This window comes from Olsenella sp. SW781 (assembly GCF_012027725.1).
GTDB lineage: Bacteria > Actinomycetota > Coriobacteriia > Coriobacteriales > Atopobiaceae > Thermophilibacter.
Genome location: NZ_SJOU01000020.1, coordinates 1 through 40,531, shown reverse-complemented (window position 1 = coordinate 40,531; position 40,531 = coordinate 1). Strand labels below are relative to the sequence as shown.

Below are 40,531 nucleotides of genomic sequence, written 5' to 3'. Positions count from 1 at the left end.
GAGAATGTGTATAAGAGACAGGCCCCGGCGCGGCGCAAGGGCCGCGTCGGCCGCGCGCTGTCCCTCTTCGGCCAGGCCTTCGGCACCCTCTTCGGCGGAGGTGACGAGTGAGCGAGGAGCTCGAGCTCGTCTGCGAGCGCATGACCTATGGCCCGGACGCCGTCGCCCATGACGGCGGCGGGCGGGCCGTCTTCGTCTCCGGGGCGGTCGCGGGCGACCGCGTCCGCGCCGTGGTGGACCGCGAGGAGGACCGCTGGGCCCATGCCCGCGCGACCGAGGTCTTGGAGGCCTCCCCCGACCGCGTCACGCCCGCATGCCCGTACGCGGGCGCCTGCGGGGGCTGCCCGTGGGCGGCGCTCTCGCGCGACGCGCAGGCTGCGGCCAAGCGCGCCTGCGTCGTCGACGCGCTCTCGCGCGTGGGGCGCATGGGCGACGCGCGCGCCGAGGAGCTCGTCGCCCCGCTCGAGTCCGCGGGCGACCCCTGGGGGTATCGCAACAAGGTCGAGCTCGCCGTCTCCCGGGATCGCGGTCGCGTCGCGCTCGGAATGCACGCCGCGTGCGGCGAGGGGGTCGTGCGGGTCAAGGGCTGCATGCTGCTCGACAAGGCGCACGCCGGTGCCGTCAAGTCCGTCGCCGGCGCGCTCTCCTACCTCTCCAACAGCCATGGGCTCGACCTCGAGCGCGTGGGCATCCGCGTCTCGCGGCGCACGCGCGACGTCGAGGTCGCCCTCTGGGACCGTCCCGGGGCCTTCCCACGCGCCCAGGCGGCAAAGGTGCTCGAGGACGCCCTCAGGCCCACCTCCGTGGTGCGCGTCATGCAGAAGGGCCCCGCCAAGGCGCGCCGCATCGCGGGCGTGGAGTGCCTCTCCGGCGCCGGCTCGTGGGGGGAGCTCGTCGGGGACGAGCGCATGCGCGTCTCCGCCCCGTCCTTCTTCCAGGTGAACACGCGCGGCGCCGAGCGGCTCGTCGAGCTCGTCATGGCCGCCCTCGACCCGCGTGATGACGAGGAGGCCATGGACCTCTACTGCGGCGCCGGCACCTTCACGCTCCCGCTCGCCCGGAGGGCCGGCTTCGTCTCCGCCGTGGAGTCCTACGGGCCGGCGGTACGCGACCTGCGGCGCAACCTCGAGACCGCGGGGCTGGACAACGTCGACCCGATCGGGGGGGACGCGGGCAGGGAGTTCCCGGACACGGATGCCGACGTGATCGTGGTCGACCCTCCTCGCGCGGGCCTCTCCGCGGACGTGGTGCGCCGGCTCTCCGAGCAGCCCGCCCGGGCCATAGCCTACGTCTCCTGCGACCCGGCGACCCTGGCTCGCGACCTCGCGCGCTTTGGCGAGGCCGGGACCTTCTCGCCCGTTCGCGTGACGCCGGTGGACCTCTTCCCCCAGACGTATCACGTGGAGACGGTGACGCTGCTCGAGCGCACGTGAGGCGCGCCCGGCAAGCGGCATGACGCGGCTGCTTAACACTACCTATCTGGTAGGAATAAAGCGCAGCTCATGACCGTTAGCCGTCATTTCTGCCCCCGGACGACAAACAGTTGCGCGCGCGGCGCGAAACGTGTAAAAACAGAATGAACCTGGGCGAGGGGCCCAGGCCCAGGCTAGAGAGAGGAATCAACATGAAGGCTACGGTCAACGAGGATTGCATCGGCTGCGGGCTCTGCGAGGGCACCTGCCCCGACGTCTTCTCCATCTCTGACGACGGCGTCGCCGTCGCCATCGAGGAGGACGTCCCCGAGGACGCCGAGGACGCCGCCCAGGAGGCTGCTGACAACTGCCCCGTCTCCGCCATCGTCGTGGAGTAGGCAGCTGCGTCAGGCGCTGCCGGCGGGGGCCCTCGGGCCCCCGCTTTTTTGTTTTACGGCCCCTTCCGCGTTTGCTCGTGCAAACGCGAGGGCGGCCCTACAATGGGACACGCAACGTGACACGGACAGGAGGTCGTGCGTGATACTCGCCTCACAATCCCCGCGCCGCCGCGAGCTGCTGGCGGACGCGGGCTTCGAGCTCACCATCATCCCCGCCCAGATCGACGAGTCCCGCCTGCCGGACGAGACCCCCGTCGAGCTGGTGGGCCGGCTCGCCGCCGAGAAGGCCGAGGCGGTCCGGGCGAGCCTGGGAGCGGGGGGTCGGGACGACCTGCTCGTCGCGGCGGACACCATCGTGTGGATGGGCGACGAGGCCCTGGGGAAGCCCTCGGACGCCTCCGACGCGGCGGCCATGCTACGCGAGCTCTCGGGCCGCACGCACCACGTCTCGACGGGCGTCTGCGCGATGAGGCTCGCCCCGGGCGGAGAGCCCATAGCGGAGACGCGCTTCGTCGAGACGACGGACGTCACGTTCTGGGAGCTCACCGAGGATGAGGTCGCAGCCTACGTCGCCACGGGCGAGCCGCTCGACAAGGCGGGCGCCTACGGCATCCAGGGGGCCGGGCGAATGCTCGTGAGACGGGTCGACGGGGACTACCCCAACGTCGTCGGGCTGCCCGTCGCCCGCCTGGTGCGCGAGCTCGGCAGGCTCATGTCAGACGGGGCGGACCCCGTCGCGGAATCCATCAGGTTGGGAGGGCCCCATGCCTAGCATCACGCAGATCCCGGGCGTCTTCGCCGCCCACGCAACCAACGAGGCGGCAGGGACCGGGTGCACCGTCATCGTCTGCCCGAAGGGCGCCACGGGTGGCATCGACGTGCGCGGCGGGGCCCCCGCAACGCGCGAGACGGACCTCCTCCGCCCCGAGGAGACCGTCGACGTGCTCCATGCCGTCGTGCTCTCCGGGGGAAGCGCATTCGGGCTTGCGGCGGCATGCGGCGTCGCGGACGAGCTCGAGCGACGCGGAATCGGGCTCGACGTGGGGGTGGCGCGCGTGCCCATCGTGTCCGGGGCGTGCCTGTTCGACCTCGCCTGCGGGGACTCGAGCGTGCGGCCCACATCCGATGACGGGCGTGCCGCATGCGTTCGCGCCCTCGACTGCCCCGGAGCCCCACTCGCACGCGGCAACGTCGGGGCCGGAGCCGGGTGCACCGTCGGAAAGCTCGCCGGGCCCGACCGCGCCATGAAGGGCGGCCTCGGGGAGGACGTCGAGCGTGCGGGCGAGCTCGTCTGCGGCGCCGTTTCCGCCGTCAACGCCTGCGGCGACGTTCGCGACCCCGACTCGGGGGAGACGATCGCCGGGATGCGCGGGGAGACGGGCGGGCTGGCGAGGACCCTCGACGTTCTTCTCGGCGGCTCGGCGAGCATGCCGCTCGAGCGGACCAACACCACGATCTCCTGCGTGGTCACCAATGCCCGGCTCACCAAGGCACAGGCCACCAAGGTCGCCCAGATGGCGGCCGACGCCTACGCCCACGCCATCTCCCCCACCCACACGACCAACGACGGCGACACCGTCTTCGTCATGGCCACGGGCGCGGTGGAGGCACCCGTGGACGTGGTGGGCTCGCTCGCCACGCGCGCGCTCGGGCGCGCCATCGCCGACGGCGCGCGCCAGGCCGAGACCGCCTACGGCTACCCCGCCGCCCGCGACCTCTAGGCGCGCCCTCGCACCGCCTTCCGACCCCGGCGCTCCGCTCCCCCGCCCGGGCGCCGCATGCCGTCGTGCTCATTTCTGGATTTGAGTACGGGCTCGCGCTCAGTTCCGCATCTGAGCGCCACGTCAGGCCCCGCTTACGCTCAGTTCCGCATCTGAGTGCCGAACCGGCAGCGCCGCCGCGCTCAATTCCGGATTTGAGCGCGGGCCGATGCTCAGTTCCGGATTTGAGTACGGGCCCGCACTCAGTTCGGCATCTGAGTACGAGCTGATGCGCAATTCCGCATCTGAGCGCCGCAAAGGAGCCGCAGCGTGTCCGGCTTCGCAAGAGCCTGGACCGGCGCCGCAAACCCGCCCAAGACACCACACGGCAAAATGCCGCTGCGACGTGAGGCGGCATCGGCCGACGCCCGAACGCCCGCCCTTCTCGCCCGGCGGCTTCTGCGAAGCACCGATCTGGGGAGAAGGGCGGGCGTTTGGCCAGGCGACGGAGAGCCTAGTTGAACTTCACGAGCTTCTGGGCCGCCTTGTAACCGGCGAGCGTGAGCGAGCGGCCCACGGTGCCGGGGAGGTTGGTCGCCATGCCCACGATGCCGTGGCGCGCGCGGCGGTACATGCGCTTGTCGTAGGCCTTGAGCTCGTCCCAAAGCGACTGCAGCGCGTCCATGGCGTCCTCGCGGTCGCTCTTCTTGGAGAAGACGGAGCAGATGGCCATGATGATCGTGAAGTAATTCATCATGTAGCTGCGCAGCTTCGCCGAGGAGATGTCGTCGTAGACGTGATAGGCGTGCATCATGATGCGGGCGACGCGCCAGTAGTGGTCCACGCGGCTCGTGAGCACCTTGTCGTTCACGGACTGGTCCTCGCGCCCGATGAAGTAGCGATAGACGTCGGCGTCGAGGTAGTAGATGCTGCGGCACTTGGGGAACGGCACGTAGGCGTAGATGTTGTCCACGTAGAAGGTGTGCGGCGGCATCTGGAGGTTGGCCTCGCGCAGGGTGTCAACGCGGTAGGTGAGCGCGTGCATGAGCAGGTACTGCCACATCATGAAGTGGCCCATGTCGTTCCAGGTGAAGACCTTCCCGCGCGGCAGCACGTGATGGTAGTCAACGACGTTCTGCGTGTCGTCCTCGACGTGCTCGTAGACGTAGTTGGTGATCACGAGGTCGACGTGGTCGCCGAGGCTGATGAAGCGACGGAGCTGCTCGAGCAGGGCCATGACGGCCTCCCCGTCGACCCAGTCGTCGGAGTCGATGTTCTTGAAGTAGACGCCGTCGGCGTTGGCGACGGCCTTCATGACGGCGACGCCGTGGCCGCCGTTCTCCTGGTGGACCGCCTTGATGAGGGACGGGTAGCGCGCCGCCCACTCGTCGGCCTTCGCGGGGGTCTCGTCCTTGGTCGACCCGTCATCGACGATGACGATCTGGACGTCCTCGGCATACCCCGTGCCCTCGAGGATCGACTCGATGCAGTGGTCCATGTACGCGGCCGAGTTGTAGCAGGGGATGCCAAAGGTGATGGTCTTGTTCATCGGGGCCCTTCGGGTCATGGGAGGCGGGCCCTTTTCGGCCCGCCGCAGGTACATCACGGGAGCGGGCCCCGAGGGGCCCGCCATCCGCGCTAGCTGTGCTGGGAGACCAGCTCGTCGGAGAGCTCGAGCGCCGACGCCACGACGCCGTCCATGTCGTAGTAGCGGTACTCGGCGAGCCTGCCCACGCAGTGGAAGTTCACCACGCCGGCGACGCGCTCGCGATAGCGGCGATAGAGCTCGCGGTTGGCGTCCTCGAGGATGGCGTAGTAGGGGGTCTCCCCCGAGCCGGGCGTGTACGCCTTGGAGTACTCCTTCATGATGGTGGTCTTGCCGGGCAGGACCTGGCCGGTCATGTTCTTGAACTCGGTGATGCGGGTGAAGTCCTCGCTCGTGGTGTAGTTGACGGTGCCGACGGGCTGGAACTGGTCCTGGTCGAGCGTCTCGAAGACCATGTCGAGCGTGCGGTACGGCAGCGCGCCGAGGTCGAGGTCGAAGAGCTCGTCGAGCGGGCCGGTGTAGATGACCTCGCCGCCATAGGGCTTGCCGCACACGGAGACGCTCATGTCGGACACCTTGAGGATGTCGCGGGCGTCGACGCCGAGGAAGACCGAGATGAGGTCATGCTCGAGCATGTGCTCGAAGAGCACGGTGTAGCCCTCCGCCGGCATGCCCTGGAAGGGGGCGCCCGGGAAGTAGCGGTCGTCGTCGCCCACGAAGACGGGGACGCGCCCGGTGATGGACGGGTCGATCTGGTCGGGCGTCTGGCCCCACTGCTTCATCGTGTAGTAGAGGAAGACATTCTCGAAGACGTAGTCGGCGACCTCGACGAGCTCGGGGTCGTTCTTCTCGCGAAGCTCCATGATGGGGACCTTCTTGTTCTCGCCGAAGGTCGCAACGAGCTTCTGGTAGAGCCGCTCGCCCTTCTCCTCGCCGAAGGCGAGCTTGAGGGAGCGGTGGTTGAAGGGGACCGGCATGAGTGTGCCGTGGATGTTGGCGAGCACCTTGTGCTGGTAGTCGGTCCACTCGGTGAAGCGCGAGAGGAACTGGTTCACGCGCTCGCTCATGGTGTGGTAGATGTGCGGGCCGTACTTGTGCACGAGGACGCCCGCCTCGTCGTAGTAGTCGTACGCGTTGCCGGCGATGTGGTCGCGACGCTCGAGGATGGCGACCTTGAAGCCGCAGGACTCAGCGAGGCGGCGCGCACACACGGCGCCGGCGTATCCCGCGCCGACGACGATGGCGTCATAGCTGTCCGGATTGAACCCAGCGGGCAGACCGTTTTCGATACCCATACACGTCCTCTCAGCCGTCAGATACTCGCGTGCCGCCGCTGCGGCGGGGCGAGCGCGCTCCGCTCGCCCAATCGTGCGATAGATTCTAGCACCTCGTCCCTATAATGGTCTCGTGCCCGCGCCCTCCCCGCCGATTCTCACACAATCGAGGGGCGAGCGCGCTAGAATGTGAGCGTTTCGCGGCTATCGAAGGGAAGAACATGAGCGACTTTCTCACACGGATGAAGACCGCCGCCAAGGCGGACAAGAAGACCATCGTCCTGCCCGAGGGCGAGGACCCGCGCACCCTCGAGGCGGCCCGCAAGATCGTCGAGGAGGGCCTCGCCGACCTCGTCATCCTGGGCGACCCCGCGACGATCGACGTCGAGGGCGTGACCGTCATCGACCCGAAGAGCCCCACCGCCCCCAAGCACGAGGCCTACGCCCAGAAGTTCGCCGAGCTGCGCGCCAAGAAGGGCGTGACCATCGAGCAGGCCCGCGCGCAGATGATGGACGCCACCTACTACGGCACGATGATGGTCAAGATGGGCGACGCCGACGGCCTGGTCTCCGGCGCCTGCCACTCCACCGCCAACACGCTTCGCCCGGCCCTGCAGATTCTGAAGACGGCCCCGGGCACCAAGCTCGTCTCCGCCTTCATGGTCATGTGCACCAAGACCCCCGAGTTCGGCGCTGACGGCACGCTCGTCTTCGCCGACTGCGGCCTCAACATCGACCCGACCTCCGACGAGCTCTCCGAGATCGCCATCGCCTCCGCGAACTCCTTCAAGACCTTCATGGGCGACGTCGAGCCCAAGGTGGCCATGCTCTCCTACTCCACGATGGGATCGGCCGGCGGCGACACTGCCAAGAAGGTCCAGGAGGCCACGGCCTTCGCCAAGGAGAAGGCGCCCGAGCTCGCCGTTGACGGCGACCTGCAGCTCGACGCCGCCATCGTGCCCTCCGTGGCCCAGCTCAAGGCCCCCGAGAGCACCGTAGCCGGCCACGCCAACGTGCTCGTCTTCCCCAACCTCGAGACCGGCAACATCGGCTACAAGCTCGTGCAGCGCTTCGGCCAGGCGGACGCCTACGGCCCCATCCTGCAGGGCATCGCCAAGCCGGTGAACGACCTGTCCCGCGGCTGCTCCGCCGACGACATCGTGGGCGTCGTCGCCATCACCGCCGTCCAGGCGCAGATGGCCGAGTAGCGCTCGCGGCGCACGGCGATAAGGACCGGCGATAAGGACCGGCGAGAAGAACGTGGGGCCCGGCGGCTGATGCCTCCGGGCCCCTTTCCGTGCCGATTCGGGCCTCAGCCCCGCCCCAGCAGCTCGTCGCGCGCGTACGCCCGGCCGGGCCCCTCCTCGAGGTCCGCGCGGATGGTCCAGGGCTCTCCGCCCCCAAGGCGCTCCCCGTACGCGCAGCTCACGCCGTTCTCGAGCGCGAGCTTGACGAGACGCCGGTCAATGGTGAGAAGCGTTCCGCCCGTCCTTCTTGCCAGCACGAGGTAGAACATGTCATAGCTCGAATGGCGCAGGCGGACCGACTCGGAAAGCACCTCTGGGCAGAGGTCTTCCATGGGAACGAACTCGTCAACCAGTCGAAGCGCCCGCGCCAGATTATCCTGCATGTCACCCGCGGCCATCTTGCCGCCGCGAACGTGCTTCTGGAAGACATGGATAATCTCTGCGATATAGAGCTGCGGCGCGAGCGCTCGCTCCCCCTCATACATCAGCTGCTCAAACTTCTTTCCCTCAGGCCAGCCGAGGGAAAGCGCGCATCCGGCGCTAGCATCCAAGATGAGCAAGGCGCTCCTCCCTCCCGTCGCGGATTATCTCCACGACGCTCGGAAAGTCGTCGGGCATCTCCACCTTGGGAAGCGCGCGTATCTCGGCGAAGAGCGCCTCGCGCCTTGCGATGCGCGCCTGACGCTCCTCTTCCTCCGTGAGCGCACGCTCGCGCGCGGCGCCCCCCGGAACCAGCCGCAGGTGCTCCTCGATGGCGACGGTCGCCTCCTGGGCGAGGCTCCGGTGCTCGCGCTCCGCGCGCCACTTGAGCGCGTCGTAGGTCCCCTGCGGGAGGTCCCTGATCTGCAGTGCGGGCATCTCAGCTCCTTTCATCATGTGATATGCATGCATAGTACATCATCCACACGACGAAAAAGGCGCCGCCCACCCCGGACGGGACGGGCGGCGCCATCTCGGTCCCAGGCGGGACCGACGCGCATCGAAGGGGGGCTACTTCCCCATGATGGGCTTGGGGCCGGCGGCGCGGACCTCGGGCGCCATCGTGGTGAGGCGCTTCTCGGCGTTGTCGACGAACATCTGGGCGAGCTTCTCGGCCATCTCGTCGTAGGCCGCGCGGTCCTCCCAGGTGTTGCGGGCGTTGAGGAGCTCGGAGGGCACCCCCGGGCAGGTGGTGGGCACGTCGAGGTTGAAGCGCTCGTCGTGGACGAACTCGCAGTCGTCGATGATGCCGGACTGGGCGGCCTCGACCATCTTGCGGGTGTAGGCGAGCTTCATGCGCTTGCCGGTGCCGTAGGGGCCGCCGGTCCAGCCGGTGTTGATGAGGTAGACGCGCACGCCGCCCTTATCGATCTTCTCGCCGAGCATCTGGGCGTAGACGTTGGGGTCGAGCGGCATGAACGGCTCGCCGAAGAGCGAGGAGAACGTGGGCTGGGGCTCCTTGATGCCGCGCTCGGTGCCGGCGACCTTGGAGGTGAAGCCGGTCATGAAGTGGTACATGGCCGCGTTGCGGTCGAGCTTGGCGATCGGGGGCAGCACGCCGAAGGCGTCGGCGGTGAGGAAGATCACGACGTCGGGGGTGCGCTTGGCGCGGCCCTTCTTGACGGCGCCGGGGACGAACTCGACCGGGTAGGCCACGCGGCCGTTCTCGGTGAGGGAGGTGTCGAAGTAGTCGGCCTCGCGGGTGTCGGGGTCGATGACGACGTTCTCGCACATGGAGCCGAAGCGGATGGCGTTCCAGATCTGCGGCTCGGTCTCGGGCGTGATGTCGATGGTCTTGGCGTAGCAGCCGCCCTCGATGTTGAACACCTTGTCCTCGGCCCAGCCGTGCTCGTCGTCGCCGATGAGCAGGCGGTCGTCGGCCGCGGAGAGGGTGGTCTTGCCGGTGCCGGAGAGGCCGAAGAAGACCGTGGTGCCGTGGGAGCGCGGGTTCATGTTGCAGGAGCAGTGCATGGTGAGCACGTTGTCCTCGACGGGCAGCAGGTAGTTCATGACCGAGAAAATCGACTTCTTGATCTCGCCGGAGTACTGGGTGCCCACGACGAGGATCGTGCGCTCCTGGAAGTTGATGAGGACCGCGGCCTCGGAGTGGGTGCCGTAGACCTCGGGGTCGAGCTTGAGCGTGGGGGCGGCCATCACGACGAAGTCCGCCTCGCCGAAGTCGCGCAGCTCGCTCTGCGTGGGGCGCACGAGCATCTGGTGCACGAAGAGCGCCTGGCTCGCGAGCTCGCAGATGGCGCAGATCTTGCGGGAGTAGCGGCGGTCGGCGCCGGCGAGGCCGTGCACCACGAAGAGGCGGCGCTCGGAGAGGTGGCCGATGACCTCGGCCTTGATCTTGTTGTAGTTCTCGACGGAGAACGGCACGTTGACGCTGCCCCACGCGATCTTGTCGTGCACGTCGGGCGTGTCGACGATGAAGCGGTCCTTGGGCGAGCGGCCCGTGTACTGGCCGGTGATGACGGAGAGCGAGCCGGTTCCCGTGAGCTCGCCCTCGCCGCGCTCGACCGCGGTCTCGATGAGGACGGCGGGAGACGCGTCGATGACGGTCTTCTCCTCCGTGTGCGCGATGCCGTATCGCAGAAGCTCCTCGATGATCATGCGTACCTCCTTGGAAAAAGCGGTCCCCGACCGCCCCTTTGACGCAACGGCGCGGCCATCCGCCCGGAACGCGGATGGGCTCAGCAGGTGCTATTATGCCACATCACCCCGCTAGCGGCGCCAACCGCCCCATTCGGCAAGATTCGCGCAACAATTCAGTCAGGAACGGATAAGGTTTTGAGAGATAGGGAACGAAGGGAGAAGAACATGGGCGCCATCACCACCATCTCTGACGGCCACGTCACCGCGAGCGTCGACGCGACGGGGGCCCAGCTCATGAGCCTGCGCACGGACGCGGGAGAGTACCTCTGGCAGGGCGACGAGCGGTTCTGGCCGCGCCGCGCCCCCGTGCTCTTCCCCATCGTCGGCTGCCTGCGCGACAACCGCGCGACGAGCGCCCAGGGCGAGGTCCGCCTCCAGCGCCACGGCATCGCCCGCCTCTACGACCACGCCGTCGTCGCCCAGACCCCGTCGAGCGTGACCTACGAGCTCGCCTCCACCGACGAGACGCGCGCGGCCTATCCCTTCGACTTCCGCCTCAACATGACCTACGCCGTCAAGGACGGGACGCTCTCCCAGACCTTCGCGGTCACCAACGCCGGCGACGTGCCCCTACCCTTCACGCTGGGCGGCCACCCCGCCTTCAACGTCCCCGCCCCCGGATGCGAGGGCGAGTCCTTCTCCGACTACGAGCTCGTGTTCCCCGAGGCCTGGACCGCCGAGGTCCCCACGATCGACGCCGCCGGACTGCACGACTTCTCCAAGACGCACGAGCTCTTCCGCGACTCCGACCGCCTGCGGCTCTCCCACGACCTCATAGCGAGGCTCCTGACCCTGGTCTTCGTCGAGGTCCCGGGGCGCGGCGTGAGGCTCGTCGGCCCCTCCGGGCACGGCGTCGAGGTCTCCTTCGACGGCTTCGACTACCTCGGCGTGTGGACCTCCTCGCCCGAGGCGCCGTTCGTCGCCATCGAGCCCTGGGTCGGCTGCGCGACGGCCTACGACGAGTCCGACGTCTTCGAGAAGAAGCGCGGCACCATCACGCTCGAGCCCGGGCAGTCGTGCGAGAAGACCTTCTCCATGAGGCCCTTCTAGTGACGGGCGCCATCCGACGTGCGACCGAGGGGGACCTCGGCGCGGTGATGGGCGTCTATGACGCCGCGCGCGCCTTCATGCGCTCGACAGGGAACCTCACCCAGTGGGTCGGGGGCTATCCCTCCCGCGCGCACGCCGAGCGCGACCTCGCGGGCGGCTGGCTCTGGGTGCTCGACGAGGGCAGGGGGGCCGTCGCCTGCATGAGCGTGCTTCCCGGGCCCGACCGCACCTATGCCGCGATCGCCGGCGAGCCCTGGCTGAACGACGATCCCTACTGGGTCATGCACCGGCTCGCCTGCGCCGAGCAGGGACGAGGCCTCGGCTCGCACATGCTCTCGTGGCTCTGCGAGCGCCACGACAACGTCCGCGCGGACACCCACGAGGACAACGTCCCCATGCAGCGCGCCCTCGAGAGGCGCGGCTTCGTGCGGCGCGGCACCATCATCTGCGACGACGGCACGCCGAGGATCGCCTACCACTTCGTTCGATAGCGCGGGCGCGAGTCCGCGCAACCCACCTGCGCCGTCCGGCAATCCGTGCGTAGCGGCATTCCGGTCGGCGCGTTCTTATCGCGTCGGGCCCCGCCGGGACACAACGGGCATGCGCGTGAGCGCAGTGTCGCCGAGCATGCCCCGGCGCACGAAACGAGTACTCCTTGGCTTAAATCCGTGCGCAGCGACATGCTCGGCGAATCCGTGCGCAGGGGCGTTCTCGCGGCATGCGAGACGCCGCGAGAACGCCGGGCGATAAGGACCGTCGAGAGGGCCTAGCGGCAGGCCTCCACGAACGAGCGCCAGAGCGCGAAGTCCGTCGACAGGGTCCGCCAGGTGTACTCGGGGTGCCACTGCACGCCCACGCAGAAGCGCCTGCCCGGGACCTCGATGCCCTCCGGGACGCCGTCGGTCGCGCGAGCCACGAGCCTCACGCCCTCGCCCAGCCGCTCGACGCAGCAGTGGTGGGCGGAGTTGACCTGGGCGTGCGTGACGCCGCCGAGGGCGCGCGACAGCAGCGACCCCTCCTCGACGTCGACGGGGTGGCAGACGCCGTTCAGGATGCCGGCATGGCGCCACTGGGCCATGCCCTCGGGCGCCCCGAGGCTCGGCACGTCCATGCAGAGCGTCCCGCCGAGCGCGACGTTCAGGAGCTGCGTGCCCCGGCAGGTCGTGAGCAGCGGCAGGTCCGCCGCGAGGGCACGCCGGACGAGCGGGAACTCGAACGCGTCGCGCTGCTCGCAGAGCAGGGCCGGGTCGTAGTCCATGTCGCTCCCCCACCGGCGCGGGTTGACGTCGGGGCCGCCGGGCACGGCGACGCCGTCGGCGAGCTCGAGGTACGAGTCGATGACCCCCTCGTCGTCCGTGAGCGACATGACGAGCGGGAGGCCCCCTGCGGCGAGGATGGCGTCGACGAAGCAGTCGGCGATGGCCTCCTGGGGGGCGATGCGCTCCGACCCCGCGACGGACTCGGGGACCCATCGGGGCGCAACGAGCACGACCGGTCTTCTCGCCATGCCTAGTGCCCCTTGATCGAGTCGAGGAAGTCACGGGCGCGCTGGGTCCTGGGATGGTCGAAGAACTCGTCGGGCGAGCCCTCCTCCACGATCTGGCCGTCCGCCATGAAGACCACGCGGTCGGCGACGCGGCGGGCGAAGCTCATCTCGTGCGTCACCACGACCATCGTCATGCCACCGCGCGCGAGCTCGACCATGACGTCGAGGACCTCGTTGATCATCTCGGGGTCGAGCGCGCTCGTGGGCTCGTCGAACATCATGGCCTTGGGGCGCATCGCGAGCGAGCGCGCGATGGCCGCGCGCTGCTGCTGGCCGCCCGAGAGCTGCGCGGGCACCTTGTGCGCCTGCTCGCCGACGCCCACGCGCTCGAGGAGCTCCATCGCGTACCTCTCGGCCTCCTCCTTGCCCTGTCCCAGGACCTCGCGCGGACCGAGCGTCACGTTGTCGAGGATCGTCATGTGGGCGAAGAGGTTGAACTGCTGGAAGACCATGCCGAGCTCCGCGCGCATGCGCGCGAGCTCGCGCCCCTCCTGCGGGAGCGGCTCTCCCTCGATGAGTATCTCGCCGGAGTCGATCGTCTCGAGCCGGTTGATGGTGCGGCACAGGGTCGACTTGCCGGAGCCGGAGGGCCCGATCACGACGAGCACCTCGCCCCTGGCCACGGTCAGGCTCACGTCGCGCAGGACATGGAGGTCTCCGTAGTGCTTGTCCACATGGCGAAGCTCTATCACCGGCACGTTCTTCTCGGCAGCGCTGTCTTGGCTCATGATGCTTGTCCGTTCCTAGCGAATGATCTTGACGCCCGTGCGACGGGCAACGTACACGGACGCCTTGTTGATGGCGAAGTTGATGAGGACGTAGATGACGGCGACGACCAGGTACATGGAGAGCAGCGCGTCGTAGTTGGTGATGAGCACGCGCGCGTTCTGCATGAGGTCGGGATAGCTCACCACGTATGCCACCGTCGTGTCCTTGACCACGACGACGAGCTGGGCGATGAGCGAGGGGATGACGTAGCGGACCGCCTGGGGCAGCACGATCTTCCGCATGGTCTTGGCCGGGCTGAGCCCGATCGAGAGGGCCGCCTCCACCTGGCCCTTGGGCACGGCGTTCACGCCCGCGCGAAAGACCTCGGCGAGCACGCCCGAGGCGGCGAGCGCCACCGGGAGCGTGAGCATCCAGAAGGCGGGCATCTGGATGCCGTACTGCGGGACCACGAGGAAGAAGAAGTAGATCAGAAGCAGGCTCGGCACGCCGCGGAAGAAGTCCGTGACCACGCGACAGAGGGCCGCAAGCGGGGCGATGCCGCTCGTGTGGCCGAGCATGAGCGCAAGGCCCAGGACGAGCGCTATGGCACCCGCCGTGAGCGCGACCTCGACGGTGCCCACGAAGCCCTGCAGCAGGAACCGCCACGTGGGCCACTCGAGCAGGAACGACCAGTAGCGCGGCGCGAGCTGTCCCGTCACGTAGAACTGGCGGACCACAAGAGCCGCGAGCAGGGCGAGAAGGACGGCGGAGACCGCGGTGCCGATTGCGATGCGGCGCCTGGCGCGCGGACCGGGCGCCTCGTAGAGCGCGGCGCGCACGCTCGGAGCGGTCTTGGTGCGCGTGCTCATCGGAGTATCCTCACCCTCTTGTCGATGCGGTTGCCCACGAACGAGATCGCGAACGCCGTGAGCACGTAGCCGAGCGCCGAGATCAGGAAGGCGAGGATGCCGCCCGTCGCGCGCGTGTTGACGTAGGAGACCACGCCGGTGAGCTCCTGGGGGGAGAGCGGCACCTGGGAGCCGAGCGCGGTCGTGAGCATGACGGCGATGAGGAGGTTCGTCATGGGCAGCACCGTGGTCCGCAGCGCCTGCGGGATCACGATGTGGCGCAGGATCTGCGTGAACGTGAGCCCGACGGAGCGCGCGGCCTCGATCTGGCCGACGCCGATCGTGTTGATGCCGCTCATGAAGTTCTCCGAGCCGAAGGCCGAGCCGAGCAGCACCACGGTCACGATGACGCAGGTCCGCCAGTCGAGGACCACGCGCAGCTGCGGCAGGGCGTAGGCGATGAGGATGAGCAGCGCCACGCCGGGGATGTTGCGGAACACCTGGACGTAGAGCTCGCCGAGCCCGCGGAGGGGCGCGACGGGGCTCACCCGCGCGACCGTCACGAGCACGGCGAGCACCATGACGAAGATGAACGAGACCGCCGTCATCGACCACGTGGCGAGAAGCCCGTCCAGGTAGTTCTGGCCATATGTCCCAAGAAGCTCAGTGAGCCCCATCACACCTCCTCATATGCCTAAAAGGGGACTGTCCCCTTTTTGGTCATTTCTACGCGCCGATGGCGGGCGGCTCCGGGGCCGCGTCGATGCCCGCGCGGTCGCCGATGCAGATCTGCCAGAGCTGCTCCCATACGCCGTCGTCCTCGACCTGCTTGAGCCAGGCGTTGACGAACTCGACGCCGTCAGAGTCGAGCGGCAGTCCGATGCCGTACGGGTCGACGGGACCGAAGGGGTCGCCGGCAAGGCGATAGCGGCCGGGGTTGCGCGTCATCGAGCCCATCTGCATCGCCGTGTCGATCACGTAGGCGTCGACGCGACCCTGGGAGAGCGCCGTGCGGGCCTCCTCGTCGGTCTTGAACTCCTGGACGTTGGCCTCGGGCGCGTACTCCTCCAGGATGCTCGGGCCCGTGGAGCCGGACTGGGCGGCGACGTTCTTGCCCGCGAGGTCCTCGACGGAGTTGATGTCGTCGTTGTCCGCCATCACGAGGATGGACTGCTGGGTGCTGTAGTAGGGGCCGGCGAAGGAGATGATCTCCTTGCGGGCGTCGGTGATGGAGTAGGTTGCAAAGACGACGTCGACCTGGTCGTTCTGGAGGACCGACTCACGCGTGTCGGAGGTGACCTGGGTGATCTCCTGCTTGGACTCGTCGCCGAGGATGTAGCGCGTGAGCAGCTGGGACAGACCGGCGTCGAAGCCGCGCGTCTTGCCGTCCTGCTCGTTCAGGGACGAGAAGAGCAGCGACGTCTGGACGCCGCCGACGCGCAGGGTGCCGGCGTCGCGGACCTTCGTCGCCCACTCGGAGGCGGCGATGTCCTCGTCAGTGGCGACGGCGCCCTCCGCGAGCAGCGCGTCGTACGCCTCGGCGTCGAGCTTCGCCTCCTCAGCCTGCTCGTCGGCGGAGCCGCCGGACGGGGCGGGGGCCTCCCCCGAGTCGCAGGCCGCGAGTCCAAGGGTGGCAAGCGCCGCGGCGCCGAGGCCGAGTGCCTGGCGGCGGCTCATCATCAGGTGATTGAGGGCCATGGTGTATTCCTTTCGGGACGTAGGCCGTTCATAATCCCAAATTGTACCCTCCCGACTAGGATTTCAGACACCACGCCACGCCCTGAAATGCAACGATAACCTGTGACCGCGACGGGCGTGCGCCGGGGCATGCCCGGCAGCCACGGGAGCCTCACCGCGAGGCAAGCTCTCGGCACCCGAGCATGCCGTGGCGCACGGTCTCGCCGAGCATGCCCCCGCGCACGGAATCGGGCCCGTTCTACGCGTATCCGTGCACAGGGGCATGCTCGGCGGACTTCCGAACGCCGCAAAGCCCCGCTGCCCAAACCCCGCCGCGCGAACAGAAGAAGGGCCCGACCAGGCGGCCGGGCCCTTCGTGGCGCGTTCTGGGGCACGCCGGGCGTGATTAGCCCAGCAGCTCCTCGACGTCGAGGGCGATCATGTACTCCTCGTTGGTGGGAACCACCATGACGGTGATCGCGGAGTCGGGCGTGGAGATCACGCGGGGCTCGTCGGAGCGGATCGCGTTCTTCTCGTCGTCGATCTTGACGCCCATCCAGGCGAGGCGGTTCGCGACGCCGGCGCGCATCTCGGGCGCGTTCTCGCCGATGCCGGCGGTGAAGGCCATGGTGTCCACGCCCTCCATGGAGGCCGCCATCTCGGCGAAGAGCTGGGCCGTGCGGTAGTAGAACATGTCGAGCGCCATCTGGCACTTCTCGTCGCCGTTGGCGGCGCCGGCCTCGATGTCACGGGAGTCGGAGGAGACCTCGGAGACGGCGAGCAGGCCGGACTTCTTGTTCATCATCGTGTCGATCTCGTCGATCGAGTAGCCGCCGACGCGGTTGAGGTAGAAGACCGTGGCGGGGTCGAGCGTGCCGCAGCGGGTGCCCATGATGAGGCCGTCGAGCGGGGTGAGGCCCATGGTGGTGTCCATGCACTTGCCGTCCTCGATGGCGCACAGGGACGCGCCGGAGCCGAGGTGGCAGCTCACGAGCTTGTGGGTCTTGTCGCCCATGACCTGGTTGACGGTGCGCCAGATGAAGCGGTGGCTCGTGCCGTGGGCGCCGTACTTGCGGACGTGGTACTTGTCCACCACGTCGCGCGGCAGGGCGTAGCGCCAGGCGCGCTCGGGCATGTGATAGTGGAACGCGGTGTCCGGGACGATGACGTTACCGAGCTCCGGGAACATGTCGCGGCAGATCTCGATGACGTCGGCCTCGGCGTAGTTGTGAAGCGGCGCGAGCGGGGCGACCTCGCGGACCTGGGCGAGCGTCTCGTCGGTCACGACGGCGGACTCGGGGAAGTACCAGCCGCCCTGGACCACGCGGTGGCCGATGCCGCCGATCGGCTTGTCCACGGTCTTGAGGATGTCGAAGACGTACTTGATGGCCGTCTTGTGGTCGGGAAGCGCGACCTCGAGCTTCTGCTTCTCGCCGCCCATCTCCTCGTGGCCGACGAACGAGCCGTCGATGCCGATGCGCTCGCAGTTGCCCTTCGCGTAGACCTCGCGCGTGTCGACGTCAAGAAGCTGATACTTGAGCGACGAGCTGCCGGCGTTGATGACAAGGACGTTCATGACTCTCCTCTCGCGGGGACTCCCCCACCCTCTTGCTGACGAGTAACACTCCCATGATACGCCCCCGCGGCGGCGCTCAGGGCGTTCCGCGGAACAAAATCACGCGGGAATCAGGCCCTCGCCGAGGGGCTTGCCGCCCAGGACGTGCATGTGGAGGTGCATCACGGTCTGGCCGGCCGCGGCGCCCGTGTTCATGATGCAGCGGAAGCCCGACTCGGCGACGCCGGTCCTCTCGGCGACCGCCTTGACGGCACGCTCCATCGAGGCGAGCGTCTCCGCGGGGACGTCGTCGACGAAGTTCTCGTGATGCGCCTTGGGGACCACGAGCACGTGGACGGGGGCCTGTGGGCTGAGGTCCCTGAACGCGACAACGCGCTCGTCCTCGTATAGGAACTCGCTCGGGATCTCCCCGTTGGCGATCTTGCAGAAGATGCAGTCGGACATGGTGCCTCCCATCGGTTCGCGTGAGCTACTCGTTAATATACGCCGTGCTCGGGGCCGAAGAGGTGTCGGTCACCGGGGCGTTCTCGTCGGTGGCGTCGAGAAGGACGCGTACCTTCTGCTCCGCGCCGGAGAGCCGCTCGCGCAGGCTCCTCAGGAGCTCCACGCCGCGGCCGTAGCGCTCGAGCGACTCCTCGAGCTCGAGGTCACCGGACTCGAGCGCGCGCACGATCTGCTCGAGCTCGACGGAGGCCTCCTTGAACGTCATCTCGTCGATGGGGCGATAGGTTGCATCAGCCATGGTCTCACACCTTTCCGGGCACACGCCCAGCTAGTCGTTGACGGCGGTGACCGTCGCGTCGAAGGAACCCGTGCCGAGAAGGACGCGCACGTCGTCGCCGCGCGAGAGCGAGGAGGCGTCCTTCACCACGTGCCCCGCGCCGTCGCGCGCGATGGCGTAGCCGCGGGCGAGGACGGAGAGCGGCGAGAGCGCGTCGAGCGAGGCGGCGAGCCGCGCGAGCGTCGACTCCGCGGGGCGGAGCAGGCGCGGGGCGAGCTCGAGGAGCCGCGCCGCGGCGCGCTCGGTCGTCTCGCGATCGCGCGCGAGGGCGCGCGGGATGGCATCGTGGAGCCGCTGCTCGGTCTGCATGAGGTCCGCCTCCCGGTCGCGGACCGGGGAGAGCGGGTCGGTGAGGCAGCGCCGGGCGCCCAGAGCCTCCACCGACATGCGCCGGCGGGAGAGCCCGGCGTCCATCGCGCCCGACATGAGGCGCGCGAGCGCGTCCACGCGCTGCGCGCGGAAATCGAGCGCGGCCGACATCGCCCGGCCGAGGCGCACCTGGCGCTGGAGCATCTGGCGCTCCACCTCGTCGATGGCCGGGGCGACGGACTCGGCGGCGGCCGTCGGCGTCGAGGCGCGCCGGTCGGCCACCATGTCGGCGATCGTGGTGTCCGGCTCGTGCCCGATGCCCGTCACCACGGGGACCGGGCACGCCGCGACGGCGCGCGCGACCGTCTCGTCGTTGAAGCACATGAGGTCCTCGAACGAGCCGCCCCCGCGCACGAGCAGGATGGCGTCGGGGCGGGCGGAGGCGGCCGTGGCGAGCGCGCGGACGATGGTCGCCGGCGCCTCGGAGCCCTGGACCGAGCACCCCACGACGTCGATCTCCACGAGGGGGTTGCGCCGCGCGAGCGTGCGCTTGACGTCCTCGATGACGCTTCCGGAGAGGGACGTGACCACGCAGACGCGCGAGCAGAACACCGGGACGCGGCGCTTGCGCTCCTGGGCCATGAGCCCCTCGCGCTCGAGGCGCCGCGCGAGCTCGGCCACCTGCTGGCGGAGCAGCCCCTCGCCCGCCGCCTCGACCCTGCTCGCGACGAAGGAGAGCTTGCCGGAGGCCTTGTAGACGTCGAACTTGCCCGTGAGCTGCACGGTGAGCCCGTCGCGCAGCTGGAAGCCCATCTTCGCCGCGGTGCCGCGCCACACGATGACGCTCATGGCGGCGCCCTCGTCCTTCACCTCGAAGTAGCAGTGCCCCGAGCGGGCGTTGGGGCCCCGGAAGCCCGAGACCTCTCCCGAGACGACGAGGGTCGGCCAGGCGGAGACGGCGCCCTTGGCCAGGGCGACGGCGTCGGACACCGAGATGGGCGCCGAGGAGGCGCGCGCCTCGTCCGACATCACTCCTCCCCCCTTCCGCCGTAGCGGCCGAGAAGGTAGAGCAGCTGCATGATGGAGGTGAGCGCCGCGGCCACGTACGTGAGCGCGGCGGCCGTGAGGACCTTGCGCGCGCCCTCCTCGTCGAGCCCGGCGCCGTTGAGCGAGAGATAGGCGACCGCGCGGCGCGAGGCGTCGATCTCCACGGGAAGCGTGACGAGCTGGAACACGACGGAGACGGCGAAGAGCAGGATGGCGAGCTGGACGAGGTTGAGGGCGTTGAGCATCACGCCGAGCACGAGGACGAGGACCCATCCCTGCTGGGCGATGTTGACCGCCGGGACGAGGGCGGAGCGCAGGCGATAGAGCCCGAAGCCCTGGGCGGCCTGGATGGCGTGGCCCGCCTCGTGGCACGCCACGGCGACCGAGGCCACCGAGGCGCCGCGGTAGTTGTCGTCGGAGAGGTGCAGCCGGTTGTCACGCGGGTCGTAGTGGTCGGTCAGCGAGCCCGCGACGCGCGTGATCCCCACCTCGCCGGCGCCGCCGTCGGCGAGCATGCGCCGCGCGACGTTCGCCCCCGTCCCGCCGACGTTGGCGGGCACCTTCGACCACTTGCTATAGGTGCTCCTGATGTAGGCCTGCGCGATGCCGCCGATGACGAGCGCGACGAGCGCGATGAGGTAGTAGCCCAAATCGATGCCGTAGAAGCCATAGTAGAGGGGCATGTGCGGTCTCCAATCGCTTGACTGAGGACCATTCTACCCGGCCGGGCGGACATTAATGCCTCGCGGGGGCGCCCTTCTCGCCGGTGCTAGAGCAGCTCGATGCGCCCCTCCTTGACGGTGAGGCCGACCTCCCCCGCGAGCAGGCGGTCGAGCGTGCGCCCCGCGAGCTCCCAGCGCCAGGAGCGCGAGAGGCGCGAGCGCTCGCGGTCCGAGACGAAGTCGAGCAGGTCGTCACGGGTGGCGATGAGCTGCGTGGCGACGCCGCTGCGCTCGGAGACGAGCCGCAGGACGGCGTACATGAGGTCGATGACGCTCTCCGTCTCGGCGGACGGGCGGGCGTGGCGCGTGACCTTGGGGCACTCGTCCGCCGGGCACGCGAGCCCCCTCCCGACGGCCGCGACGAGCCTCGCCCCCTCGCGCTCGCCGAGCTGGTCGGTCCCCCGGATGCGCCTCAGGCGCTCGAGCGAGGTCGGCGTGCGCTTGCAGACCTCGACGGCAACCTCGTCGGAGATGACCCACTTGCGGGGGACGTCCCGCCGCGCGGCCACCTCCTCGCGCCACGCGCACACCTCGCGGGCGACGGCAAGCTGCCGGCGCGTCAGCGAGCCCGAGCGACGAAGGCGCAGGAAGGCCTCGCGCGGGTCCCGCCGGACGCGGGCCGGGTCCGCGAGCTCGGCCATCTCCGGCTCGACCCACGAGAGGCGGTCGAGCTCGATGAGGCGCGACATCATCGTCTCGTAGATCCCCGGGAGGTAGCGCACGTCGTCCTCGGCGTACGCGAGCTGCTCGGGGTCGAGCGGGCGGCGCGACCAGTCGGTGAGCGACTCGGCCTTGGGAAGGTGGACGCCGCAGTAGGCGTCCACGAGCGAGCCGTAGCTCACCTGCTGCCGCATGCCGAGGAACGCGGCGGCGACCTGCGTGTCGAAGACCGGGGCGCACGTGCAGCCGAGGCCGTCGAGAAGGACCTCGATGTCCTGGCTGCAGGCGTGGAAGACCTTGGTGACCGACGGGTCCTCCAGGAGCGCCCTCAGCGGGGCGAGGTCGTCTATGAGGATGGGGTCGACGGCGGCTATCTCGTCGCCAGCGGCGACCTGGACGAGGCAGAGCCTGGGGTAGTAGGTCTTCTCGCGCAGGAACTCGGTGTCAACGGCGAGGACCCTGGATGATGAGGCGCGCTCGCAGAAGTCGGCAAGCTCGGAAGGGGTCGATACGTACACGGCGCTCGATTCTGTGTCATGCGAGGTTTGGGTACCATAGGAAGTGCCGTGCGCCCCCCGCGGGCGGCGGCGCGTTCCATGATACCCAATAGCCCCCGCGTCCCGGGGAGGAGACCGATGCGCACCCTCATCATCCACAACCCGAAGTCCGGCTTCGGGTCGGACGCCGTCTTCCAGTTCGAGCGCGCGCTCGTGCGGGCGGGCGACGAATGCGTCCTCAGGGTCCTCGAGGAGGACTTCGAGGCGAGCGAGACCTGCCGCGACGCCGAGCGCTTCGACGTGGTCGTGGCGTCGGGCGGCGACGGCACCGTCGCGGCCCTCCTCCACGCCCTCGCCGGGACGGACGTCCCGGTCTGCGTCTTCCCCTCCGGGACCGCCAACCTGCTCGCCGCCAACATCGGCAACGCCCCCGAGCCCTCGGCGCTCGCCCGGGCCTGCCGCAAGGGGAAGACGGCCACCGTCGACCTCGGGGAGATCTCCTGGGAGGACGAGCGCGGCGCGCGCGGAACGCGCGGCTTCGCCCTCATGTCGGGGACGGGCTTCGACGCGCAGCTCATGCAGGCCGCCCTCCCCAACAAGGCGATCATGGGCCAGGCGGCCTACTTCGCGGCCGCGCTCTCCAACCCCCGCCCGACGGTCGAGCGCTTCCGCATCACCGTGGACGGCGAAGTGCGCGAGCGCGAGGGGATCACCTGCCTCGTCGCCAACAACGCCATGATCCAGGGGGACATCGAGCTCATCCCCGACTGCCGGATGGACGACGGCCTGCTCGACGTGATCGTGGCGGAGACCTCCGACGCCGCCCAGCTCCTGAAGCCCCTCGCCTTCGGGCTCATGGACCGCACCGGGAAGGTGATGGGCCGCCCGCACCTCGAGAGCTTCCGCGGGAGGGAGATTCGCGTCGAGGTCGACCGTCCCGTCGCGCTCGAGGTCGACGGCGACGTGATTCCGGGCCTCGTGACCTCCTACGACGCGCGCGTGCTCCCCGGCGCGGCGCGCATCGTCGTCGACGCGATGGGGCCCTACGCGAGCGGGGACGACGGCCCGAGCCGCTTCGGCGGCTCCGACGTCATCGCCTACCCCGACGCGTAGCGCCGTCGAAGGGCGGCCCTAGCCCAGGCCGAGGGCGGCGAGCGCCGCGTAGGCGACCATGCCGGTGACCGCACACCAGATGAGCGAGCCCGTCCTTCTCGCCACGAGCGCGACGACGGCCGCCGCGAGCAGCGGCGCCGCCCGGAGCGGGGCGGTCGGGTCGAAGAGGTCGTTTGCCACGAGCGCCGCGAACGCGGCGGGCGGGATGAGCGCGAGCGCCTCCGCGGCGCGCGGCGAGAGCGGCCGCCCCTTCAGCGCGAGGAGCGGGAGGCAGCGGCAGGCGAGCATCACGACGAGCACGCACCCGTAGAAGACGAGGAAGTCCGAGCCGCTCACCGCACGCCCCTCCCCCGCGCGCAGGCGTCGGCGGCGAGCCCGGCAGCGACGCCCGCGATCGCCCCGAAGAAGACGGAGAGCGACCCCGCCCCGAGAAGCTTGAGCGCCACGACGGCCGCCGCCGCGACGAGGGCCGCGGCAGCCGTGCGCGGGGCCCATCGCTGCCCCACGAGCAGGCAGACGAAGATGGACGTCATGGCGAACGACATGACGGCGACGGGGATGGCGAGCGCCGGCCCCACGGCGGCGCCGAGCGCGTTCGCGGCGGCCCAGGACAGCATGCTCATCAGGTTGACGAGCGTCGCCCGCGCAGGCGTCCACGCGTCGTCGGAGACGAAGCGCTCGAGGTTGACGCCGAAGCTCTCGTCGGTCACGGTGGCGGCGAAGAGCGCGGCGAGGGGCCGCGGGGCGGACGAGACGTGCGGGGCGAGCGCGGCGGCGTAGAGGGTCTGCCGGGCGCTCAGAAGCGAGACGCTCGCCACCATCGCGGCGACGGGGGTCCCCGCCAGCGCGAGCGACGACATCATGAACTGCCCCGCTCCCGAGTAGAAGGTCGCCGAGACCGCGAATGCCCAGAGGGGCGAGACGCCGACCTCCGCCTCCATGACGCCGCAGGGGATGCCGATGGTGAGGTAGCCCAGCATGACGGGGAGCGCCGCGCTCGCGGCGGCGCGCAGGTCGGAGCGGCCCATCCGGGAGGGCCTCAGCGGAGGTCCGCGGGGAAGCGCACGCCGGCCTGGCGGCGGACCTCGTCCATCACGGCGAGCGACTCGAGCGTCACGCGCTCGAAGCGCTCCCGCGCCGCGAGCGCCGCCGCGTCGCCGCGAGCCGCGGCCACGAAGTCGGCGAGCTCGCAGACCATGTCGTTCTCGGGCACCTCGACCTCGACGGGTGCCATCTCGGCCTGCTCGACGCGGAAGACCTGGCCCGAGGCGGCGCACTCGTGGAGCCACAGGCGCTCGGGCCCGGAGGTGGGCTCCCAGACGAGCGTGCCGCGCTCGCCCTCGACCTGGGAGGGCAGCATGCCGTCGCTCGCCTTCCCGTACGAGAGACTCACGACCTTGTCCGCGTACCCGAGGATGACCTCCCCCGCGAGGTCGATCGTCGAGCAGGGGTCCCCCTCGGGGCGGCCTGGGGCCGGGGCCGTGACGGAGAGCGCGCGCACCTCGTCGGGCCGCCCGAAGAGCGCGATCGCGGGCTCGACGCAGTAGACGCCGATGTCCATGAGGGCGCCCGCCGAGAGCGCGGGGTCGAAGATGTTGACGCGCTCGCCGGCGAGCAGGCGCGGCATGCGCGATGAGACCTTCGAGAAGCGCAGGGACGCGAGCCGCACGGGGCCGAGCCCCTCGGAGACGATGCGCTCTATGACGCCGAAGCTGGGGGTGTGGAGGTTGCGCGTCGCCTCGAGCGCCACCACGCCGGCGGAGCGGGCGGCGTCGAAGACCTCGCGGGCCTCGCGCTCGTTCGACGCGAGCGACTTCTCGACGAGCACGTGCTTGCCCCCGGCGATGAGCCTGAGCGCCTGTCCCGCGTGCAGCGCGTTGGGGCTCGCGACATAGACGGCGTCGACCTCGGCGCTTTCGGCGAGCGCGTCAAGGTCGTCGAAGAAGAGGCGCGCGCCGCGCGGCCCGCCGAAGGAGCGGGCACGGTCGAGGTCGCGCGAGTACGAGCCGACGAGCGCGGCGCCGTCGTACGCGGCGAGCGCGTCGCAGAAGCGCGCGCAGATGCCGCTCGTCCCTATCGTTGCAATGCGGAGGTCGCCCACGTCGCTCCCCTTCCGTCGCGCGTCCCGCGGTACGCAGACGATTGTACACTCCGGCCGCGCGCCCGGGTTTCTCGCGCCCCGTGCCGCCCGAGGACTGCTAAGGTCTTGTCTCGGACACAGGACAAGGAGGGCACAGATGTACTCGTTCGAGGGTCGCGTCCGCTACAGCGAGTGCGACGACACGGGGCGCCTCTCGCTCGTCTCGCTCATGAACTACTTCCAGGACTGCTCGACCTTCCAGTCCGAGAGCCTGGGGCTCGGGATCACGCGCCTCGCCGAGGAGCGCCTCGCGTGGGTGCTCGCCCTCTGGAGGATCGAGATCGACGAGCTCCCGCCCTTCGGAGCCCCGGTCGAGGTCTCCACATGGTGCTACGAGATGACGCGCGCCCACGCCAGGAGGAACTTCGAGCTGCGCTCCGCGGACGGCCGCTCGCTCGCGCGGGCCGACTCGCAGTGGCTCGTGTTCGACGTCGATCGCGGGCGCGCGACGCGCGTCCCCGCCGACCAGCTCGTCTACGCCTCGCCCGAGCGCCCGCTCGAGATGGGGCCGCTCGACCGGCGTCTCCGCGTCGAGGGCGAGGGCACGCCCTGCGCGCCGATCGTCGTGGGCGCGCGCAGCATCGACACCAACCATCACGTCAACAACGCCCAGTACGTGCTCTTTGCCGAGGACGCCCTCGTCGGGCTCGGCAGGCGCGTCCGCCCGAGGGCGCTCTCGGTGCTCTACCGCGCGCAGGCGCACCTCGGGGACGTCGTCACGCCCGTTGCCCACGAGCGCGCCGACGGCTGGGACGTTGACCTCACCGACGAGGCGGGCGCGAGCTACGCGCTCGTCAGGTTCCAGGAACGCTAGGAGGACCGATGGACGACAAGAACGTTGTGCGCGTCGCGGCGGGCATCATCCACCGCGACGGCCGAATCCTCGCCGCGCACCGCTCGGACGGGGCGCTGCCCGGGGGCTGGGAGCTCCCCGGCGGCAAGATCGAGCCGGGCGAGAGCGCGGTCGAGGCGCTCAAGCGCGAGGTCGAGGAGGAGCTCGGCTGCCCGGTGCGCGCGGCGTGGCCCTACGACACCGTGGAGTACGACTACCCGGACTTCCACCTCTCGATGGACTGCCTCGTCTGCACGCTCGAGGAGGGCTCGGAGCCGGTCGTTGCCGACGCGTCCCACGACGAGCTGCGCTGGCTCGCGCGCGGCGAGCTGCTCGACGTCGAGTGGCTCCCCGCCGACGTGGCGCTCGCGGGCTCGCTTACGTACTACTGGGACGAGGCCCTCTCTGACCAGATGCTCTGACGCCAGGTCGAGGCTGCCCGCAAGGGCTGCTATGATGGGGCGATACGACGAGAGGAGCACCGTGAACGAACACACCGACGAGACGGGGCTCGTGCCCGAGACGCCCGTCATCGAGAGCGCGAGCGGGACCACGGACCCCCGCAACTCCGAGTCCGGCCCAACCGCCTACGTCGTGTTCGGCGTGGTCGTCGGCCTGCTCGTCCTTCTCGCCATGAGCGTCTCGAGCTGCACCGCGGCCCTGGGCTCCATCGCGGGCAGCTCGTACCTGTGGGAGGACGAGGGGTACGGCGACGCCTGGGACGAGGGCTACGGGACCGAGTGGCCCTGGGCCGAGGAGGACTACGGCGTGACCCTCGAGAGCCCCTACGACGCCTAGCGGACGGCCGGCAGGACGCAGACCCGCGAGACGGGACGGAAGGGAGCGCCATGAGCAAGGCAGACGAGATCTTCATCTCCATGTGCTCGGACATCATCGAGCACGGCACCACCACCGAGGGCCAGAGGGTCCGTCCGCGCTGGGAGGACGGCTCGCCCGCCTACACGATCAAGCGCTTTGGCGTGTGCAACCGCTACGACCTGCGCGAGGAGTTCCCCGCGCTCACCCTGCGGCGCACGGCGCTCAAGTCCGCGATGGACGAGGTGCTCTGGATCTACCAGCGCAAGTCCAACAACATCCATGACCTCAAGCCCCACATCTGGGACGAGTGGGCGGACGAGACGGGCTCGATCGGCAAGGCGTACGGGTACCAAGTAGGCGTGAGGTCCCACTACCCCGACGGCGACTTCGACCAGATGGACCGCGTCCTCAAGGACCTGCGCGAGAACCCCTACTCGCGGCGCATCATGACGAACCTCTACACCTTCGCCGACCTCTCGGAGATGAACCTCTACCCCTGCGCCTACAACGCCATCTACAACGTGACGCAGGAGCCTGGCGATGACCGGCCCACGCTGAACATGGTGCTCGTCCAGCGCAGCCAGGACGTGCTCGCGGCCAACAACTGGAACGTCTGCCAGTACGCGATCCTGCTCATGATGGTGGCCCAGGTCTCGGGCATGAACGCCGGCGAGCTCGTCCACATGATCGCCGACGCCCACATCTACGACCGCCACGTCGACATCGTGCGCGAGCTCATCTCGCGGCCCACGTACCCGGCGCCCACCGTGCGCCTCAACCCTGACGTCACGGACTTCTACGACTTCACCACCGACGACCTGATCGTCAAGAACTACGAGCACGGCCCGCAGGTAAAGAACATCCCCATCGCGGTCTGACCGTCCGGCGAGAAGGTCTGGGGTATTGCCCCGTGCTCAAACAGCTTCGGCGCAAAGGGCGCGCCTGCAGAACTGCGCGCGGGACAATACCCCAGACCTTCTCGCCTACTCGTTCCGGCTCGATGGGCTCGGCGCTTTGTCCCGCCGCGAGTTCTTGCCGCGCTTTCTGCGGCAAGCTGTCTGAGCGCCGGGGCAATGCGCCGAGCCCCACCCGTGCAGAAAGGTATGAAAGATGACGTGCAAGCTGAGTGCGATCGTTGCGGTGTGCGATGACTGGGGCATTGGGCTCGACGGTGGGATGGTCGTGGAGAACCGCGAGGACATGAGGCACTTCGTGGCCTGCACGACGGGACACCCCGTCATCATGGGCCGGCGCACGCTCGAGAGCTTCCCCGGGGGGCGCCCGCTCAAGAACCGACGCAACGTGGTGCTCACGCGCGATGCGTCCTTCTCGCCCGAGGGCGTCGAGGTCGTGCACTCCGCCGAGGAGGCGCTTGACGCCGTCGCCGACGAGGACGAGGCGTGGGTCATCGGTGGCGGGCAGGTGTACGGGCTGCTCCTCCCGCATTGCGCCGAGGCCGTCGTGACGCGCAATCACTGCGTCCGGCCCAGCGACACGTTCTTCCCCGACCTCGACGCGCACCCCGACTGGGAGCTCGCCGAGGTGCGCGACGGCGGCGTCACGCCCGACGGCGTCCCGTTCGACTTCGCGACCTACCGAAGGCTCTGATTGTCGGTGATTTTTGACCGACCGGCCCTGTAGTGGTCGTTTCGGGGGCTAGGGAGCCCCAGCTAAAGAGCGGTTCGCTTGTGCGGCTACTCGCACGCCTCCTCAAAAATCACCGACAATCGTCAGGACTGCTGCGCTGCGAGCCCGGAAAGGACGTCCGAGCCGCCGTAGAGGGCGGAGAAGAAGGCGGCGTCACCGGCGACCTGTGGGATCCAGGCGCCCTCATCGTCTCTCACGCAGCTCACCTGCACCGTGGTCGTGACGGGGCCCTCGTTGGCGTCCAGGTGCGCATAGACGCTGTCGACGAGGTGCGAGAAGAGCGACGCGCGGCCACCCTGCGCATAGGCCGCCTCGGCGTCGGCGGTCTGCGAGAAGGCGGAGAAGTCAGAGCCCGCCGCCGAGACGGCGGACGAGAGGCTCGCGTTGGTGAGCGTGACGCCGACCGTCGCCGTCCCGGCCGCCGAGTCCGCCTGGGCCTCCCCCACCTCATACGTCAGGTTCCCAAGGCAGTGGCGGCGCCACTCGTCCGCGTCGACGCCAAAGCGACCGAGGGCCTCCATCGTTGCGGCGTCGCCATAGTCGTCCGCCGGCCAGGCGGCGTCCTCGGGCTCCTCGCCCTCCTCGTTCGGGACCGGCACGACATAGGATGCCATGAGCTCGGCGACCGCGTCCTGCGCCCGCTCCGCGTCCGACTTGAAGGCGCCGAGCGACGCGGCGACGCAGACCCCGGCCACCACTAGAACGACGAGAGCAATGCCAGCCAGGACGAGTCGCTTGTTCCGCATGGGGCTCCTTCCACGTCAATTTCCGCATATCAGCTTAGCCCAAGCCGGCAGGGCGCGTCGAGGCGGCGGACCGATTTGTGGCGGAGGCCGGAAATCCCGGACGTCGCCCCCGCCACAGAGAAGGGCCCGCCAGCCGGAGCTGACGGGCCCGAAGCGGTGCGTGGGACGAGCCGCTAGTCGATGTCGAGCGCGGCGTCGACCTGGCTGCGGAGGAACTCCTCGGCGTCCTTGCGGCCGCGGGAGAGCTCGGCGGCGGCCATGACGGGCACCCAGTAGTGCACCTTCTGCTTGGCGACGTCGGCCTTCTTGGAGAACACGTCGAGGTACTTCTCGGCGTGACCGGCGTGATACATCTTGAAGAGGATGTAGGTCATCGCCGCGTCGGCCTCGGGCAGGCCGCGGGTGACGTGGGTCCAGTCGCAGGCGTAGAGCGTGCCGTCCTCGGTCACGATGACGTTGGAGGGGTTGAAGTCGCAGTGGCAGATGGCACGGCCGGAGCCCATGCGGTCGGCACGCATCTGGAGGTCGTAGCGCACGGACGGGTCGAGCTCCTTGACCTTGCCCACCATGCCGGCGATCTTGGTCTTCTGATCCTTGAGGAGCTCAGGGGCGGGCGTGCTCTGGATCTCGATCTGGAAGTCCACGAACTGCTCGAGGAGCTTGTCGTACTCGTCGGTGCCCTCGGCGGCGTCCATGAGGGAGCGCATGGTCACGCCCTCGACGTACTCGGTGGCCAGGGCCCAGGAGCCGTCAGCGACCTGGGAGACCTCGAGGATCTTGGGGACGCGCACGCCGGCTTCGATGACGCGGGCGATGTTGAGCGCCTCGTTGAAGATGTCGGAGGCCGGCTTCTCGGCCTTGAACACCTTGATAATGCGGTCGCCATCGAGGTAGACGGCCTTGTTGTGGCGCTCGACGATGACCTGCTTGCTGTCAGAAAGTTCCATTGCTGCCTCCTTCAGGGCAACGAGAAGAACCGGCTGGGACTAGTCCTCGTAGGAGCTGGGCTCACGGCCATAGAAGGCGTCGAGGTAGAGCTCCTTGATCTCGGACACGAGCGGGTAGCGCGGGTTGGCGCCGGTGCACTGGTCGTTGAAGGCGTTCTCGGACATCTCGTCGATCGTGGCGAGGAAGTCCTCCTCGGTCACGCCGAAGCCGGCGATGGTCGTCGGGACGCCGACGTGGGCCTTGAGCTCCTCGATGCGGGCGATGAAGTTCTCGAAGACCTCCTTGTCGTCCTTGCCCTGGATGCCGCAGAAGCGACCGGCCTCGGCGTAGCGCGCGAGGGTCTTGGGGTGGTCGTACTGCGGGAAGGTGCCCATCTTCACCGGACGCTCGGCGGCGTTGTAGCGCATGACGCGGGTGAGGATGACGGCGTTGGCCAGGCCGTGGGCGATGTGGTGGTAGGCACCGAGCTTGTGGGCCATGGAGTGGTTCACGCCGAGGAAGGCGTTGGCGAAGGCCATGCCGGCGAGGCAGGACGCGTTGGCCATGTGGTCGCGGGCCTCGACGTCGGTGCCGTCGTCATAGGCGCGCTCGAGGTAGTTGAGCACAAGCTTCATGGCGCGCAGCGCGAGGCCGTCGGTGTAGTCGGACGCCATGATGGAGACGTAGGCCTCGAGGGCGTGCGTGAGGACGTCGACGCCGGAGGCGGCGGTCAGGCCCTTGGGCTGGGTCATCATGTTGTCGGTGTCGACGATGGCCATGTTGGGCAGGAGCTGGTAGTCGGCGATCGGCCACTTGGTGCCGGTGTTGGCGTCGGTGATGATCGAGAACGGCGTCACCTCGGAGCCGGTGCCGGAGGAGGTGGGGATGGCCACGAAGAAGGCCTTCTCGCCCATCTCGGGGAAGGTGTAGATGCGCTTGCGGATGTCCATGAAGTCCATGGCCATGTCCTCGAACTTGGCCTCGGGGTGCTCGTACATCATCCACATGATCTTGCCGGCGTCCATCGCGGAGCCGCCGCCGATGGCGATGATGCAGTCGGGCTCGAAGGCCTTGACCTGCTCGAGGCCGCGCTCGCAGTCCTGGAGCTTGGGGTCAGGGGAGATGGACCAGAAGCTGGAGTAGACGATGCCCTGCTCGTCAAGGGACTCCTCGATCTTCTTGGTGAAGCCGCTCTTGTAGAGGAAGGAGTCGGTGACGATGAAGGCGCGCTTCTTGCCGTAGACCTCGGAGAGCTCGCGCAGGGCCACGGGCATGCAGCCCTTCTTGAAGAAGACCTTCTCGGGGACACGGAACCACAGCATGTTCTCACGCCTCTCTGCGACGGACTTGATGTTGAGCAGGTGCTGGGGGCCGACGTTGCCGGAGACGGAGTTGCCGCCCCAGGAGCCGCAGCCGAGCGTCAGAGACGGGGCCATCTTGAAGTTGTAGATGTCGCCGATGCCGCCCTGGGCAGCCGGGGTGTTGATGAGGATGCGGCACGTCTTCATGCGCTTGGCGTGCTCGGCCATCTTCTCGGTCTCGCGCGTGTCGATAAAGAGCGAGCTCGTGTGGCCGTAGCCGCCGTCGGCGATGAGGCGCTCGGCCTTGGAGAGGGCGTCCTCCCAGTCGGAGGCGCGGTACATGCCGAGAATGGTGGTCAGCTTCTCGTGGGCCCAGGGCTCGGAGGGCTCGACGGACTCGACCTCGCCGATGAGGACCTTGGTGCTCTCGGGCACGGTCACGCCGGCGGCCGCGGCGATCTTCGGGGCGGGCTGGCCGACCATCTTGGCGTTGACGCCGCCGTTGACGATGACGGTGTTGCCGACCTTGGCGATCTCGTCACCCTGGAGGAAGTAGCAGCCGCGCTTCTGGAACTCGGCCTTCACGGCGTCGTAGATGCCGTCGAGGACGATCACGTTCTGCTCGGTGGCGCAGATCATGCCGTTGTCGAAGGTCTTGGAGTGGATGATCGAGTTCACGGAGAGCTCGACGTCGGCGGTGTCGTCGATGATGGCGGGGTTGTTGCCCGGGCCGACGCCGAGGGCGGGCTTGCCGGAGGAGTACGCGGCGTTGACCATGCCCGGGCCGCCGGTGGCGAGGATGATGTCGGCGGAGCGCATGAGCTCGCTCGTCATGTCGAGGGACGGCACGTCGATCCAGTCGATGATGCCCTTGGGGCAGCCGGCGGCCTCGGCGGCGTCGCGCACGATGCGGGCGGCCTCGGCGGTGCAGGCCTTGGCGCGCGGGTGCGGCGAGATGAGGATGGCGTTGCGCGTCTTCAGGCAGATGAGCGTCTTGAAGATGGCCGTGGAGGTGGGGTTGGTCGTCGGGATGACGGCCGCCACGAGGCCGATGGGCTCGGCGATCTGCTTGTAGCCGAAGGCCTTGTCGTCGGAGATGACGTCGCAGGTCTTCATGTCCTTGTACTTGTTGTAGATGTACTCGGAGGCGTAGTGGTTCTTGATGACCTTGTCCTCCATGATGCCGTAGCCGGTCTCCTCGACGGCCATCTTGGCCAGCGGGATGCGGGCCTTGTTGGCCGCCATGGCGGCGGCGTAGAAGATCTTGTCCACCTGCTCCTGGGTGAACTTAGCGAACTCGGCCTGCGCGGCACGCATCTCCTTGATGCGGGCTTGCAGCGCCTCGACGCTGTCAATCGTGGTCGTAACGTTGTCTGCCATGCGTTCCTCCTATTCCATCGGACCGCACGGGCTTCCAGTAACCCGCACGATCGTACAGAAGACAAGATAGCGCTGCTAGAAATCAAGGTCACTCAGAATATCCTGAAGAGTATATCACGGGCGCGACGAGACCTTACGTCACAGGTTGGCCTCGCCGCGCCCTCCTGCCCCCGCCGCCGCTACCTGCGGCCGGAGAGGACGCCCACGACCCAGTCGACGTCGTCGGTGGTCTTCATCTTCTCGAGCACCGACTCGTCCTCGAGGATGCGGCAGATGTTGGCGAGCACCTCGAGGTGCTCCTCCCCCTTGCCGGCGATGCCGAAGACGAGGTAGGCCTTCTCCCCGTCGAAGTCGACGCCGTCGGGGTACTGCTGCAGCACCACGCCGGTCTTCTCGACGGCCTCCTTGGCGTCGTTGGTGCCGTGCGGGATGGCGATGCCCATGCCGATGTACACGCTCGTGAGGCGGTCTCGCTCCACCATGGCGTCGACGTAGGGCTCGCTCACGCAGCCGCGCTGGACGAGCAGGGCGCCGGAGTCGCGGATGCACTGCTCGCGACCCACCGAGGGGACGCCGAGGCGCACGTCGGCGCGCTCGATGGCCAGGCTCGGGCGCTCCTCCTCGGCGGGCGCGCTCGCCGGGGCCGGGGTGGGCTCGATGAGCTCGGCGGCATGGCTGAGCTGCGTGAGCGACGTGTAGAGCGCGTCGAGCGCGGGGTCGTCGAGGAAGTTGTCGATCGTCACAATCTGGGCCTGCGGCGCGCTCTTGCGGGCGCGCTCGGAGAGGACGCGCTGGCAGACGACAATATTGGCGTCGGAGGGCACGGTGTCGACGCTCGAGTGCTCGACCGTGAGGTCGGGGCGCTCGGCTTTGACGCGGTTGCGGAAGCGCGTCGCGCCCATGGCGGAGGAGCCCATGCCGGCGTCGCAGGCGAAGACGATCTTGCCGCCCTGCGTGTCGGAGATGACGGCGGCCTCCGCGGAGCCCTTCATGTCACGCATCTGCTGGCTCGCCTGGTCGAGGTCGGCGGTCGCCATGGTGCGGACGAGCGGCGTCGCGATGGCGAAGGAGACGCCGGCGGCGATGACGACGCCGATGATGTTGGTGAGCATGAGGTCCGAGGGCGTCATCGAGAGGAACGCGATGATCGACCCCGGGGACGCCGCGGAGGTGAGGCCCGCGCCGGTGAAGCTGAACCACGCGATCGCGCACATGTTGCCCACGATGGGGGCGATGATGACCTTGGGGTTCATGAGCACGTACGGGAAGTAGATCTCGTGGATGCCGCCGAAGAAGTGGATGATCACCGCGCCCGGGGCGGACTGGCGGGTCTTGGCGTCCTTGCAGAAGAGGCAGTACGCGAGAAGGACGCCCAGGCCGGGGCCGGGGTTGGCCTCGAGCATGTACATGATCGAGCGGCCGGTCTCCTCCGCCTGCGCGATGCCGATGGGCGTGAAGATGCCGTGGTTGATCGCGTTGTTGAGGAAGAGCACCTTGGCGGGCTCGATGAAGATCGCGAGCAGCGGCATGAGACCGTACTGCATGAGGATCTGCACGCCGCCCATGAGGACCGCTAGGATCGCGGTCATGATCGGCCCGATGGCGATGTAGCCGAGCATGGACAGGAACATGCCGATGAGGCCGACGGAGAAGTTGTCGATCAGCATCTCGAAGCCCGCCGGCGTCCTGTCCTCCATGAACCGGTCGAACATCTTGATGACCCAGCCGGCGAACGGGCCCATGACCATGGCGCCCATGAGCATGGTGGTATCGGGGGCGCCGGCGATGCAGCCGATGACCGCGATGGCGCCCGTGATGCGGCCGCGGTCCCCGCCGGTGAGGTACCCGCCCTGGGCCGCGATGAGCACGGGGATCAGGTAGCTGAGCATGGGGCTGGCGATGCTCGCGAACCCCTCGTTGGGCAGCCAGCCGGTCTCGATGAACAGTGCCGTCAGAAATCCCCAGGCGATGAACGCACCGATGTTGGGCATGACCATGCCGCTGAGGAACTTGCCGAACCGAGAGAGACCCTCGCGTACTGACATCGGTCCCTCCTTCCTTGAGGCCCGTCGCAACGGGCCGACGCGTTGAACAGGGTGGGCTCGCGCCCATGACTTTTGTTTCAACGACTCAGATTCTAGACTTTCATTTCGATAATGTGCTGAGATTCGCCTTAGCACCGACTAATGGTAGAAAATGAGCGATAAACGGCTGTTAGAACGAAATTCTCACTTTTGTATTGACAACAGAGTGTAGGGTCCTATGCTGTTAATTGACTTTTGTTTCGACAGTTCTTGTAATCATCGCAACAAAAAAGGAGAGGAGAGCCGCATGATCTACACCGTCACGCTCAACCCCGCGCTCGACAAGACGGCGACGGTCCCGAGGTTCGCCCTGGACGCGGTGAACCGCATCACCGACCTGCGCGAGGACCCGGGCGGAAAGGGCATCAACGTATCGAAGGTCATCGCCAAGCTCGGCGGGGGGAGCCGCGCGCTCGCGCTTCTCGGCGGCTCGGTCGGCGACAAGATCTCGTCCCTGCTCGCCGAGGAGGGCATCGACGTCTGGGCCTTCGCGGCCTCGGGCGAGACCCGCACCAATCTCAAGGTCGTCGACCCCGAGCTCGACACGCACACCGACATCAACGAGCCGGGACCCGAGGCGACGGTCGCCCAGCTCGACGCGATGCTCGAGGAGCTCGCGGGGGCCGTCGAGAAGGGCGACATCGTGGTGCTCTCGGGGAGCCTACCCAAGGGGGCGCCGGTCGGGACCTACGGAGCCTGGGCGCGAGCCTGCTCCAGGGCCGGGGCGAAGGTCTTCCTCGACGCGGACGGGGCGGCCCTCTCCAAGGGCCTCGAGGCACGCCCCTACCTCGCCAAGCCCAACGACGCCGAGCTCTCCCGGATCTGCGGGCGGACGCTCGGGGACGAGGGCGAGATAGCCGCCGAGGCCCGCGCGCTCGTCGAGGGCGGCGTGGGGCGCGTCGTCGTCTCCATGGGCGGGGCGGGCGCCGTCATCGCCGACGCCGAGCACGTCCTTCTCGCCCGCTCGCCCAAGGTCCCCGTGGGGTCGACGGTCGGCGCCGGGGACTCCGTGGTCGCGGCGCTCGCCTACGCGGAGGAGCGCGGGATGGGCCTCGAGGACACCGCCCGCCTCGCGATGGCCACGGGCGCGGCCAACGTCATGCAGTCGGGGACCCAGGCCGCCGAGCGCGAGCTCGTCGACTCGCTCCTGGGCAAGGTGACGATCAAGCCCCTATAGGGGCACGGCATGCCAAATGAACCTGACACCAATGTCACGAGAGAGAAAGGTTGCATCATGAAGGCTAAGGCAGTGCGTCTCCACGCGGCAAACGACCTGCGCATGGACGAGTTCGAGCTCCCCCAGATCAAGGACGACGAGGTTCTGGTGAAGGTGGTCTCCGACAGCATCTGCATGTCCACCTACAAGTGCGCCACCCTGGGCGTCAACCACAAGCGCGTCCACGAGGACGTGGCCGAGCACCCCGCGATCATGGGCCACGAGTTCGCCGGCGACATCGTCGAGGTGGGCGCCAAGTGGGCAGACCGCTTCAAGCCCGGCATGAAGTTCACGATCCAGCCCGCCCTCAACTACAAGGGCACCATGTGGAGCCCGGGCTACTCCTACGAGTTCTGCGGCGGCGACGCCACCTACTGCATCCTGCCCGCCGAGGTCATGGAGTGCGACTGCCTGCTCGAGTACACGGGCGAGGCCTACTACCAGGCGTCGCTCGCCGAGCCGATGAGCTGCTCGATCGGCGCCTTCCACGCCGCGTACCACACGCAGATGGGCGTGTACACGCACGAGATGGGCATCCGCGAGGGAGGCAAGCTCGCCATCGTGGCGGGTGCGGGCCCCATGGGCCTGGGCGCGCTCACCTACGCCCTGCACTGCGACCGTCGCCCGGCGCTCGTGTGCGTGGCCGACATCAACCAGGACCGCCTGGACCGCGCCGCCGAGCTCTTCCCGCCCGCGGAGGTCAAGGCCGAGACGGGCATCGACCTCGTCTTCATCAACAACGGGGCGTACGAGGACCAGGTCGCGGCGCTGCTCGAGGTCTCCGGCGGCACGGGCTTTGACGACGTGCTCTGCTACGCCCCGGTGGCCCCCGTCGTGACGCTCTCCGACGCCATCCTCGGCCGCGACGGCTGCCTCAACTTCTTCGCCGGCCCCACCGACAAGAACTTCAAGGCCGAGATGAACTTCTACGAGGTGCACTACGGCTCCCATCACGTGATGGGCACGACGGGCGGCAACACCGACGACATGGTCGAGTCGCTCGAGCTCACCGCAGCCGGGCGCGTGGACCCCTCCGTCATGGTGACCCACGTGGGCGGCCTTGACGCCGCGGCCGAGACGACGCTCAACCTGCCCAAGATCCCCGGCGGCAAGAAGCTCATCTACACGCACGTCAGCATGCCTCTGACGGCGCTCGAGGACCTGCGCGCCGCCGCCGAGAAGGACGAGCGCTTCGCGGGCCTCGCCGACATCGTGGAGGCCAACCGCGGCCTCTGGTGCCCCGCGGCCGAGCGCTACCTGCTCGAGCACTGGGCCGAGTAGCACGCCGCGCCACTGGCGTCAGGTTTATTTGGCATGCCAAATAAACCTGACGCCAGTGGCATGCCCCGCTCGCTCGCGCTACCATGCCAAGCAGGGAACCATGCGGTGAAAGCGAGTCCAGCCATGAGCTCATCGATGAAGGAGCGGCGCGACGGGATCGTGCTCTTCGTGAACTCCGAGGGCAGCGTGACGTTCGGCCAGATCAAGAAGGCGTTTCCCGGCGTCTCCGAGATGACGCTGCGCACGGACCTCAAGGCGCTCGACGAGGCGCGCCTCATCGTGCGCACCCATGGCGGGGCGCGCTCGGTGGAGTACGTGGTGGGGACCGACGACCTCCTGCTCAACCGCAGCACGAGAAACGTCGAGGAGAAGGCCGCGATCGCGCGCAAGGCCAAGGGGCTCGTCCGCCCGGACAGCACGATCTTCCTCGACTCGGGGTCCACCACCACGGCGCTCGCCCGCGAGCTCGACGACGTGCGCACGCTCGCGTTCACCAACAGCCTCACCTGCGCCGCCGAGCTCGCCCGCCTCGAGCGCGTCCGCACCATCATGGTCGGCGGCAGCCTCAACCGCTACAGCATGAGCCTCAACGGGAGCAAGACCGTCGAGGACGTGGGGTCGCTGAGCTTTGACCTGCTGTTCCTGGGCGTGACGTCCTTCCAGTCCGCGACCGGGTTCGCCTGCGGGTCCGACGACGAGGCCGCCCTCAAGCGCGCGCTCATCGCGCATGCCGAGAAGACCGTGGTGCTGATGGACTCCTCCAAGCTCGGGCAGCGGAGCACCTTCAAGATCTGCGACCTTGCCGACGTCGACTACGTCGTCTCCGACGGCAACCTCACCGAGCACTTCAAGAAGTACTGCGAGGAGGCCGAGGTCACGGTCCTATAGCAGGGCGGGGGCATGCCACTGGCGTCAGGCTTATTTGGCACGTCTGATTGACGTGCCAAATAAGCCTGACGCCAGTGGCATGCCCCCGCCCCCTTGCCTTACCCGAGGGAGAGCTCAAGCTCCATCACCTGGTCGCGCGCATCGCGCTCGTCGGCCTCCCAGAGGCGCCACTCCCCCGCCGCACGGTACGCCACGTAGGGCCCGAAGCCGCCGACGAGCGTGTTCGCTGCCCGCGGAAAGTCGGGGTCGGTCTTGAGCCCCGGGTAGCGCACTGCCTCCACGCGCGGGTGGCAGACGAGGTAGTTGGCCACGACCTGCGCGGCGTCGGAAAGGACCCTCCAGCGCTCCCGCCCCATCTGGGACGAGAGCGTCTGGAGGGTCGCTAGATCGAGGTTCTTCTCGCCCACCGCGGCGCGCGCCTAGCGGCGCTCGGCGATCTCGGCCGTGACGTCGGCGATGAAATCATCGAGCGAGCGGGAGACGGTCTCGTTGGAGCGGTCGCGGACGGAGACGGTGCCGGCCTCGACCTCCTTCTCGCCGAGGATGAGCATGTAGGGCGGGCGGTCGACGTTGCGCGCCTCGCGGATCTTGTAGCCGATCTTCTCGTCGCGCTCGTCGAGGACGGCGCGGATGCCTGCGGCCTCGAGCTTCTCGGTGACCGAGCGCGCGTAGTCGCGGCTCTTCTCGGAGACCGGCAGGACCTTCACCTGGCACGGAGCGAGCCACGTGGGGAACTTGCCGGCGAAGTGCTCGATCAGGATGCCGATGAAGCGCTCGATGGAGCCGAACGCCACGCGGTGCAGCATGATCGGCCGCTTCTTGGAGCCGTCGGCGTCCGTGTACTCGAGGTCGAAGTTGATGGGCATCTGGAAGTCCAGCTGGACCGTGCCGCACTGCCAGGTGCGGCCGAGCGAGTCCTCCAGGTGGAAGTCGATCTTGGGGCCGTAGAAGGCGCCGTCGCCCTCGTTGACCACGTAGTCCTTGCCGAGCTTCTCGAGCGCGTGGCGCAGCGCGGCCTCGGCGCGCTCCCAGTCCTCGTCGGAGCCCATGGAGTCCTCGGGGCGCGTGGAGAGCTCGAGGTGGTAGGTGAAGCCGAACTTCTCGTACACGGAGTCGATGAGGTTCACCACGCCCACGATCTCGTCGGTGAGCTGGTCGGGGCGCACGAAGAGGTGGGCGTCGTCCTGGTTGAAGCAGCGCACGCGGAAGAGGCCGTGCAGGGCGCCGCGCATCTCGTGACGGTGCACGAGGCCGATCTCGCCGGCGCGAATGGGCAGCTCGCGATAGCTGTGCGGCTTGGAGGCGTAGACGAGCACGCCGCCCGGGCAGTTCATCGGCTTGATGCAGTACTCCTCGTCGTCGATGATCGTGGAGTACATGTTGTCCTTGTAGTGGTCCCAGTGGCCGGAGGTCTTCCAGAGCTCCTTGTTCATGATCATGGGCGTGGAGATCTCCACGTAGCCGGCGGCGCGGTGGATCTCGCGCCAGTAGCTGAGGAGCTCGTTCTTGAGGATCATGCCGTTGGGCAGGAAGAACGGGAAGCCGGGGGCCTCGTCGCGCATCATGAAGATGTCCATCTCGCGGCCGATCTTGCGGTGGTCGCGCTTCTTGGCCTCCTCGAGCAGGCGCAGGTGCTCGTCGAGCTCGTCCTTCGTGGCGAACGCGGTGCCGTTGACGCGGATGAGCATCTTGTTGTCCTTGTCGCCCTTCCAGTAGGCGCCCGAGACGCCCGTGAGTTTGAAGGCCTTGAGCGCCTTGGTGTAGGTGAGGTGCGGGCCCACGCACATGTCGATGTACTCGCCCTGCTGGTAGAAGGTGATGCGCGCGTCCTCGGGCAAATCGCCGATGTGCTCGACCTTGTACTTCTCGCCGCGCTCCTCCATGAGGGCGATGGCCTCGGCGCGCGGGAGCTCGAAGACGGTGAACTTGAGGTTCTCCTTCACGATATTCTTCATCTCGGCCTCGATGGCCGGGAAGTCCTCCTCGGAGATCTTCTGGCCCTCGGGCAGGTCGATGTCGTAGTAGAAGCCGTTGTCGGTGGCCGGGCCGTAGGCAAAGTCCGCCTCGGGGTACAGGCGCTTGATGGCCTGGGCCATGATGTGGGCGGCGCTGTGGCGGACGACGTGGGTGACCTCGTCGGCGGGGCACTCGTCGATGTGGCCGTCGTTATACAGGACCTTCATGGGAAACCTCTCTCTGGATGGTCTGCGAACATGAAAATCGCCCGTACGCCGCCGTCCTGGCAGCGTCGAGCGATATGCGGCGCCTGTCCGGGGCCTGCCGGCCCGGGGAAGGGACAGACGCCTAGATAGTCTGCGTTCGAGCGCTATGTGCAAAGATGCGCTGCATCTGGGACACGCCTTTCGTCATTGCCTGACCATAGGTTTACCACAAGTGGGCCGAGTCTATGCACGGGGAAACAGATTCGCAGCATCTGCGCGCACGCGGCGGGAGCTGAGCCGTCCGCTGCGGGCCGAGTGGCCGGGGGCTGGCGCCTAGACACGTCCGACGGTGCCGGCGGT

The 40,531-nt window shown here is 68.5% G+C and carries 41 protein-coding genes; 16 read left to right on the top strand and 25 right to left on the bottom strand.

From position 1 onward, the window contains the following. Positions 1–140 precede the first annotated feature (140 nt). The 4 genes from rlmD to E0L17_RS10200 all read left to right on the top strand — a co-directional run bounded on the left by rlmD (position 141) and on the right by E0L17_RS10200 (position 3,531). Positions 141–1,433 (top strand): 23S rRNA (uracil(1939)-C(5))-methyltransferase RlmD, encoded by a 1,293-nt coding sequence (gene rlmD, locus E0L17_RS10215; protein ID WP_167931134.1) that lies wholly within the window; start codon positions 141–143, stop codon positions 1,431–1,433. Positions 1,434–1,624: 191 nt separating this feature from the next. Next, complete coding sequence (locus tag E0L17_RS10210; RefSeq protein ID WP_075280240.1) at positions 1,625–1,810, top strand: ferredoxin; 186 nt, start codon at positions 1,625–1,627, stop codon at positions 1,808–1,810. 139 nt (positions 1,811–1,949) lie between these two features. Beyond that, positions 1,950–2,582 carry a Maf family protein gene (locus tag E0L17_RS10205; protein WP_167931128.1) on the top strand — a complete coding sequence of 211 codons (633 nt, stop codon included), beginning with the start codon at positions 1,950–1,952 and terminating at the stop codon, positions 2,580–2,582. Further along, positions 2,575–3,531 carry a P1 family peptidase gene (locus E0L17_RS10200; RefSeq protein WP_167931127.1) on the top strand — a complete coding sequence of 319 codons (957 nt, stop codon included), beginning with the start codon at positions 2,575–2,577 and terminating at the stop codon, positions 3,529–3,531. Before E0L17_RS10205 ends, E0L17_RS10200 begins: the two co-directional genes overlap by 8 nt. 493 nt (positions 3,532–4,024) lie before the next feature. Here E0L17_RS10200 and E0L17_RS10195 read toward each other — a convergent pair whose 3' ends face one another. Continuing rightward, entirely contained in the window at positions 4,025–5,059 is a 1,035-nt protein-coding gene (locus tag E0L17_RS10195; RefSeq protein WP_167931126.1) for a glycosyltransferase family 2 protein, read from the bottom strand. 89 nt (positions 5,060–5,148) lie between these two features. After that, on the bottom strand, positions 5,149–6,351 hold the full coding sequence (gene glf / locus E0L17_RS10190) for a UDP-galactopyranose mutase (RefSeq protein WP_167931125.1): 1,203 nt from the start codon (positions 6,349–6,351) through the stop codon (positions 5,149–5,151). Positions 6,352–6,551: 200 nt separating this feature from the next. On the opposite strand from glf, the gene pta reads away from it, so the two are divergent. Beyond that, a complete protein-coding gene (gene pta, locus E0L17_RS10185; RefSeq protein WP_167931124.1) occupies positions 6,552–7,538 on the top strand; it encodes a phosphate acetyltransferase in 987 nt (328 codons plus the stop codon). A gap of 104 nt (positions 7,539–7,642) precedes the next feature. On the opposite strand, the gene E0L17_RS10180 is transcribed toward pta, so the two are convergent. From E0L17_RS10180 to pckA, 3 genes are all read right to left on the bottom strand, one after another. Next, on the bottom strand, positions 7,643–8,128 hold the full coding sequence (locus E0L17_RS10180; protein ID WP_286163448.1) for a type II toxin-antitoxin system VapC family toxin: 486 nt from the start codon (positions 8,126–8,128) through the stop codon (positions 7,643–7,645). Beyond that, on the bottom strand, positions 8,118–8,435 hold the full coding sequence (locus E0L17_RS10175) for a FitA-like ribbon-helix-helix domain-containing protein (protein WP_167931122.1): 318 nt from the start codon (positions 8,433–8,435) through the stop codon (positions 8,118–8,120). Before E0L17_RS10175 ends, E0L17_RS10180 begins: the two co-directional genes overlap by 11 nt. A 132-nt stretch (positions 8,436–8,567) precedes the next feature. Then, the gene (gene pckA, locus E0L17_RS10170) at positions 8,568–10,172 is read right to left on the bottom strand and encodes a phosphoenolpyruvate carboxykinase (ATP) (RefSeq protein ID WP_167931121.1); all 1,605 of its coding nucleotides are present in this window, start codon (positions 10,170–10,172) and stop codon (positions 8,568–8,570) included. Between the two features lie 207 nt (positions 10,173–10,379). On the opposite strand from pckA, the gene E0L17_RS10165 reads away from it, so the two are divergent. Then, entirely contained in the window at positions 10,380–11,264 is an 885-nt protein-coding gene (locus E0L17_RS10165) for an aldose 1-epimerase family protein (RefSeq protein ID WP_167931120.1), read from the top strand. Further along, positions 11,264–11,755 carry a GNAT family N-acetyltransferase gene (locus E0L17_RS10160; protein WP_167931119.1) on the top strand — a complete coding sequence of 164 codons (492 nt, stop codon included), beginning with the start codon at positions 11,264–11,266 and terminating at the stop codon, positions 11,753–11,755. The genes E0L17_RS10165 and E0L17_RS10160 overlap by 1 nt, the downstream gene beginning before the upstream one ends. Before the next feature lie 275 nt (positions 11,756–12,030). Here E0L17_RS10160 and E0L17_RS10155 read toward each other — a convergent pair whose 3' ends face one another. From E0L17_RS10155 to rnd, 11 genes are all read right to left on the bottom strand, one after another. Continuing rightward, entirely contained in the window at positions 12,031–12,771 is a 741-nt protein-coding gene (locus tag E0L17_RS10155) for a gamma-glutamyl-gamma-aminobutyrate hydrolase family protein (RefSeq protein ID WP_167931118.1), read from the bottom strand. Between the two features lie 2 nt (positions 12,772–12,773). After that, positions 12,774–13,538, bottom strand: a complete 765-nt coding sequence (locus E0L17_RS10150; RefSeq protein ID WP_206109120.1) for an amino acid ABC transporter ATP-binding protein — start codon at positions 13,536–13,538, stop codon at positions 12,774–12,776. 15 nt (positions 13,539–13,553) lie between these two features. After that, complete coding sequence (locus E0L17_RS10145) at positions 13,554–14,387, bottom strand: amino acid ABC transporter permease (protein WP_167931117.1); 834 nt, start codon at positions 14,385–14,387, stop codon at positions 13,554–13,556. Continuing rightward, on the bottom strand, positions 14,384–15,043 hold the full coding sequence (locus tag E0L17_RS10140) for an amino acid ABC transporter permease (RefSeq protein ID WP_167931116.1): 660 nt from the start codon (positions 15,041–15,043) through the stop codon (positions 14,384–14,386). The genes E0L17_RS10145 and E0L17_RS10140 overlap by 4 nt, the downstream gene beginning before the upstream one ends. Before the next feature lie 49 nt (positions 15,044–15,092). Continuing rightward, positions 15,093–16,064 (bottom strand): glutamate ABC transporter substrate-binding protein, encoded by a 972-nt coding sequence (locus E0L17_RS10135; RefSeq protein ID WP_167931115.1) that lies wholly within the window; start codon positions 16,062–16,064, stop codon positions 15,093–15,095. Positions 16,065–16,449: 385 nt separating this feature from the next. Then, entirely contained in the window at positions 16,450–17,619 is a 1,170-nt protein-coding gene (locus E0L17_RS10130; RefSeq protein ID WP_167931114.1) for an acetate/propionate family kinase, read from the bottom strand. A gap of 99 nt (positions 17,620–17,718) precedes the next feature. Further along, on the bottom strand, positions 17,719–18,063 hold the full coding sequence (locus E0L17_RS10125; RefSeq protein WP_167931113.1) for a histidine triad nucleotide-binding protein: 345 nt from the start codon (positions 18,061–18,063) through the stop codon (positions 17,719–17,721). A gap of 25 nt (positions 18,064–18,088) precedes the next feature. After that, positions 18,089–18,361 (bottom strand): exodeoxyribonuclease VII small subunit, encoded by a 273-nt coding sequence (gene xseB, locus E0L17_RS10120; protein WP_075280254.1) that lies wholly within the window; start codon positions 18,359–18,361, stop codon positions 18,089–18,091. A gap of 30 nt (positions 18,362–18,391) precedes the next feature. Next, positions 18,392–19,738 carry an exodeoxyribonuclease VII large subunit gene (gene xseA, locus E0L17_RS10115; protein WP_167931112.1) on the bottom strand — a complete coding sequence of 449 codons (1,347 nt, stop codon included), beginning with the start codon at positions 19,736–19,738 and terminating at the stop codon, positions 18,392–18,394. Further along, positions 19,738–20,439 carry a zinc metallopeptidase gene (locus E0L17_RS10110; RefSeq protein ID WP_167931111.1) on the bottom strand — a complete coding sequence of 234 codons (702 nt, stop codon included), beginning with the start codon at positions 20,437–20,439 and terminating at the stop codon, positions 19,738–19,740. Before E0L17_RS10110 ends, xseA begins: the two co-directional genes overlap by 1 nt. Before the next feature lie 86 nt (positions 20,440–20,525). Continuing rightward, positions 20,526–21,656, bottom strand: coding sequence for a ribonuclease D (gene rnd / locus E0L17_RS10105; RefSeq protein ID WP_167931110.1), 1,131 nt, complete (start codon positions 21,654–21,656; stop codon positions 20,526–20,528). Between the two features lie 117 nt (positions 21,657–21,773). On the opposite strand from rnd, the gene E0L17_RS10100 reads away from it, so the two are divergent. Next, positions 21,774–22,748: a diacylglycerol/lipid kinase family protein gene (locus tag E0L17_RS10100; RefSeq protein ID WP_167931109.1), complete on the top strand. Its 975-nt coding sequence runs from the start codon at positions 21,774–21,776 to the stop codon at positions 22,746–22,748. An 18-nt stretch (positions 22,749–22,766) separates the two neighbouring features. On the opposite strand, the gene E0L17_RS10095 is transcribed toward E0L17_RS10100, so the two are convergent. Genes E0L17_RS10095 through E0L17_RS10085 form a run of 3 tightly spaced genes read right to left on the bottom strand, consistent with a single transcriptional unit; the run spans position 22,767 to position 24,849 of the window. Next, positions 22,767–23,084 (bottom strand): AzlD domain-containing protein, encoded by a 318-nt coding sequence (locus tag E0L17_RS10095; protein ID WP_206109119.1) that lies wholly within the window; start codon positions 23,082–23,084, stop codon positions 22,767–22,769. Beyond that, a complete protein-coding gene (locus E0L17_RS10090) occupies positions 23,081–23,776 on the bottom strand; it encodes an AzlC family ABC transporter permease (RefSeq protein ID WP_206109118.1) in 696 nt (231 codons plus the stop codon). The genes E0L17_RS10095 and E0L17_RS10090 overlap by 4 nt, the downstream gene beginning before the upstream one ends. Before the next feature lie 11 nt (positions 23,777–23,787). Continuing rightward, positions 23,788–24,849, bottom strand: coding sequence for a Gfo/Idh/MocA family protein (locus tag E0L17_RS10085; protein ID WP_167931108.1), 1,062 nt, complete (start codon positions 24,847–24,849; stop codon positions 23,788–23,790). 136 nt (positions 24,850–24,985) lie between these two features. On the opposite strand from E0L17_RS10085, the gene E0L17_RS10080 reads away from it, so the two are divergent. The 5 genes from E0L17_RS10080 (at position 24,986) to E0L17_RS10060 (ending at position 28,147) form a co-directional block, all read left to right on the top strand. Then, entirely contained in the window at positions 24,986–25,702 is a 717-nt protein-coding gene (locus E0L17_RS10080; protein ID WP_167931107.1) for an acyl-[acyl-carrier-protein] thioesterase, read from the top strand. A gap of 8 nt (positions 25,703–25,710) precedes the next feature. Further along, the gene (locus E0L17_RS10075) at positions 25,711–26,142 is read left to right on the top strand and encodes a (deoxy)nucleoside triphosphate pyrophosphohydrolase (RefSeq protein WP_167931106.1); all 432 of its coding nucleotides are present in this window, start codon (positions 25,711–25,713) and stop codon (positions 26,140–26,142) included. 61 nt (positions 26,143–26,203) lie between these two features. Then, positions 26,204–26,518 (top strand): hypothetical protein, encoded by a 315-nt coding sequence (locus E0L17_RS10070; protein ID WP_167931105.1) that lies wholly within the window; start codon positions 26,204–26,206, stop codon positions 26,516–26,518. Between the two features lie 50 nt (positions 26,519–26,568). Beyond that, a complete protein-coding gene (thyA, locus tag E0L17_RS10065; protein ID WP_167931104.1) occupies positions 26,569–27,417 on the top strand; it encodes a thymidylate synthase in 849 nt (282 codons plus the stop codon). A gap of 232 nt (positions 27,418–27,649) precedes the next feature. After that, positions 27,650–28,147: a dihydrofolate reductase gene (locus E0L17_RS10060; protein ID WP_206109117.1), complete on the top strand. Its 498-nt coding sequence runs from the start codon at positions 27,650–27,652 to the stop codon at positions 28,145–28,147. A 122-nt stretch (positions 28,148–28,269) separates the two neighbouring features. Here E0L17_RS10060 and E0L17_RS10055 read toward each other — a convergent pair whose 3' ends face one another. From E0L17_RS10055 to E0L17_RS10040, 4 genes are all read right to left on the bottom strand, one after another. Continuing rightward, complete coding sequence (locus E0L17_RS10055; protein WP_167931103.1) at positions 28,270–28,932, bottom strand: hypothetical protein; 663 nt, start codon at positions 28,930–28,932, stop codon at positions 28,270–28,272. A 173-nt stretch (positions 28,933–29,105) separates the two neighbouring features. After that, positions 29,106–29,879, bottom strand: a complete 774-nt coding sequence (locus E0L17_RS10050) for an aminoglycoside phosphotransferase family protein (RefSeq protein WP_167931102.1) — start codon at positions 29,877–29,879, stop codon at positions 29,106–29,108. Between the two features lie 39 nt (positions 29,880–29,918). After that, the gene (gene adhE / locus E0L17_RS10045; RefSeq protein WP_167931101.1) at positions 29,919–32,540 is read right to left on the bottom strand and encodes a bifunctional acetaldehyde-CoA/alcohol dehydrogenase; all 2,622 of its coding nucleotides are present in this window, start codon (positions 32,538–32,540) and stop codon (positions 29,919–29,921) included. Positions 32,541–32,719: 179 nt separating this feature from the next. Continuing rightward, positions 32,720–34,585, bottom strand: coding sequence for a PTS mannitol transporter subunit IICBA (locus E0L17_RS10040; RefSeq protein WP_167931100.1), 1,866 nt, complete (start codon positions 34,583–34,585; stop codon positions 32,720–32,722). A gap of 286 nt (positions 34,586–34,871) precedes the next feature. Here E0L17_RS10040 and pfkB point away from each other — a divergent pair, with 286 nt between their 5' ends. The 3 genes from pfkB to E0L17_RS10025 all read left to right on the top strand — a co-directional run bounded on the left by pfkB (position 34,872) and on the right by E0L17_RS10025 (position 38,009). Further along, positions 34,872–35,801 carry a 1-phosphofructokinase gene (pfkB, locus tag E0L17_RS10035; protein WP_167931099.1) on the top strand — a complete coding sequence of 310 codons (930 nt, stop codon included), beginning with the start codon at positions 34,872–34,874 and terminating at the stop codon, positions 35,799–35,801. Positions 35,802–35,858: 57 nt separating this feature from the next. Continuing rightward, positions 35,859–37,121, top strand: a complete 1,263-nt coding sequence (locus E0L17_RS10030; RefSeq protein ID WP_167931098.1) for a zinc-binding dehydrogenase — start codon at positions 35,859–35,861, stop codon at positions 37,119–37,121. A gap of 123 nt (positions 37,122–37,244) precedes the next feature. Next, complete coding sequence (locus E0L17_RS10025) at positions 37,245–38,009, top strand: DeoR/GlpR family DNA-binding transcription regulator (protein ID WP_206109116.1); 765 nt, start codon at positions 37,245–37,247, stop codon at positions 38,007–38,009. A 98-nt stretch (positions 38,010–38,107) separates the two neighbouring features. On the opposite strand, the gene E0L17_RS10020 is transcribed toward E0L17_RS10025, so the two are convergent. Beyond that, complete coding sequence (locus E0L17_RS10020; RefSeq protein WP_167931097.1) at positions 38,108–38,416, bottom strand: PLP-dependent transferase; 309 nt, start codon at positions 38,414–38,416, stop codon at positions 38,108–38,110. 12 nt (positions 38,417–38,428) lie between these two features. Further along, on the bottom strand, positions 38,429–40,192 hold the full coding sequence (gene thrS / locus E0L17_RS10015) for a threonine--tRNA ligase (RefSeq protein WP_167931096.1): 1,764 nt from the start codon (positions 40,190–40,192) through the stop codon (positions 38,429–38,431). Positions 40,193–40,531 lie beyond the last annotated feature (339 nt).

What these genes read in the sequence shown, in the direction of transcription:
- rlmD (WP_167931134.1), top strand. Translation starts at nt 141, where the DNA reads ATGACCTATGGCCCGGACGCCGTCGCCCATGACGGCGGCGGGCGGGCC.
- E0L17_RS10210 (WP_075280240.1), top strand. Translation starts at nt 1,625, where the DNA reads ATGAAGGCTACGGTCAACGAGGATTGCATCGGCTGCGGGCTCTGCGAG.
- E0L17_RS10200 (WP_167931127.1), top strand. Translation starts at nt 2,575, where the DNA reads ATGCCTAGCATCACGCAGATCCCGGGCGTCTTCGCCGCCCACGCAACC.
- E0L17_RS10195 (WP_167931126.1), bottom strand. Translation starts at nt 5,059, where the DNA reads ATGAACAAGACCATCACCTTTGGCATCCCCTGCTACAACTCGGCCGCG.
- glf (WP_167931125.1), bottom strand. Translation starts at nt 6,351, where the DNA reads ATGGGTATCGAAAACGGTCTGCCCGCTGGGTTCAATCCGGACAGCTAT.
- pta (WP_167931124.1), top strand. Translation starts at nt 6,552, where the DNA reads ATGAGCGACTTTCTCACACGGATGAAGACCGCCGCCAAGGCGGACAAG.
- E0L17_RS10175 (WP_167931122.1), bottom strand. Translation starts at nt 8,435, where the DNA reads ATGCCCGCACTGCAGATCAGGGACCTCCCGCAGGGGACCTACGACGCG.
- pckA (WP_167931121.1), bottom strand. Translation starts at nt 10,172, where the DNA reads ATGATCATCGAGGAGCTTCTGCGATACGGCATCGCGCACACGGAGGAG.
- E0L17_RS10165 (WP_167931120.1), top strand. Translation starts at nt 10,380, where the DNA reads ATGGGCGCCATCACCACCATCTCTGACGGCCACGTCACCGCGAGCGTC.
- E0L17_RS10155 (WP_167931118.1), bottom strand. Translation starts at nt 12,771, where the DNA reads ATGGCGAGAAGACCGGTCGTGCTCGTTGCGCCCCGATGGGTCCCCGAG.
- E0L17_RS10150 (WP_206109120.1), bottom strand. Translation starts at nt 13,538, where the DNA reads ATGAGCCAAGACAGCGCTGCCGAGAAGAACGTGCCGGTGATAGAGCTT.
- E0L17_RS10145 (WP_167931117.1), bottom strand. Translation starts at nt 14,387, where the DNA reads ATGAGCACGCGCACCAAGACCGCTCCGAGCGTGCGCGCCGCGCTCTAC.
- E0L17_RS10140 (WP_167931116.1), bottom strand. Translation starts at nt 15,043, where the DNA reads ATGGGGCTCACTGAGCTTCTTGGGACATATGGCCAGAACTACCTGGAC.
- E0L17_RS10135 (WP_167931115.1), bottom strand. Translation starts at nt 16,064, where the DNA reads ATGGCCCTCAATCACCTGATGATGAGCCGCCGCCAGGCACTCGGCCTC.
- E0L17_RS10130 (WP_167931114.1), bottom strand. Translation starts at nt 17,619, where the DNA reads ATGAACGTCCTTGTCATCAACGCCGGCAGCTCGTCGCTCAAGTATCAG.
- E0L17_RS10125 (WP_167931113.1), bottom strand. Translation starts at nt 18,063, where the DNA reads ATGTCCGACTGCATCTTCTGCAAGATCGCCAACGGGGAGATCCCGAGC.
- xseB (WP_075280254.1), bottom strand. Translation starts at nt 18,361, where the DNA reads ATGGCTGATGCAACCTATCGCCCCATCGACGAGATGACGTTCAAGGAG.
- xseA (WP_167931112.1), bottom strand. Translation starts at nt 19,738, where the DNA reads ATGTCGGACGAGGCGCGCGCCTCCTCGGCGCCCATCTCGGTGTCCGAC.
- E0L17_RS10110 (WP_167931111.1), bottom strand. Translation starts at nt 20,439, where the DNA reads ATGCCCCTCTACTATGGCTTCTACGGCATCGATTTGGGCTACTACCTC.
- E0L17_RS10100 (WP_167931109.1), top strand. Translation starts at nt 21,774, where the DNA reads ATGCGCACCCTCATCATCCACAACCCGAAGTCCGGCTTCGGGTCGGAC.
- E0L17_RS10090 (WP_206109118.1), bottom strand. Translation starts at nt 23,776, where the DNA reads ATGGGCCGCTCCGACCTGCGCGCCGCCGCGAGCGCGGCGCTCCCCGTC.
- E0L17_RS10080 (WP_167931107.1), top strand. Translation starts at nt 24,986, where the DNA reads ATGTACTCGTTCGAGGGTCGCGTCCGCTACAGCGAGTGCGACGACACG.
- E0L17_RS10075 (WP_167931106.1), top strand. Translation starts at nt 25,711, where the DNA reads ATGGACGACAAGAACGTTGTGCGCGTCGCGGCGGGCATCATCCACCGC.
- thyA (WP_167931104.1), top strand. Translation starts at nt 26,569, where the DNA reads ATGAGCAAGGCAGACGAGATCTTCATCTCCATGTGCTCGGACATCATC.
- E0L17_RS10060 (WP_206109117.1), top strand. Translation starts at nt 27,650, where the DNA reads ATGACGTGCAAGCTGAGTGCGATCGTTGCGGTGTGCGATGACTGGGGC.
- E0L17_RS10055 (WP_167931103.1), bottom strand. Translation starts at nt 28,932, where the DNA reads ATGCGGAACAAGCGACTCGTCCTGGCTGGCATTGCTCTCGTCGTTCTA.
- E0L17_RS10050 (WP_167931102.1), bottom strand. Translation starts at nt 29,879, where the DNA reads ATGGAACTTTCTGACAGCAAGCAGGTCATCGTCGAGCGCCACAACAAG.
- adhE (WP_167931101.1), bottom strand. Translation starts at nt 32,540, where the DNA reads ATGGCAGACAACGTTACGACCACGATTGACAGCGTCGAGGCGCTGCAA.
- E0L17_RS10040 (WP_167931100.1), bottom strand. Translation starts at nt 34,585, where the DNA reads ATGTCAGTACGCGAGGGTCTCTCTCGGTTCGGCAAGTTCCTCAGCGGC.
- pfkB (WP_167931099.1), top strand. Translation starts at nt 34,872, where the DNA reads ATGATCTACACCGTCACGCTCAACCCCGCGCTCGACAAGACGGCGACG.
- E0L17_RS10030 (WP_167931098.1), top strand. Translation starts at nt 35,859, where the DNA reads ATGAAGGCTAAGGCAGTGCGTCTCCACGCGGCAAACGACCTGCGCATG.
- E0L17_RS10025 (WP_206109116.1), top strand. Translation starts at nt 37,245, where the DNA reads ATGAGCTCATCGATGAAGGAGCGGCGCGACGGGATCGTGCTCTTCGTG.
- thrS (WP_167931096.1), bottom strand. Translation starts at nt 40,192, where the DNA reads ATGAAGGTCCTGTATAACGACGGCCACATCGACGAGTGCCCCGCCGAC.